Consider the following 57,131-nt stretch of genomic DNA (forward strand, 5'->3'; position numbering starts at 1 on the left):
CACGGACAGCCAGGACCTGAGCCTGAGCGGCGACGACCTGAGCCTGAGCGGGGACCCTACTGCGACCCCGATCGACCTTAGCGGGTACACCGAGACGGTGGCCGGCGCGAACGACATCACCGTGACCGACGACGGGAACGGGAACTATACGGTTGACTATGTGGACGGAGACAAGAGCTCCACCAACGAGCTGTCCGACCTGAGCCTTGACGGGAGCAACGTGCTGACGCTGAGCAACCCTGCCACGGGGGGCAACTCTGTCGACCTTAGCGGTCTATTGGACGACGACGATGTAAGCATAACCAATACAGTTACAGGTAACCGAATAGCTACAATTTCTGAACCAGGTATTACATCAGTGGATATTAATGAAACAGTGACATCATTGTCTCAGAATACAAGCACAGGTGTGATTACCTATGTTGACGAAGATGGAGGTACTCCGGCAACAGCCAATGTGGTTAGTAGTGATGCAAATAATGAGCTTTCTGTAGGAGCAGATGGAGGTGCTTCTTTTGAAATGACAAACATAGATGTGGATGGAGACGGTACAACTGAAGATACAGTTGATAGTGCCATGGCTGATATCACAAAAGTGACAGCCAAATCGGCAAGGATTTTTTATCCTCCATCCATAGCCATAGATGCTTCGACAAACGTTATAGGGGCTAATAAGGATTTATATCAGGAATATGTCAATCAATATGCACCTACAGCGCCACCTTATACCAATACTTTTGTATCAAGTACAGGGGCACCAGGAGCAATACCTACGTACAATAGGGCTGATTTGTACTACTACATTACATACTATGACGATACTATTTTTGATAATGTGAGTATCGATGCCAATGGTGTAATGACCTATGATATCATCGGACAACCAGCAGATTACAATGCCTTGATTAACGTAGTATTTGTGGTAAAATAGTAATGATTAAAGACTCATCGATTTGAATTCAACAACCCCATATAGGTCTTTACTCATTGGTTTATTCCTCCTTTTTTTGGGAGCGAACATGGCAAATGCCCAGTTTTTGCTCCAAGCACCCAATACTGGTGATGAGAACAATTACAAATGGTATGAGGCTTCGGACTTGGCTACCGTTTTAGGGACCAACTCTTTTTATGAAGCTACCCAGCCAGGTGTTTACTTTGCCACTTATGATGGTACCCTTTGTGGTTCCAATGCAACAGGTTACTTTATTTTAACAGACTGTACTGCACCCAACAATCAGGTCACCCTGGATATTTCTGCCAGTGTTCCTACAGGGGTGACAGTGAGCTGGAGCCCTGTGGTCAGTGGGGATCAAACCCGCCCCATGGTCACGAGTACCCAAACGGTAACAAGATACGTGGCAACCATTACCAAGGCCGGAAATAGTTCGGCTTTACCTAGGTTTACGGTGGTTTGTATGAGTCAGGCTGCAAATTTGGTTGATGACCTTATTGCTGTCAACGAGGATGAAAATATCGTCGTGCCTATTTTTGATAATGATTCTGACCTGCCCACAAGTGGAACGTTGTCCATCACAGGGCCGTCCAACGGTGCAGTTTCCATCGATGACAATGGAACGGCTAACGACCCATCGGACGATGTGGTGACCTATATTCCAAACCCTGATTATAATGGTACCGATAGCTTCGACTATACGATTTGTAATTCTTTTGGCGATTGTAGTACCGCAACAGTTACGGTTGATGTATTGCCTATCGTGGATACCAATGATGATTCGGTCTCTACGGATATCGATACGGATATAGTTATTTCATGGCGCGCCAATGATAATGATATTCCGACCTCAGGAACCATCACAGCGACCAATCCAACAAGCGGAAGCATCATTTTGAATGAAAATGGCACACCGAACAATCCTTCGGATGACAATATTACCTATGTTCCCAATCCAGGTTTCAACGGTACCGATTCGTTCGATTATACCGTTTGTGATTCCAATGGAAATTGTGATACAGCGACCATCACGGTAATCGTTAATGCTTCTGGAGTTGATCTGGACAGTGACGGTGATGGTATTGTGGACAGCTTTGAGGATTTGAATGCTGATGCCGATAATGATCCTGCTACTAACCCAACAGATACCGATGGAGATGGATTCCCGGATTATTTGGATATCGACAGTGACAATGATGGAATTCCGGATAACGTGGAAGCGCAATTGGCCTTGGGATATATCGCTCCAAGTTTAGTGGATGCCAACGCAAACGGACTTGATGATGCCTATGAACTCGATGGCAATATTGGACTGATTCCTGTTGATTCCGATAATGATGGTTTGCCTGATTATGTAGATCTAGATAGTGATGATGACAACGTTCCCGATGCGATTGAAGGACATGACCATGACCATGATGGTATTCCAGAAGTGACATTCATTGGTTCTGATAAGGACAATGACGGCTTGGACGATGGTTATGAAGGGGAAACGGTCATCGATATCGATGTGAACGATGAAATGGACGAGCCAAGCTTGTTCTTGCCTGATACGGATTCTGATGGCATCCCTGACTTTAGGGACTCGGATGATGATGACGATGGAATTGAAACCATTGATGAAGACCTTGATCAAGATGGCAATTACGCCAATGATGATACCGATGGTGATGGGGTGCCGAATTATCTGGATCCCGACCTTGGCGAAACAACAGTAGATGAAATTGATGTGATCAACGTGATCACTCCTAACGGCGATGGTGTACACGATGTATTGGCCATCAACGGAATAGAAAATTATCCAAACAACACAGTAAGAATTTATAACAGATGGGGTGTAATGGTCTACCAAACCAGATCCTATAACACCAGTGGCAACGTGTTCGACGGTACCTCTCAAGGTAGGGTCACTGTTGACCAAGACAACAAACTTCCCGTAGGAACGTACTTCTATGTATTGGATTACGAGGATATGGGAGGAAACATGAAACAGCTTTCGGGCTACATATACATAAACAGATAACCAAAATGATTACTGTGGAGAAAAAGATTTTGAACCGAAATATCCAATGGTTGCTCGTGTTTCTTGTGCTGGGATTGGGAAGCCTTCAGGCCCAGCAAGATGCCCAGTATACCCAGTACATGTACAATACCGTGAGCGTGAATCCGGCCTATGCAGGTTCTCGAGGGCATTTGAGCATTGCAGGGTTGTACCGTAACCAATGGTTGGGGTTGGATGGAGCACCTGAAACCCAAACCTTCAACATTCATTCCCCGATTGGGTACCGAGGTGTGGGATTGGGCGTTTCCATTGTAAATGATAAGATCGGTCCTACTTCGGAGACGTATTTTGATGTAGATTTTTCCTATACCATCCAGACTTCTTGGGAAGGAAGGTTAAGCTTCGGTTTAAAAGGGAGTGCCCACATGTTGGACATCCGCTATTCCGAATTGGATGAATTTGAAGTAGATCCTCAGTTACAATCGCAACAGGACATCCGCAATAAATTTTCACCTAACTTTGGTGCCGGGGTCTATTACCACACCGACAGGTTTTATGTGGGTCTTTCCGCTCCGAGAATATTGCAGACCACCCATTTTGATTCCTCCTCGGTATCCACGGCCAAGGAACAGATTAATCTGTATTTCATTACAGGATATGTTTGGGACCTGAACCCTTTCTTGAAGTTCAAGCCCACACTATTGACCAAAGTGGTCCAGGGGGCTCCTTTACAAGTGGATGTATCGGCTAATTTTATGTTCAACGAAAAATTCATTGGGGGATTGGCCTACAGATGGGATGCTGCCTTTAGTGGTCTTGTCGGGTTCATGCTTTCCGATCAGTTCATGGTCGGTCTGGCCTACGATAGGGAAATCACAGAACTGGGAGCTGCTACTTTTAATGACGGCTCATTTGAGATTATTCTGCGATACGATTTCCTAAGAAACATAGGCAACCTTAAATCCCCGCGCTTCTTTTAAGAAGATTTAAGAACCTGCTACCTTCTATGTCCCGTAAAGGTCATATTTTTACCACATGGAAGAGGAATATGTGATATTGGTGAATGAGTCCGATGAACCCATTGGTCTTATGCCCAAGATGGAAGCACACCAGAAAGCCCTTTTGCACAGGGCATTTTCCGTTTTTGTGATGAATGATAAAGGGGAGACCCTACTCCAGCAAAGAGCCAAGGAAAAATATCATTCCCCCTTGTTGTGGACCAACACTTGTTGCAGCCACCAAAGGGATGGGGAAAACAATATTGAGGCTGGTAAACGCAGGTTAATGGAAGAAATGGGCTTTTCCACGGAGCTGAAGGAACTCTTCTCCTTTATCTACAAAGCACCTTTTGACAACGGACTTACGGAACATGAATATGACCACGTGATGATGGGTTCCTTTTTGGGTGAGCCGAACATCAATCCCAACGAAGTGGCAGATTGGAAATGGATGCATCCAGAGGATATTAAAAGGGATATCGAGGATAATCCGGAACAGTACACTGCATGGTTCAAGATCATCTTTGAACGATTTTATGACCATCTCATGCAAAACATCCCTGCATCATGAAAGTGAAGGTAAGTAGAAAGGCCACGTTTAATGCGGCCCATAGGCTCCATCGTCCGGACTGGGATGATGCCAAGAACCAAGCCGTGTTCGGAAAATGCAACAATCCACGATTTCACGGTCATAATTATGATTTGATTGTAAGTGTTACCGGTGAAATTGATCAGGAAACCGGATTTGTGATGGATCTAAAGGTATTAAAGGAGCTGATTCAGGAACATGTGGAAGAAGCCTTGGATCATAAGAATTTAAACACGGATGTTCCCGAATTCCAAGACCTTAACCCTACGGCAGAAAACATTGCCGTGGTCATATGGAATAAATTGAGACCTCTTATCGACAGCCAAAAAGAACTAGAGGTGGTACTCTATGAAACTCCCCGAAATTTTGTAACTTATTCAGGATAATGGACTTATATCCCCTAAAATTTAAGCCTATCTTAAAGGAACGCCTTTGGGGCGGCACCAAACTAAAGGAAGTGCTTGGAAAACCCATAGAAAGTGATATCACAGGTGAAAGTTGGGAACTCTCCGGTGTGGAGGGCGATATTTCCGAAGTAGCCAATGGTCCCCTTGCGGGCACTTCACTTCAAAATTTGATGGACAACCACGGTGAGGCCCTCTTGGGAAAAAGCGTGGTAAATAGGTTTGGGGCCGAGTTTCCTATCCTGATCAAGTTCATTGATGCCAAGCAAGACCTTTCCATTCAACTACATCCCAACGATCAACTGGCTAAACAAAGGCACAATTCATTTGGAAAGACTGAAATGTGGTACATTATGGATGCCGATCCCGGAGCCAAACTCATTGTAGGTTTCAATAAGGATGTGGCCAAGGAAGAATATGTGCAAAGTTTGGAAGAAGGTTCTCTCTTGGATTTGATGAACTATGAAGAAGTGGGGGAAGGCGATACTTTTTTCATCAATACCGGAAAAATCCATGCCATTGGGGCCGGGGTACTATTGGCCGAAATCCAACAAACTTCCGATGTTACCTACAGGGTCTACGATTTTGATAGAAAGGACAAAAATGGCAATTTAAGGGAACTGCATACCAGTTTGGCCGTAGATGCCATCGATTATAAAAAGAAAGATGACTTCAAAGTAAGCTATTCCGCTCAAACCGATGTAGTGAACGAAATGGTGGATTGTCCGTATTTCAAGACCAATTTTATGGAGTTGTCACAATCCATGAAACAGGATGTTGCCGATAGGGATTCCTTTACCATCTATATGTGCGTTGGAGGGAGCGCAACCATTTCAAATGATTGGGGAAGTGCCTCCATCAATAGGGGAGAAACCATTTTGGTGCCTGCCATGAGCAGCAAGGTTGAAATAGAAACCAAAGGGGCCAAACTTTTAGAAGTGACCATTTAATTAGTACCTTTAATAAAAACACTGATATGGCAAGTATTCGCGATTTAAAGAAAGATATCAATTTTGTACTCGGAGATATTATCGAAGCCGTTTACATTTGGGAAGCAGGTGATGGTAATAAGGAATCCGAAGAAGGAACCGTGATCATTGACAAGGCCATCGATATTTTTGATGAGTTGATGGACAAGGTCAACAAAAAAGATGTGGAAGACCGAAAGGCCCACTTCAGGAGCATCCGCAACGAATTGGAAGAAAAAGCTACCGAATTGGTAGACCAATTGAACAGTTTGGCAGGCTAGTTCTTATCCAATAATTCCTTCAATATTTTCCCATATTTGGATTTCGCCACTTCTGGGCTAAGTCCTTTATAAATGGAATCCAAATATTTTGGATTGGCTTGGCTTGCTTCTGCCAACATGAGATATGGAGTGGCATAAGAATTGCCATTGTTCAATCCAAAGTTAAGGGCATACCTGTACCTTCTGATGGTGTTTAGGTCAATTAGGTTTTGAAGTGAATCCAAGGCAAGGGAATCCCCTTGGAACTGAGGCATAGAAGCCTGTTGGACCAAAGAAAGATCTTTGATGTTGAACTTGGAGGTCATGTCATAGAACTCCTCCATTTTTTCTTGGGATTTTGATCCCGTGATTTCAGCCTTGGTATCAAAAGTGTTCCACGCTGTTTTGATATTAATCTGTCCAGGCTCACCAAAAAAGGTGATTCGGTCATTGATGTCGTTGTTGTCTTTTTTGTCCAGGTAGAGATAAAAAATATCAGGATTTTCTACTTCTTCCGTAAAACTAAAATTGCCATCGCCGTTTATCTCCAAGGAATCCAGGACCACAAGGGTAGAATCTTTGGCCTGTTGCAAATACAATGTCCCTTTTTTAAGGCCTTTAATATTTCCGGTGAGGGTCATGGTATTTTCCGTGTTCTTCTCACAAGAAACAACAACCAATCCCAAAAGCATTACGAACAATATCCGTTTCATCATAAAATTTTAGCTGGGCAAATATCAATAAACTTCTGAACTTTTTAAACTTTGGAAGCCACTTCCATCAATAAAGCACATAAATAGGCCCCTGCGGTGCCTACAACATAGCCAAAAACAGCCAAAAGAATGCCTACTGAGGTCAAGGAAGGATGAAATTCTGCCGCAACGACCGGCGCCGATGCCGCTCCACCCACATTGGCCTGGCTTCCAACGGCCAGAAAAAAGAACGGCGCCTTGATCAATTTGGCCACTAAAATCAATAATAGTGCATGAATGCTTATCCAAATCAGCCCAATGGCAATGAGTCCAGGGTTTTCGAGGACTTTGCCCAAGTCCATTTTCATACCAATGGTGGCTACCAAGATATAAATGAACATACCACCAATTTTACTGGCCCCGGCCCCTTCATAGTTTTTGGCCTTCGTAAAAGACAATCCGATGCCTATCAAAGTGGCGAAGACCACCATCCATAAAAATTCGGATCCCAGGGAGGACAGTATTTTTTGGGGATTTCTGATGACCTCAAAATTATCTTGCAAAAATGCTGCAAAATGATGCCCTATGAAATGCGAAATCCCTACCCCTGCAAAGGCATAAAAAAGCATCATGATGAAATCCTTCAAAGTAGTGACCCTAGCGATTTTTTCAGTGTAGGTAGATACTTTTTGTTTGAGTTCTTCGATGGATGAAGTGTCAGCCTTTAACCATTTATCAATTTTCTGTGTCTTGCCGACTCCAAAGAGAATAACGGCCATCCACAAGTTGGCGACTACAATATCAATAAGGACCATGCCCCCATAATTTTCCTGGTTGTATTTGAAGACTTCCAACATGGCCGCTTGGTTGGCACCGCCCCCGATCCAACTTCCGGCAATGGTGGCCAAGCCACGCCAGACCGCGTCGACCCCACTGCCGCCAACGGTTTCGGGCGAAAAAATGGAAACGATCAATATGGCAATCGGTCCCCCGATAATAATGCCCGCGGTACCCGTCAAGAACATGATAAGTGCTTTGGACCCTAGGTTCATAATGGCCCTTAGGTCTATGCTCAGGGTCATTAAGATCAAGGCGGCTGGTAAAAGATACCTACTCGCCACAAAATAGGTTTGGGAGGATGATTCATCTACAATGCCTACGCTGGCCAAAATGGCGGGCAATAGGTAGCACATAAGCACGGTGGGCACAATATTGTAAAACTTTCCCCAAAACCCAGTTTTGATGGATGAAGTATAAAAAACAAAGCCAAGGCATAGGCAAAGGAGCCCAAAGATCACGGTGTCTTCGGTAAAGGGTAGTTGGTCCATATTTGTAAGCTATGGCCCCAAATATAGGAAAATCATGGGGGAGATTTGGTTCTTATGGAATACCGAAGTTTTGGATGGAATCCTTATAGCATTTCCACAATTTGAATGTTATTGCCACAGGTGTCATCAAAAACCGCAATTTTAACGGTGCCCATTTCGGTAGGTTTTATACTGAATGCAACGCCAAGATCCAAAAGACGGTCATATTCCTGTTGCGCATTTTCAACGTTGAATTGTGTGTATGGGATTCCTGCTTCAAACAATGATCTTTGATAGGTCTTTGCAGGTTCAAAATGTTTGGGGGAAGGCTCCAATAATATTTCAGGGCCGTCCTGTTCTTCCTTGCTTACCACAGTTAACCACCTGCTATCCTCGCTTAGGGGCACGTCCACTTTCTTTACAAAGCCTAGTATTTCAGTGTAGAAGGTCAAGGCTTTTTCTTGGTCCAGAACGGGTATGCTCAATACTTTTACTTTCATTGGTTATATTTTTGGATTGGATGTTCAAAAATCAAAAATCACCAATAGACCGACTTTGTGAAAATTGCTTTTTTTGAAAGTTGCTCGGCATGGATCCTGTCTTTTTTTTGAAGAGGGTACTAAAAGAACTGGGACTTTCAAACCCGACCAAATAGCACGTCTCTGAAATCGATATTCCCTTTTTTAGATAGAATTTTGATTTTTCTATTCTTTTATCAATCAGAAATTGTATTGGAGTTTGCCCATAGTACTGCTTAAAGAGCCTCAGAAGATGGTATTTTGAAGTGAACCCAACATAGGCCAAAGTATCCAGATTAAGTTCTTGGTCGAAGTGGTTCTCAATATAGTTTCGGGTCTTGAGTACCTTCTGTATTTGCCCTGTATTGGAGTAACAAACGTCCTTGATTCTATGTATTTCGCGTTGGTAAAATGTCATTTGACCATGTTGGTTTTAGTATCGTAAACAGTTTGGCCATGTTTCTAAATATGGGAAAATGGTAGGGGAGTCTGAATTAATATAAATTTTTAAATTATTTAGAAAAGATAATTATTCATTCAATTTTTTTCAAGTTTGATTAATATTTTTCCTAGTACAGAATCTTTTCGCTGAAGAATGTACTTATCTAGTTCTAGAAAAAGAGAATCTTGTAACAATCTGTAATTACCTTTGAAGGTTGCCAATCCATATTCTAATTCAATCTTTTTACTTTTTTTATCAAGTTTCCAATTTCCAATATATGTACTGTTTTGAAAACTGTTCATGTATGTACCATCATTATTGAATTGGTAATAGTCATCGCTATCTACATCTTTTATTTCGTTGCCTCTTTCACTTTCAATTGATAGAGTTTTCCATTTTCCAATCAATTGTTTTTCATCCGAATTGCAAGAAATTAGCAGAAAGTAAATCGATAAGGGAATTAAAGCTTTAGAGTAAATTCGGATTTGGACCAATGCCCTAAGATATTTACAAATAGCCAAATAAAGTCGCATCATATACTCAATATACATACAATCGGACCAATGTTATTCATTAACACAGGAAAAGTATGATCATTAACAATTTAAATCGGTTTTGAGTCAACAATTACATGAATCGCGCTAAAGCGATGATAGTTAAACTTCTAATTTTATTCCTATAAAACACTAAAACCTAGAAATCATGAGAAGTTTACTTTGGTTGGTTGCCGTAATATGTATCATCATTTGGATATTGGGCTTTTTTGGAATCGTAGCCGGAATGGCCACGGGAAGCTTGATCCACATATTATTGGTTATCGCAATTATCGCAATTTTGTATAATATCATTTCGGGACGAAAGCCACTCTAATATAGAAGCTAGATCGAAATTATAGTTATCTGCCGAAGGGCAATGATCTAAGGGAGGATAACACCTTACCACAAAAAGCAGCTACAAACAAATTGTAGCTGCTTTTCATTTATATGTTCAACCAATACGTGAACTTTAAATTGATGGATCGGTTGCGCGGCATAAAGGAGTTCACAAAATAATTGTCATTGTACACCAAGAAGAGGTCCGAAAGTGGGGCAAACCGCCACTGCAACCTCGAATTGAATCCTAAATTATCCATTTGGTTGCTGTATTGGATCAGGGTGGACCAAAACACGGATTTATTGAAGGTGATGTTTATTTTGGGACTCACCAACCAAAGATCTTCACTCTCATAGGGTTCTGGTAGTTTGATGCTGTTATAGTTCAGACCAAGGGAAATAAAAACTGTGGGCTGCAGGCGAAGGCTCAAGTCGCCTTCCATCACAAAGCGGGTACCGTTATAAAAGTCCCCATAGCCCGGTTCCAAAGAATAGGAGAACACCCTACGCCGATCACTTTGGAATTCTACCTCATAACTGGTATAGTGATAACCAATATCGGCAGGAAGTTCAATACCACCGTCAGTGCCTGTGGGGTCAAAGGTGTCTGTCAAATACGTATATCGGTTAAACAACCGTATGGCCACTTCTTCCTGACTTTTGAACTTGGCCTGCCACCCGGTATAAAAAAAGTAATCGGTGTTCTTATAATCCAAGGTGGGGCGCCAAATCATGGAAGGTCTGAACAGAAAACCATGGGTATTCAGTTTTCCCTTGCTGGGCCAAAAATTGACTTCCACATAAGGTTTGGCCACCACAATATCTTCCCTTGGGATATAGCCGAGATCTGAACGGAAATCGTTGCCAACAAAATTTCCCCTTACCCCAAAATTAAGGAAACGGCTATTGTACTGAAGGTTCACACCGCCGGATGCATCCCGATCTCCCATGTCATGGGCAAAGGATTTATGATAGTAAAACTTTCCGGTCCAGGTATTGTTGGCGGAGGCCAAATTGTAATCGAGGCCCACCACACGGTTGTACCGATCTTCTTCTTCCAAAAAATCATAATCTGCAAACGTTTGGCGGTTCACGAAGATAAAGCTGAGGTTGGATCGGGAGAACATTTTTTTCTGTAGGGCAAAAACGGTATTGTTGTTACTGGGGATGTGGTTCGCCTCATCTTTTTCTGTTTGGATGTTCAAAAGGCCCAAACGCCAATCCTCAGTAAGTTTTCCGCTCAACCGAATGCCCCCCACAATACCATTTTCAATGGTTTCGTCCTCTAGATTTTGGGCAATCCCTATCCTTCTTGAGAAAAAGGGATTGGAATCATCTTCACTCCCGAAGGAACCAAAAAGGTCGCTGTTGTCGATAAAGAACTGGCGTTTTTCGGGCAGGGAAACCTCAAATCGGGTCAGATTGGTCACCAAATTGTCCACTTCCACATTCGAAAAGTCGGGGTTAACGGTGATATCCAGATTCATTCCGTTCCCGATGGACACTTTTGCATCGCCTCCAAAGTCGAGTTTACTCAGTTTTTCATCATATTCATAATCTTTGCCCACAATGCCATTCACATAAGGAATGAGCGCCATGGGGGTTCTGGATTTCCCCAGTGGTTTCTCAAAGACCATGTCCCCCATAAAGGCCAAGCTATAAATCAACTGGTTCTGTGGAATTTTCGTCCAGGTGCTGGTCTCGTTGGTTTGCATATCGAACCGGTAACTGTTGAACCGCCACTTGGTCTCCCCTTGTTTAAATTTAAAAGAGGTCAGGGGAATGGCAATCTCGCAGATATAGTAGCCATCGTACAATTTGGTTTCGCCCTTCCATTTTACATCCCATGAGGTGGTAAAATTGCTTGGCCCTGCACCTCCGTTGGAAATCAATGCCTCCCTTCTGACGCCATAGGGGTTCATGCCGAATAGAAAAGCATTGGTGCCATCGTTAAAAGTGTCAAAAAGCAGACTGATATTATCGTTTCCTCCGGCACGATAATCCCGTTGCAGGGAAGGTATCACATAATCATTTCCTTCGGTAGCCAGTTTTATACCTATGTATAATGTAGTATTGTTATACAACATTTTAATGTCGGTCTGCTGGGCAGCCAATGTAGTATCCGAAGGAAAGTATTGATGGAAGCTATCGGCACTTTCCGCAATTTCCCAGATGGGTTCGTCCAAAATACCGTCAACGTCAATGATCTCGTCAATGTGTTTGACCGTAAAGGTCTTATTGTTCAATTGGGCAACTAATGCAATGGGAAATAGGATTGTAGCAATTACAATTCGTAGTTTTGGCATTTGTCTAGTTTAGTCGGTTTTTCAAATGTAAGGGTATAGTTAAAATATTCCCAAAAAATTAATGGGGCATTGTCCATTGGGAAAAGATTCGGAAAATTGATGATAGCTAATTCGTTTCATTGCCAATATTCATCCACTATGAAAAAAAATGTTGTATTGTTCCTTTTAGTTCCCATTTTTATGTTCGGAAACACCTTTTGGAGCAAAACAGGGCACCGTGTTACCGGACAGATTGCCCAAAACCATTTGACCGGTAAGGCTAAAAGAGCGCTGAACGATTTGTTGGACGGTCACAGTTTGGCCTTTGTTTCCACCTACGCGGATGATATCAAGGCAGATCGTGCCTATTCCAAATATTCACCTTGGCACTATGTAAACTATCCCTTGGGTATGCATTACGTGGATTCCGAGAAGAGTGAATATGGGGATATCATCACGGCCATTGAGGAATGCAAGACAAAAATTAAGGATAAAAATACGCCCAGGGAAGAGCGTGTTTTTTACCTGAAGATGTTGATTCACTTCATAGGTGATCTCCATCAGCCGATGCATGCAAGTAGGGCAGAGGATAAGGGAGGTAATGATATTCAGGTGCAATGGTTTGGCCAAGGCAGCAACTTGCACAAGGTTTGGGACCAGAACCTCATTGAATCCTATGGAATGACCTATACCGAATTGGCCCACGAATTGAACAAGGTCTCAAAGAAAGAGGTGAAAAAAATGCAGGAAGGCACTATTTACGATTGGGTCGATGAATCCCATACCATCTGTGGTGAGCTGTACGACTCTGTTAAGGTAGGCGAAAAGCTAGGGTATCAGTATGCCTATAACTATAATGACCTCCTGTTCGAACAACTTCAAAAAGGAGGTCTAAGATTGGCAAAGGTCTTGAACGACCTGTTCGATTGACCTTGGTTTATTGAAGGACCGTTTTTAACTGGTTCCTATACTCCGATGGGTTTTGCCCTGTAAATGCCTTGAACGATTTGTTGAAGTGCGAGAAATTGTTGAAACCACTGTCATAACACACTTGGGTTATGCTGATGGGCTGTTCGGCCAATAATTTGGAGGCATGCACCAATCGGTATTCGTTCACGAATTGGGTAAACGTCTTGTTGGTGATCTTTTTAAAATATCTACAGAATGATGGGACCGTCATGCTCACCATATCCGATATTTCCTCCAAACTGATATCTTCCTTGAAATTTGCCTTTACGTGGTTAAAGACAATATTGATCCGGTCATTGTCCTTTACCTCTGTTTCCAAAGAGAAGCCTTCGGCGTTCAGCACGTTCATCTCATCAGAGGTGGCCAATTGGTTCAATATATTAAGGATGGAAAGCAATCTTTGAAAATCGGTCTGGTATTCCAAGATCTCCATTTTCTCTCCTACCTTCATTTTGGTCTTTCCATAAAAGGCAATACCGCCCTTGGCCACTTCAAAAAGCTTTTGGATGTTCTTCATTTCGGGAATATTGAAAAAATCACTACCAAGAAAATCCGCTTTCATCTGTATCAAGGTCTCACTTTTGTTTCCCGTGAGCTTATCCGTAAAACCACAGTGGGGCAGGTTGGATCCAATAAGGATCAAATCCCCGTTTCTATAATAGGATACGTGGCTGCCTATCTGTCTTTTTCCCGAGCCTCCATTCACATATACCAGTTCCAGTTCCGGATGGTAATGCCAGCCATTGTTTTTGTTCTCATTGCTTTCGTTGAACTTTTGAAAAGTGAACGAGTGACCAAAACTGGGGGCTATAGCTTCAAATGCAGGTTTTTGAATCATAAGTTCCAATTTTTTATTTGGTAATGTAAAGTTAGGACGGTGTCCCCAACCAACATATCTGCAAAATTACCACAAATGTGTGTTAAATTAACATTAACGTCCAATTAACATACCCATCGTGTTAAAATTGCATATAAACTGGAAAAGATGGTGGTATTCCTGTCCTTAATTGCGCCATACATTTGTCTTGTAATCTAAAAAAAGCGAAATGTTATGAAATCAGTAGTAAAAAACCTAACAGTAGCAGCGGCCCTTTTGGTTAGTGCCATCGGGTTGGCAAATGGAACCGCAGTTGATTTTGGTAAAAAAGTGACTGCTAAATACGAAGTTGAAAAGAACTTGGTGAAAGTAAACCTTGACCCTGTATTTGTAAAGAAAGGACAAAAGATCATGATGAACCTTTTGAACATCTCTCAAGGAAAAGTACTTCTAAAAGTTTACGATTCCCAAAACAGACTTGTTTTTGACGAGGCCATCGAAGGGGATATCGTGGTTGAAAAAGCTTTCAACTTTGAAAAAGCTTATCAAGATAAATATACCGTAGTTGTAGTGGACAAATTTGGCACTTACAAAGAAACTATGGTAGTAAGATAGTTTGTTTAGTTAATTTTTATGTGCATTGGGGGCCGCGAGGCCCCCTTTTTTTATGCCCATTTTTTTAAGCTTTCCCTTTTGTTTGGTGGTAGTGCATCATTGCTAATGGCCCATTGTAACAATTCTTGGTCTTTTTCCCTGTTGAACAATAAACCATAAAACTGTTGAATGGTCAACGGGTTGGGGGATTCCTCCACCAGTTCCATAGAATCTCCGACACTGACTTCGCCTCGTTCCATTACCCGAACGTAGGTACCCGGAAATCCATGATCAATGAATTCTTTTAAAATATTCTGATTGCCAAACCGGATGCCCAATTTAAAGCAAGGCTCTCGTGGCTGGGTGATCTGCACCAAGGCCGAACCCAACTTGTAAATGTTGCCGATCTTCAATTGGGATTCGTCCAAACCTTCCACGGTAAGGTTTTCCCCAAACATGCCCCAATCCCATGGCAAGTCGGGATATTTCTTTTGCCAAAAAGGGTATTGTTCCTTTGAAAAGAGATAACAGGCCTTGAAGTGACCACCGTGCACCTTTCTGTTGGCAATGGTATCGTCGCGAACAGCTTCCGAATCCAAGAAAATGGGTCCGGGGACAGGGTATTTGAAGATTCCCGTGGTCGTTTTTTCGTTGTTCCACATGATTTCCGTGGATTGGCCTAAGTTGGTGGAGATGACTTTCATACTGCCAAGATAAAAAAACCACCGCGTTGGGCGGTGGTTCTTCATGCTGTTTTTTGGGTATTTTAATCTTCCTTTTCCAAGCGTTTGGTCATGGTAAAACCTACCAAAAGACCAACACCTGCCAAGGTAAAGATGGTTCCAGGGTAGGCCACCCCTTCTTCCACACCAAAGGAGTAGACCAGAATAGAGCCGACAAAAATGGCCACCCCGATACCGATAAGTAGAAGAGCAATGTTAAGGATGACAATTTTCCAAAAAGGAGCGGCTCCTTCTCTACGCCCCTTTACAAAGATGCTGGCTTCGGCACCTTTCTCGATCAAGGCCAACCTTTCTTTGTTACGTGTTGAAAAATAAAGGTAGGCGATGGCAAAAATGACCCCAAAAATTACTGGTAAAATGATTACTTCAGATCCCATGACAATTCGTTTTTATGATTATTTATATTTTTTGTTCATAGCCTATGACGACGCTTTTTTGATCCAGGTTACATAATTTTATAAAAAAATGAAAAGGGTGTAACCTAAAAGGTACATTTGGCGTCCAATGTACAATGCTGACCAACAAGGAAAAAGAACTGATCGAGGAAATTCGCCGTGGCAATGCCAGGGCCTTCACCGATTTGGTGGAAAGGTACAAGGATTTGGTGTTTACCCTGTCCTTGAGGTTATTGGGCAATAGGGAAGAGGCCGAGGAGGTTTCGCAGGATGCCTTTATAAAAATATATAAATCATTGGCTACCTTTAAGGGGGATTCCAAAGTATCGACCTGGATCTATAGGATTGCGTACAACACGGCCTTGGACCGGATCAAAAAGAATAAAAGGGCCCATGACCATGTTGAAATTGACCAAGTGAGGAAAATGGGCTTGGCCGATATGGACGATGCCCTGGATAAAATGGTTCAGGAAGAAAAAAGGCAATTGATCGACCAATGTTTGGCCAAATTGCCGACCGAGGATGCAGGAATCATTACCTTGTTCTATTTTGAAGAAAAAAACCTTTTGGAAATGGAGAAAATTTTGAACGTCTCCGCCAATACGATAAAAGTGAAGTTGTTCAGGGCTAGAAAAAAACTGGCCGGTATCATGGAAACCAGTTTAGAACGTGAAATACTTGAAAGCAATGGATAAGCACGAAGAAAAAAAATTGGAGGAGTTTGTGGACCGCATCATGGCCGATGCCCCATTGGAATCCCCATCGGTGGATTTTACCAAAAATCTGATGCAGAAGATTGAGGTGCAATCCCATCAAGAGGCCTTTCAATATAAACCCATTATGTCCAGATCCGTTTTGGTGGGACTATTTGTGGCTTTCTCGGTTTTGATGGGCTATGTCATCTCTCAATATGGTTTGGGCGATGGAACCGGCTGGTTCGATAAGATAACCTGGGAGCCCAATTTTAAACCGCTTTGGGGTTGGTTGGAAAACTATACTTCTTCCAAAGTATGGGTATATGCGGTACTGCTATTCGGATTCCTATTTTTTGTACAGGTACCTTGGCTCAAAAAGCACATGGATCGGACAGCTTTGTTAAAGTGAGGCGTAGGAATAGGCCCAATACATCAATACAAATTGAAGGGGAATCCTGAGGACCAACACCCATTTGGGCAGTCCCATGGCGGCTTTTTTATTTGATAGCATATAAAAATGAACAGGAAGAAAGGCAGCAAGCATTAAAAGGATGCCAAAACTTGACAACCTTCGAGTGGCATCAAAACATAAGGCAATGCCCAAAACAATTTCTGCCACCCCACTTAGGTAGACCAAAAATTTAGAGTAGGGAAGGTAATCGGGTATGATTCGGTGATACATTTTCGGTCTTACAAAATGCATAAGGCCTGCAAGTACATATAAGCCGGCCATTACGTAGAGGTGCCATGGAGCCATACATTAATCTTTGAAATTCCAAAAAGGGATGGCCGCTTCGGTAACGGTGACCACGGACCCTTTTTCCTTCCGCTTCCGTTTTAACCTTAGGATGTGTTTTCCTTCCTCTATATCGGAAATTTTAAGGAAAGTCTCAAAACCGAGAAGGTCGTTCATTCCAGTCGTCAATATAAAATCTTCGTCCCTATTTAACGTATCAACCTGAAAAGAATACATTTCGTTAAATGTTTTAAGGTACACTTTACGAATACTGTCCTTTTGGCTTAGGCTCGTGATCTCATCGCTCCAATTGGTATTTATGTTGATGCCGGAGGTAAGTCCACGACGGTCTTTTTTGGGTCTTAGCGAATCGTTGTACAAAAAGATGCGTTCCTCCAAATGTTCGGAAAAAGGAATGAAAACATTTAAATAAGATGTAGTGATCACTTTGGAGGGAATGACCACATCACCCGGAAAATCACCATCCTCGATCAACATGTCCAAATAATTTTTCTTGTTCGCAAAAACACTGGAAGAATTCAAATCCTTTTCCAAATAGTTGGAATGGCGGTATTCCAAACTTGTGATGATCAGGATGACGAGGTAAATGGGTGCAAGCAACAAAATCAGCCTTTTTCCAAATTTGTTGTCCAAGAAATTATATACCAAAGGTCTATAAAGAAAGGAAAGGGTCAAAAAACTGAAGACCCAATACACTGGAAAGTAAAATTTGGCCACCCATTTGTTCCTTTTGAGCAATCCTTGGGTCAAGAAATCGATAAAGGTGAGCAACATCCCAAATACAATGAACAGCATCAGAATAGTTCCCAAAATACTGCCCAACCGTTCGGGTAACCAATCTCCTTCAATAATAAAACTGCCTACCAATACCATGGAAATGATAACAGTGGTCATGGCCAGAACATAGAAAATCAACAAAAAGGAAATGGCGAAAAGGACACTGCAATAATTTTCCAGATTGGCGATATACCGGTCAAAGGACACAATGCGCTTTTTGAGATAATTGGTAAACCGCTGGGCGTAATTGAGTTTTTCAAACTCGATATCCCCTGAAACGTATCGAAGTCCTAAGGCCCCAATCCACAGTCCCCTCAAGATTACATGGAGTAATAAGTTGAACAATAGGATGGAAGAAGCAATGTGGAGAATGAAATAGGCTACAAAGCGATAAATGTGCTGCTCATTCTCGGCATTCACCATTTCCAGACGCAATGGCTCATAAGCAGTAAACAGCCCGAATATGGCAAAACCCGAAATGATGAGTTCCAGTTCCCAGCTTTGTTGCTGTAGGGAATCCAATAGTTTTTTAAAGGATGGACTGTTGTAATCGTTGTTGCCCACGGTCTGGTCGATTGATGCAACAAGATAAACATTAAAAAGAAAAACCGCTCAAAATGAGCGGTTTTGTGCATCATATTAATAATCAGATTCTTATTTGATCATTTCATAACTGCGAGCGATGAACTTGGTGAGTTCTTCACCTTTCAAAAGTCCTTTGGACAAACGTGCCAAATCCAAGGATTGGTTGATCAACCGTTCCCGTTTTTTGGCGGTCTTGGTGTTCAAGATCTCACCTACCAGTTCGTGGTTGGTGTTCACGATCAGATTGTACATATCGGGCATGTTGCCCATACCGAACATACCGCCACCGGTACGTTGCATTTCCTTCATTCGGCGCATAAATTCAGGTTCCGTGATGATGAACGGTGAAGCCTGACTGTCCATGGCTTCCAATTGAATGGTGTAGCCCTTGCTGGAGATGACTTCTTCCAATTCGGTCTTCAACTGCTCCTTTTCCTCGTCCGAAAGTTTGGAAATGGCAGTGTCTTCTTTTTTGATGAGGTTGTCGATATGGTCCGCATCAACCCGTACAAAGGACAGTTTTTCCTTTGTGGTCTCCAGTTTTTGGAGCAAGTGCGGTACAATGGGCGAATCCATCAATAATACCTCATAACCTTTGGCTTGGGCAGTTTCAATATAGCTGTGCTGTGCCTCCGTATCCGAAGCATAAAGGACCACCAACTTTTCATCCTTGTCGGTCTGGTTGTCCTTGATCTTGGCCTCCAACTCTTCAAAAGTGTAGTATTTGCCATCCACAGTGGGGTATAAAGCAAAACTTTCCGCTTTTTCAAAGAATTTTTCTTCGGAAAGCATTCCGTATTCAATGACCACCTTGATGTCGTTCCACTTCTGCTCAAAATCTTCACGGTTGTTTTTGAAAAGGGAACTCAACTTGTCCGCCACCTTTCTGGTGATGTAGGAAGAAATTTTCTTTACCGCACCATCAGCCTGAAGGTAAGAACGCGAAACGTTCAACGGAATATCGGGAGAATCGATGACACCGCGCAGCATGGTCAAAAACTCCGGTACGATCCCTTCCACATTATCCGTGACGAACACTTGGTTTTGGTATAGTTGGATACGGTCTTTTTGAATGTTGAGGTCGTTGGTCAACTTGGGGAAATATAAAATTCCCGTCAGGTTGAATGGATAGTCCACATTCAAATGGATATGGAACAAAGGTTCCTCAAACTGCATGGGATATAGTTCCCTGTAGAAGCTTTTATAATCCTCATCGGTCAAATCCGTGGGCTGCTTGGTCCACGCTGGATTGGGATTGTTGATGATGTTGTCTACCACTTGGGTTGGTGCCGGTTCATCTTCCTTGGCTCCTTCCGGTTTGGGCAAGGTTTCGGTCTTGGTCCCGAACTTGATGGGAATGGGCATGAACTTGTTGTACTTGACCAAAAGGCCACGGATTTTGGAATCGTCCAAAAATTCGGTGGAATCCTCGGCCACATGAAGGATGATTTCGGTACCCCGTTCTTTTTTATCGCTAGTTTCGATGCTGAATTCAGGTGAACCATCACAGGTCCAATGTACCGCTGGGGCATCTTGATAACTCTTGGAAATGATCTCTACCTTTTCGGCCACCATAAAGGCGGAGTAAAAACCAAGACCAAAGTGACCAATGATCCCAGCTTCCTTACCGGCGTCCTTGTATTTGTCCAAAAACTCTTCGGCGCCTGAAAAGGCCACTTCGTTAATGTATTTTTTGACCTCTTCCTCGGTCATCCCGATGCCTTGGTCAATAATATGGATGCGTTTGTTGTCCTTGTCTACCTTCACCTCAATGATGGGGTTGCCATATTCCACTTTGGCTTCGCCAATAGAGGTAAGGTGTTTTAGTTTCAAGGTCGCATCCGTAGCGTTGGAAATAAGCTCCCTCAAGAAAATTTCATGGTCGCTGTACAGAAATTTTTTGATTAAAGGGAAAATGTTCTCTACTGAAACATTGATTTTACCTGTTGCCATCGTTTTGTTTTTTCTTTTATCTATACCGCATTGGACAAAAAAAATACCAGAGTGGCAAATATGACAAACTGACATTTGAAACCGTCATTTTTTACTGTCGGACAATTTTAACAAAATTTTGTTTATTCTTTTTTTGTAAAAATTAAACAAAATATCGTATCTTTAGACTGTTATAGGAAAAAATTGCTGTGAAGAAGTATTATGCTATAACAAGTTTGTTTATTTATTGGTTAGGTTGTGGAAAATGCACTTTCGCTCGGAGGTGCATTTTCTTTATTCGATTGCCACAGGTTGACCAATGATTGTTTCACCCTTAAGAATGAACACAATGGCAACATCAGTAAAAACCAGCATCACCGAGGAAAAGATTATCACATGGTACATGGATTCTGTTCTGGAAAATGGAAAGGTACCCGAATCTGTTTATAAGTTTTGCAAGGCAAACAAAATAGGGGAGGACACTTTTTACGGATTTTTTGGATCCTTCGAGTCCATACAACAAAGGATTTGGCACAAGTTTTTTGACAATACCACGGCTTTGCTGAACAAGAACAAGGATTACGCTACCATGTCCAATGAGGATAAAATGTTGACCTTTTTCTTCACTTTTTTTGAAAACCTGACCTTGAACCGCAGTTACGTGCTGTTTGCGCTCAAGGAACACCGGAATGCATTCGAAGGATTGGCCCAACTGAAGGGCTTACGGAAATCCTTCAAGGAATTTGCTACGGAATTGGTTCATATCAGAAATGAGGAAAAGAACCTTAAAATCTTAAAATATAATGAGCCGCTGTTTTCCGAAGGGGCTTGGCTACAGTTTTTGTTCCTGTTGAAATTTTGGATGGAAGACAGTTCGCCAGGGTTCGAAAAAACTGACATTGCGATTGAGAAATCCGTAACCACGATCTTTCAGATTTTTGAGAATACCCCTTTGGAAAAGATTATTGACTTTGGGAAATTTCTGTACAAAGAAAAGTTTGTGTAGTACCGTATGAAAACATTGGACAAAATACCCACCGGAAAAATTGAACGGGCAGGAAAATTGGTGACTACTGGAGTGAAGATCGGCGGAAATTATGTGAAGTATTATGGTAAAAAACTCGTAAATCCGGATACTTCCAAAGAAGAGCTGGACCATGACAATGCAGAGGATATTTATGATGGCCTGAAAAGTTTAAAAGGCAGTGCCCTTAAGGTTGCCCAAATGTTGAGTATGGAAAAAAACCTACTGCCCAGGGCCTATGTTGAAAAATTTTCCCTTTCTCAATTTTCGGTACCGCCTTTGTCCGCTCCTCTGGTTCGCAAAACGTTTAAGAAATACCTTGGCCAATACCCCGAAGACATTTTTGATCATTTTGAGAAGGATTCGGTAAATGCGGCAAGTATTGGTCAGGTACATCGTGCCAGCAAAAACGGAAAGGATTTGGCGGTTAAGATCCAATATCCTGGTGTGGCGGACAGCATCAGCAGCGATCTGGCCTTGGTAAAACCTGTGGCCATTAAAATGTTCAACCTAAAGGGAAAGGACTCCGAGAAGTATTTCAAGGAAGTGGAACATAAGTTGATCGAGGAGACCAACTACATTCTGGAATTGGAACAGAGCAGGGAAATTACTGAGGCTTGTGCCGTAATCCCCGGTATGGAATTCCCAAAATACTATCCCGAACTTTCTAGTGAACGTATCCTCACCATGGATTGGATGAACGGGCTACATTTGAGTGAATTCACCAAAACCGCTTTTGATGTACATCTTGGTAATCGATTGGGGCAGGCGCTATGGGATTTTTATATGTTCCAGATCCATCATTTAAGAAAAGTGCATGCCGACCCACATCCGGGTAATTTCTTGGTCAGTGACAATGGCAGTCTGATTGCCATAGATTTTGGCTGCATCAAGGCCATACCCGATGAATTCTATGTTCCGTATTTTGAATTGGTCAACTTGGAAAACCTTGATAATGATGCCATCTTCATGGAAAAGCTCTATCAATTGGAAATCCTGACCCCAATGGATAGTACAGAGGAACTGGAATTTTTCAAGGCGCTGTTCAAGGAAATGCTCAGTATCTTCACTTCTCCCTTCAACAAAGAGGAGTTCGATTTCGGGGATGCGGGCTTTTGGTCCAAGATTGCCGAATTGAGTGAACGTTATTCCAAGGACGAGCAGATTCGGAAGATGAACGGAAATCGAGGCTCCAAACATTTTCTGTATATGAACCGCACTTTTTTTGGACTTTACAATCTGCTACACGATCTTGGGGCCAAGGTCAAAGTGAACCATTTTAAAAAGTACATGGTCTAATTTTGTTAATATATATCCAGTTCTTTGGATATATTTTTTACTTTTCCATTATTTAGCCTATACTTTTTTTAAAAATTTCTATTTAAGCACTTCGTAATGTACAACTCAAGAATATCAGGATTAGGATTTTATGTACCCGAACATGTGGTGACCAATGACGATTTGTCCAAGATGATGGACACGAATGATGAATGGATTCAGGAACGCACCGGTATCAAGGAAAGACGCCATGTGGTGAAAGGGGAGGACACTACGACCTCCATGGGAGTGAAAGCCGCTGAAAAAGCCATTGAACGTGCCGGTATTGACAAGGATGAAATTGATTTTATCGTGTTTGCTACCCTCAGCCCGGATTATTATTTTCCAGGACCAGGTGTTTTGGTACAACGCGATCTTGGCTTGCGTACTGTTGGGGCCCTCGATATTCGTAACCAATGTTCGGGGTTTGTGTATGGTATTTCGGTAGCCGATCAATACATAAAAAGTGGCATGTACAAGAATGTGCTCGTCATCGGATCTGAACTGCATTCGCATGGATTGGATATGACCACGAGGGGCCGGGGTGTTTCGGTCATTTTTGGTGATGGGGCCGGGGCCGCTGTTTTAACAAGGGAGGAAAATCTTTCCAAAGGAATCCTCTCTACCCACCTGCATTCCGAAGGCCAACATGCCGAAGAACTTTCTTTGATTGCACCAGGGATGGGCAAAAGATGGGTGACGGATATCATTGCCGATGCCGATCCGGAGGATACTTCCTATTTTCCATATATGAACGGTCAGTTTGTGTTCAAGAATGCAGTGGTCCGTTTTAGTGAAGTGATTATGGAAGGCCTGCAAAAGAACAACCTTACCCCACAGGATATCGATATGTTGATTCCGCACCAAGCCAATTTGAGGATTTCCCAGTTCATCCAGAACAAATTCCGATTGTCCGATGACCAAGTGTTCAACAATATCATGAAATATGGCAACACCACGGCCGCTTCCATCCCGATCGCCTTAACGGAAGCTTGGGAAGAAGGCAAGGTCAAAGAAGGGGATTTGGTCGTTTTGGCCGCTTTTGGTAGTGGATTTACCTGGGGCAGTGTTATTATCAGGTGGTAGTATCAGATTATAAAATATGTATAAATGAAAACCCCGATCTTTTAGGATCGGGGTTTTTTATTGAGGCCCTTGAAAGACTAACCAACCAACACTCTGACTAGGACCATCAAATTATTGTTATAGGATGCCGCCGCCACCTTGCTTGGTGTTGTCGTCCCTTCGCTTGCGCTGGTTGGCCCTGTTCTTACCGCTTCCAAAGCGATAGGAAAGTCCTACATACACATTGTTGCTTTCCCAGTTGAAGGCACCTTCCTGTGCATAGGGGTAATCCCCTTCAAAGGCAAAACGCATGGTGTTGAAAATATCATTGTAATTGAAACTGATGGTGCCTTTGCCATCATCAAAACTGTAGCGGGCGCCCAAGTTCACAAAGTACATGGGGTTGGCATCAAATTGGATGCTTTTGTTTCTGCCCCTGTAAAAACCAAAAGCTTGCAGGGTCAATTTTTTGGTTACGGTGAAACTGTTGTTCATCCTCAGGTTCCAGGCCGTGTTGTCCACTTCCACTTGTTCCGTAATGATATCATCCTCCGTGGCATCGGGATCGGTAGTGTCCAATGTTTCCGAAAAGCCTCTTTGGGTTTGGGAGTACATATCAAAACTACCGTTAATATTCCACCATTTTAAAGGCCTGTAATTTCCAGAAACCTCTACACCATAGGCTGATGTTTTATCAAAGTTGTCATAGGTAAGGATGGTCTTGTTCAGATCCAAACGATCCACATAAAGTGCCCTGTTGATCTCATCCGTAATGCTGCGATAGAATACTCCCGAGGTAATGCTACCGTTTTTGAGCCTTCGGGTATAGTTCAGTTCATAGGAACTGGTAAACTGGGGCACCAAGTTTGGGTTACCGAAAGAGGAGATCAACGGTGTGGCAAATTCCCTGATGGGGTTTACCTGGTCCAAACCGGGTCGATCCACCCGTCTGCTATAACTTACCTGTAATTGGTCTTTTTCATTTGGACTGTAGGTGACAAATGCCGAAGGGTACAGCTGCGTGTACTTATCGGTAAAGGCACGTACCGCATTGGTGTCCGCTTTTACCTCTACATCCTCGATTCGTATGCCCATTTGATAAGACCATTTTTTATAGGTCTGTCCAAAAGTGGCATAAGCGGAATAAATGTCCATAGCGTAAATAAACTTGGTGGAAGGCGTGGGAACCAAATTCCCTTGTGAGTTGAAGGATTGTCCAGTTGATGAATAATCCACTTTCGACTCAAAATTCCTTGACTGCAACCCAAGCTCCAGTTTAGAAATGCTGTCCAACGGGTTCACATAGTCTAAGTTGGCTGTGGTTTGGGTACGTTTGGTGTCCACAAAATCCTTGTAATTTGGATAAACAACGGCACCAACCGATCTAAAATCGGCATCCTGGCCACTGTCGAACAGGTTGTGGTCCACTTCCAGCTCAATGTTATGGCCTTCCTTGCCAAAATCAAGTTTATAATCAAAGTTGTATTGCTCGCTGGTATTGTCGGAAAGGTCATCGAAATATTGGGTCAGGTTCCTGGAAGGATCTTCAAAGTAGTTGATCGCTACGGTTCCATATCCCTTTCCATCATAAATGTTCTGATTGGTAAAGAAGGAGATGGTATTCTTTTCGTTCAGGTAAAAATCAACCCCTAATTTGTATAAGTGCGATTTGTTGTTGTTGAGGAAGTCGAACTTTTGGCGTGAATTTTCGTCCACTCTCAAAATGCTTCCATCGTTTACCCATTTGCCGATGTTGTTGCCATAATTTCCGTAGAAATTGAATTTGCCGTTACGGTAGTTCAAATCAATGGAACTGTTGAATTTGGCCTCAATACCTTTGGTAAGGCCCATACTTACGTTTCCGTTGAACCCGATGTTGGCATTTTTGTGCAATATAATGTTGATGATACCACTCATGCCTTCCGGATTGTACTTGGCAGAGGGGTTGGTGATTAATTCTATAGATTTAATGGAGGTGGAGGGAATCTGTTTCAACAACTGTGCAACCGGCACGTTCGAAAGCTTACCATCTACCATCACACGAACATTCGAATTTCCCCTTAACGTGATGTCCCCAGTCTGGGCATCCACATTTACAGAGGGAATGTTGTTCATGATGTCAGATGCGGAGGCACCGGCGGTGGTCAGGTCTTTGCCCACGTTGATCACTTTTCTGTCCACCCGTTGTTCAATGGTCGTTTTTTCGGCAACCACCTCGACCCCTTCCAGGTTTTGGGTCTCTTCCTCCAAGGTGATGGTACCTAGGTTTATATTCCTTTTGTCCTTGGAGATGACCAGTTTTTGGGAATATGTCTTGTATCCGATAAACTGAACTTCAAAAATGAAATTGCCATCAGGCAGTTTTTTGATGTCAAAAGTTCCGTCCTCCATAGTAATGCCCCCGGTAACGGTTTGGGAACCATCTTCCGATTTAATGACCACAGCAGCATAGGCCACGGGTTGTTTCATGGTATTGTCCACCACCGTTCCCGAAATGGAGCCTAAGGCATCATCTGGATCATTGGCGTTGGAATGTGATGGGAATAGAGCGCACAGAAAGAGTGCGAAAAGTAAGGTCAACTTTTTCATGAGTTGTTCGTTTTTTGATTGATGAATTCGATTGATTGATGATATAGTTAAGACGCCACTGGCCGCGGAATGTTACAGCTTCACCTCAATTTAACATTCTTTAACATTATCAAAAAGGATAATAGCCTGACTGTAAGGTTGTCATTCAAAAAAAGACCAAGGAAAAAAGTTTTGGAAAGAAGAAACCCCGGTAAATTTACCGGGGTTGATACATTGATAAGCTATACTAAACACTAACCATTAACTATAAAAAATACAGTCTTACCAATGAAATTTTTTATATATACAATAGACGGATTTTTTTTAAAATCGTTACAGTCTATCTTTGAGTTTAACACTAAAATTAACAAATGACAAAAACACTAGTTTTTGGGGCTTCAACAAACCCGGGAAGATACAGTAACATGGCAGTTCGTAGGTTGGTCGATCAAAATATTGAAACGACCGCATTTGGGATACATGGGGGAACTGTATCTGGGATACAAATTAAGGACAACTTAGTTGATTTTCAAAATATTGATACCGTAACTTTATATCTGAACCCAACCCATCAAAGGGAATATTACCAGAAAATCGTGGATTTACGGCCTAGAAGAGTGATTTTTAACCCCGGAACCGAAAATCCGGAATTTTATGAAATCCTTGAAAAAGAAGGCATAAAAGTAGAAGTTGCCTGTACTTTGGTCCTGTTGGCTACAGGGCAATACTAGGTTCCAATTCCTTTTTTCTGATCAACCACAGGCCAAAAAAGGTCAGCAATCCATTAAGGGGCAATAACTCATAACCCATTTGGTAACCGCCCAAATAGGAGGCAGGGATATTAGCCACCAAAATGATGATGGTGACCGATAGAACGGCCACAACCCATACATAGGCATCCTTGATTTTGTGCTTGGTAAAAATACCAAAGGCGAAAAGACCCAATAGTGGGCCATAAGTATAGCCAGCGACCGTAAGCAAGCTATCGATTACATTACTGCTCAAGATGTATTTGAAGGCAATGATGACAATGATCAACATGATGCTCATGCCCACGTGTGCCTGTTTTCGTATTTTCTTTTGCTCTACCTCTTCTTTCTTTTGAACGTTGAGAAAATCCACACAGAACGAAGTGGTCAAAGAGGTAAGCGCACTGTCCGCACTGCTATAAGCGGCAGCGATCAATCCCAGCATGAAGGTGATGGAAAGGGTAAGCCCCAAACCACTATTGAGTGCAATTTCGGGGAACAGCAAATCTGTTTTGGGAGTTCCGTCCATTAGCGGGATGCCAATTCCGTTTTGTTTGGCATAGATGAACAATAATGCCCCCAGAAGCATGAACAAAAAAGTGACCCCGACCAAAACAAAGCTGAACCAGACCATGTTCTTTTGGGCATCTTTCAGTGATTTACAGGTGAGGTTCTTTTGCATCATATCTTGGTCCAGCCCCGTCATACATATCGTCACGAACATGCCACCCACAAAGGACTTTATAAAATAGTTTCGGTCTAAAAAGTTGTCGGTGACCAAAAAGGAACTATAGTTTTTCAATTCATCCGACTTAATAAATTCCCCAAAGCTCCATCCCAATTCTTGGTTGATCAACACAATGGACAGGATAACGGCCAATATCATGAAAAGGGTTTGTAGCGTATCGGTCCAAACAATGGTCTTTATACCTCCTCTATTGGTATATATCCAGATCAATAAAATGGAAATGACCACCGTAAACTCAAATCGCACTCCAAGGTCATCAAACACAAACTGCTGCAATACAATGGCGACCAAATATAACCGGAACGCGGCTCCCAAAACCCGAGAAACAAAAAAGAAAAACGCCCCCGTTTTGTGGCTGACCTTACCAAACCTTTCCAGCAGATACTCATAAATAGAGGTGAGGTTGTATCGGTAATAAAGGGGAAGCAATACAAAGGCCACCACAAAATACCCGAAAAGATAGCCTATCACCACTTGCATGTAGGTAAAATGGATGTCCTCCACCCAACCGGGCACCGAGATAAATGTAACACCGGAAAGCGAAGCCCCGACCATCCCAAAGGCCACCACATACCAAGGCGATTGTTTTCCTGCTTTAAAAAAATCGGCGTTGGAATCGTTTTTTCCAGTAAAGTAAGAGATCAATATAAGGACCAAGAAATAAGCACCTATAAGCAAGAGAATCTGAGTGGCTGACATAAATGGTATTTGATTTGCAAAGTACGAAAGTAAATTGGTAACACTAAAATCGTAATTTTGTTGGAGATTTGACGCTATGGAATTTTCATCCAAACTATTGGAAAATGCAGTGTATGAAATGTCGCAGTTGCCAGGAATAGGTAAGCGCACGGCTTTGCGTTTGGTGCTTCATCTGCTCAAACAGCCCGAGGAACGGACGGAGCATTTGACCCATGCCCTTTCCAAATTGAAAAACGAAGTGAACTTTTGCAGGAGCTGCCACAACATCTCGGATACAGAAATCTGTGAGATCTGCGCCAACCCGAAAAGGGACGAGACCTTGGTCTGTGTGGTGGAGGATATTCGCGATGTGATGGCTATAGAAAATACTTCTCAATATAACGGTCTTTACCATGTGCTGGGAGGCAAAATTTCCCCCATGGAGGGGGTTGGCCCGCAGGATTTGAACATCGTATCGCTGATCAATAAAGTGAAGGAAGGAAAAGTAAAAGAACTCATCTTTGCCTTGAGTTCCACCATGGAAGGGGATACCACCAACTTTTATATCTATAGACAGTTGGAAGGTATGGAGGTAACGACCTCTACGATTGCCAGGGGAATTTCGGTGGGGGATGAACTGGAGTACGCCGATGAGGTCACCTTGGGACGAAGTATTTTAAACCGCGTACCTTTTGAAAATTCAATGAAGGCCAATTAGTCGGATTGCTAAATAATGAATATAAAACAAGAATAAGTGAATTTCTTTAGTATTTTTGCAAAATAGAACCTGAAATCACTTTGATAAGTAAGAATATGTCAAAATTTGAACTGAAATTACCGCAAATGGGAGAAAGTGTCGCTGAGGCTACCCTTACCACATGGTTGAAGGAAGTGGGCGATACCATTGAAATGGACGAGGCTGTTTTTGAGATTGCCACGGACAAGGTTGATTCTGAAGTGCCCAGTGAAGTGGAAGGTATTCTGGTGGAGAAGCGGTTTGACGTAGACGATGTGATAAAAGTAGGAGAGGTGGTCGCCGTGATCCAGGTCAATGGGGATGTGGAGCTGCCAACTGAAGATTCCACTACAACAAGTGTTGTTTCGGAGCCTGTTGAGGAGCCCGTAACGGTTCTTGAAAGCAATATGGCACAGACGCAAAAAGCTGTTGCTCCTTCCACAGCGGATTTTTCGAGTTCGGATAGGTTTTATTCCCCTTTGGTGAAAAATATCGCTAAGGAAGAAGGGGTTTCCATGGAGGAACTGGAAGCCATTATAGGTACCGGGAGTGAAGGTAGGGTGACCAAAAATGATATTTTGGGGTACTTGGAAAATCGTACTTCCAACGGAAGTACTAAACCTGCAGAAGCAACAGCTGTCAAGGAAACCAAGCTTGTGGAGGCGGAAGTGAAACCAGTAAAAGAAGTCACGGAGAAACCAAAACCTGCAGCTATACCTGTGGGCGATGGGGATGAAGTGATTCCGCTTACCCGAATGGGCAAACTGATTGCCCACCATATGATCGAGAGTGTTTCCACTTCGGCACACGTACAGAGTTTCGTGGAAGTGGATGTGACGAATGTGGTAAACTGGAGGAATAAAGTAAAAAATGCCTTTGAGCAAAGGGAAGGTGAGAAGCTCACGTTTACCCCAATATTCATGGAAGCAGTGGCCTTGGCCTTGAAGAAATTCCCTATGATGAACATTTCTTTGGACGGCGAAAAGGTCATTAAAAAGAAAAACATCAATTTGGGTATGGCGGCAGCCCTTCCTGATGGCAACCTGATCGTACCTGTGATCAAAAATGCCGATCAACTGAATTTGGTGGGTATGGCCAAGACTGTAAACGATTTGGCCAACAGGGCCAGAAACAACCAGTTGAAACCAGATGAGGTGAAAGATGGTACTTATACGGTGACCAATGTGGGAACCTTCGGAAGTGTTTTTGGTACCCCGATCATCAACCAGCCACAAGTGGGTATCTTGGCTTTGGGTGCTATCCGAAAAATTCCGTCCGTGATTGAAACAGGTCAAGGAGAGTTCATAGGAATCCGCAGTAAAATGTTCCTTTCCCACAGTTACGACCACCGTGTGGTAAATGGTGCCTTGGGAGGAATGTTCGTAAAAGCAGTGGCAGATTATCTGGAGGCTTGGGACGTGAATAGGGAAATCTAGAGGAAAACCTCTTTTATTCCCATGACTATGTTTAACTTTAAGGTTTTTAAGCCCCTTTTATTCAATCAATGAACCCCGCATGCAATTACAACTGACCAAACCCATTTGCTTTTTTGATTTGGAAACCACCGGCACCAATGTGGCCAAGGATCGGATTGTTGAGATTTCCATTTTGAAGATTTTTCCCAATGGCAACAAGGAAAGTAGGACATGGTTGGTAAATCCTGAAATGCCAATTCCAGCTGAATCGGAGGCCATTCATGGCATATCTGATGAAAAGGTGGCCAATGAGCCAACCTTCAAACAACTGTCAAAGGAAATCTATAAGATGATTCGAGACAGTGATTTGGCGGGTTTTAATTCAGATCGTTTCGATATTCCTTTATTGGTAGAGGAAATGCTGCGGGCCGATGTGGACTTTGATATGAAGAATATGGTTTCCGTGGATGTGCAGACCATTTTCCATAAAATGGAAAAGCGTACTTTGGAAGCAGCCTATAAATTCTATTGCGATAAAAGCCTGGATGATGCCCACAGTGCCGAGGCCGATACCATGGCCACTTATGAAGTGCTCTTGGCCCAGTTGGAGAGGTATCCCGAACTGGAGAACGATATCAAAAAACTGTCGGAATTTACCACACGGAAGCAATCCTTGGATTTCGCAGGGTTTATAGGTCTGGATGAAAATGAACAGCCCATATTCTCGTTTGGAAAGCATAAAGGAAGAACCGTAGATGAGGTCATGGAGGCTGAACCCGGTTATTTTGGATGGATTTTGAATGCGGATTTCCCTTTGTACACTAAAAAAGTCTTGACGCAGATCAAGTTGAGCAAGCTCAATAATAAGATATAATAAACATAACCCCACGACAGTATGAAGTTGATTTGTATAGGACGCAACTATGTAGATCACATAGACGAACTGAACAATGAGCGTCCTGAGGAACCAGTGGTTTTTATCAAGCCCGATTCTGCAATACTTCCAAAAGAGCAGGATTTTTATATCCCGGAATTTAGCAACGATATCCATTATGAGGTAGAGGTTTTGGTGAAGATCAAAAAGGTTGGAAAACATATCGCCAAGGAATTCGCCCATAAATACTATGATGAAATTGGCCTTGGAATCGATTTTACCGCACGGGATCTTCAATCCAAATTAAAGGCAAAGGGATTGCCCTGGGAAAAAGCCAAAGGGTTTGATGGTGCCGCGGTGATTGGAAACTGGGTGCCCAAAAGCAAATTTAAAAATGTGGATAATTTACGTTTTTCCCTATCCAAAAACGGGGAGAAGGTCCAAGATGGAAATACAGCTTTGATGCTCTGGAAGATAGATGAGATCATAGCACATATATCTACCTACTTTATGTTGAAAAAAGGAGATATTATATTTACCGGTACCCCTGCGGGTGTTGGTAAAGTAAGCCCAAATGACTACCTTGTCGGTAGCTTGGAAGATGAGAAGCTATTTGAAATTAATGTAAGATAATGATTTACAGCCTCGATAAGATAAATGAGATGGCTGAGGGAGATGATGATTTCATAACCTCCGTAATCTCGGTTTTTTTGGAAGAAGTGCCTGAAGATCTGGAAGGATTGGAGAAGGCCATCAATGAAAGGGATCATGAAAGTGTATACAAATTGGCGCACAAAATAAAACCCAATGTGGATATCCTGGGCATGGAACAGACAAGGGCCATGGCACTGGAAATTGAGACCATGGGGAAAAATACGGCGAGCATGGAAGAAATAGAGGGAAAATTTCCCTTGTTGAAGAAAGATGTGCTTCAAGTGGTCGCCGAATTAAAAAAAGACTTCAATTTATAGATGCAAGCCGAAATCATAACCATTGGGGATGAGATTCTCATTGGGCAGATTGTGGACTCTAACTCCGCCTTTATTTCCAAGGAGTTGAACAAAATTGGCGTTTCGGTATACCAAATCACTTCCGTTCAGGATGATCAAGATCATATCCTAAGATCTTTGGAAGAAGCGGGAAACCGTTCCTCCGTGGTCATTGTTACGGGAGGACTGGGCCCTACCAAAGATGATGTGACCAAACCGACTTTATGCAAGTTTTTCAAAGATGAACTTGTCAAGAACGAAGAGGTCATGGCCCACATTGAGGAGCTTTTTAAAAAGTATATCAATTCACCCATTTCTGATTTGAATCGACAACAGGCCATGGTACCCACCAAGGCCAAGGTGCTCCACAATGCCTTCGGGACCGCTCCGGGACTTTGGATGAAAAAGAATAAGGTTTCCTATTTCTTTTTACCAGGTGTGCCCTACGAGATGAAAAATCTCATCACCACTTCCGTATTGCCGGCCATCATTGAGGAATATGAACGGCCTCACATAGTGCACAAGACCATCATGACCTATGGCATGGGAGAAAGTGCCATTGCCGAAAAAATAACGGATTGGGAAGACAACCTGCCTTCAGAAGTAAAATTGGCCTATTTGCCCAATTTGGGTAGGGTAAGACTCCGACTTTCCGCCAAAGGACCGGACAAAGAGGCTTTGTTGGCCATGGTGGAAGCAGAAGCGAGTAAACTGTACCCATTGATCGGTGATATCATGTATGGCGAGGAAGAAGATGGCGTCATAGAAGTCCAAATAGGTAAATTGTTGGCTGAAAAGCAAATGACATTGGCCACGGCCGAGAGTTTTACTGGCGGAAAGATTGCGGAACAGATTACATCGGTGCCAGGTGCCTCCAATTACTTTAAAGGAAGTGTGGTCTGTTATGCCACGGAAACCAAGGTGAAGGTTTTAGGAGTGCCGAAAGAATTGATTGACAGGCATTCCGTGGTTAGTGAAGAGGTTGCGATTGCCATGGCGGAACGGGCAAAAAACCTATTGGGAACCGATTTTGCCATTGCCACAACGGGCAATGCAGGCCCCACCAAAGGTGACTCGGATGCTGATGTAGGTACGGTGTATATTGCCATAAGTTCACCCAAGGGTACTTTTGCACAGCAATTCAGTATGGGAAACAATCGGGAAAGGGTGGTAAAGAAGTCTGTTGGTAAGGCTTTTGAGCTATTGTACAAAGAAATTTTAAATTTCTGAAAAAGAATTTTGTACGTCCCATTAAAATGGTATAAATTTGCAGCCTCAATAAAATCACTCAAAAGTTAGGGAGATGTCTAAAGTTTGTGAAGTTACAGGAAAAAAGGTGATGTTTGGAAACAACGTTTCCTTTTCTATCAATAAGACCAAAAGGAGATTTGACGTAAATGTTTCCAAAAAGAAATTTTACGTTCCAGAAGAAGATCGTTGGGTAACCTTGAACGTTTCTTCCAGAGGGTTGAAGATCATCAACAAAAAAGGGATCTCTGCTGTATTGAAGGAAATCGATTCCAAAAAGTAAGTAGTAAAAGCGATTTAAGCACATTACAATGGCAAAGAAAGGAAATAGGATTCAGGTTATTTTGGAGTGCACGGAGCACAAGGAGTCTGGTATGCCAGGTACTTCTAGGTACATTACCACCAAGAACAAGAAGAACACGCCAGATAGGATGGAAATCAAAAAATTCAACCCTATCCTTAAGCGTATGACCGTTCATAAAGAAATTAAGTAATCGCTTTTTCATCAAGAAAAAGGCAAACACAATATATAAGCCATGGCAAAGAAAACAGTAGCAACACTTCAGACAGCGTCAAAAAGATTGACCAAGGCCATTAAAATGGTGAAGTCTCCCAAAACTGGTGCATACACATTCGTAGAATCTGTAATGGCACCTGAAATGGTAAACGACTGGTTGAACAAGAAATAAGGAAATATCCTTTTCAAGATACAGGAAGCCGCTTTTAAGCGGCTTTTTTCATTCCCAGAGGCAAGCATTTAAGACCGAGGCCTGCTGAAAATGACCCCTTTCCAACAAAATTGCTTTAACAAAACTCCCCTTACTTTCCTATATTTGACATTCAACTAAGAACACGAGATGAGCTTATTCAAAAATATATTTTCAAAGGACAAAAAAGAGACTTTGGACAAGGGACTGGAAAAATCCAAGACCAGTTTCTTCAGCAAGTTAGGCAAGGCTGTTGCCGGAAAATCCAAAGTAGATGATGAGGTGTTGGACAATTTGGAAGAGGTGTTGGTTACCTCGGATGTTGGTGTGGACACTACGCTAAAGATCATTGAGCGTATTGAAGAACGCGTTTCCAAAGACAAATACATGGGAACTGATGAGTTGAATACCATTCTGCGCGAAGAGATTGCCGGGCTCCTTTCCGAAACCAACATCGGTGAGGAAACCGAAATCTCCGTCCCTAAAGACAAGAAACCCTATGTGATTATGGTAGTAGGTGTCAATGGTGTGGGGAAGACCACGACCATTGGCAAGTTGGCCCATCAATTCAAGAACAAAGGATACAAAGTGGTTTTAGGCGCCGCGGATACCTTTCGTGCCGCTGCCATTGACCAGTTGGAAGTTTGGGCCAAACGGGTAGATGTGCCGATCATCAAACAGAAAATGGGAAGCGATCCCGCTTCCGTTGCCTTTGACACTTTGAATTCTGCCGTGGCTGAAGGGGCTGATGTGGTTTTGGTGGATACCGCAGGTCGTTTGCACAACAAGGTCAATTTGATGAACGAACTTTCCAAAGTAAAACGCGTCATGCAGAAAGTGGTGCCCGATGCTCCCCACGAAGTGCTTTTGGTTTTGGATGGCTCCACAGGCCAGAATGCTTTTGAACAGGCCAAACAATTTACCAAGGCCACCGAAGTGACCAGTTTGGCGGTGACCAAGTTGGATGGTACGGCCAAGGGCGGGGTGGTCATCGGTATTTCTGACCAATTCCAGATTCCCGTGAAATATATCGGTGTGGGTGAGGGCATTGAAGATCTTCAAGTATTCAACAAATACGAGTTCGTTGACTCATTTTTCAAAATATAGGTTATGTACAAATACCTTTTAGTCTGTCTATTTATCGTTGGACTTTCGTCCTGCAAACAGAAAAATACTGAACCCCAAAAAGAGGTGGTCCTTTGGACCCCGTACAATGATTCGGCGGAAGTGGCGGCGAGTCAGGAGAATGAAAGTACGCGAATGCGTTATAAATTCATCCAAAGCAAGGTACTAGATAAGAATGAGGTATTCCAAGCTTTGTATGATGAGGTTTCCAAATTTTCCGAAGAGCAGTATGAAAAGATGAAACCCATGGTGTTGGAACAGGACATCCCGACGCTTCAAAAACATATCAAAAACGGTGATTTCAGCTATGAGGATTTGGTACTCTTCTACCTTCATCGAATTTACAAATATGAACTTCCGAACAACACCACCCTAAATACGGTGATTGCCTTGAATCCGAATGTGTTGGAGGAGGCACGCAAACTGGACGCCAACAGCGAGGGGCACCATTTGATCTATGGTATGCCCATTTTGTTGAAGGACAACATCGGAACATCTGAAATGCATACCACAGCCGGCGCCGTGGCCTTGAAAGACAGCCAGACCGATGACGCCTTTATTGTAAACCGTTTGAAAGCCAAGGGAGCATTGATCTTGGGCAAGGTAAACCTGAGCGAGTGGGCCAATTTTATCTGTGATGTTTGCCCTAATGGCCAGAGTGCCGTGGGCGGCCAAACCTTGAATGCCTACGGACGTCGGGTTTTTGATACAGGAGGTTCCAGTGCGGGAAGTGGTACATCTACAGCGGCCAATTATGCGGTTGGTGCAGTGGGTACCGAAACCTCTGGTTCGATTCTTTCCCCATCAGGACAAAGTTCCGTGGTCGGGTTGAAACCGACCATTGGATTGTTGAGCCGAACCGGAATTGTCCCAATTTCCAGCACCTTGGATACGCCTGGCCCCATGACCAAAAATGTGACCGACAATGCCATTTTGTTGGATGCCATGATGGGTAAAGACCCCAAGGATGCGAAGTCGGTGGAATCCGAGCCCGGTATCCTATCTGCTTGGATGCACCCGGAACCATTAAAAGAGGTTAGGCTTGGTGTGATGAAGAACTTGATGGAAAGGGATTCCATTTACGCCTTGGCGGTTCAAAAATTAAAGGATGCAGGTGCCCAACTTATCGAATTTGAACCTGAAAACGTACAGTTGGATAATTTTACGACCTTGTTGAACCTCGATATGAAAAAGGACCTGAGAGCCTATCTTGATGCCGAAGTGAAAAACAAGGATGTCGTAAAGTTGGAAACAGTGGAGGATGTGGTCAGGTTCAACAGTCAAGATTCGGTGGTCAGGATTCCCTATGGGCAGGCCCGTTTTGATGGTATTTTGGCAGATTCCACCACACAGGATGAATTTGAAAAGATCAAGACTGATTTGATGGCTGCCGGAAGGTCATTCTTCAAAATTATGGAGGAGAAAAATCTTGACGCCGTGTTGAGCATCAATAATTACCATGCAGGATATGCTGCTGTGGCGGAGTATCCAGCGTTGACGATTCCCATGGGATATAAGACAAGTGGCGAACCTGAAAATTTGACGTTTATTGGTAAACCTTTTACGGAAGCTCAACTGTTACGAATAGGTAAGGCTTATGAAGACCTCACCCACGCCCGAAAAATCCCGGAAGCGTTTAAGGATTAATTGATATAGGCACTCAATTTTTCCCAAAGCAAATTGTCAAAACTGGAAGGCCCCAATTGGCTTTCCCCGGCATCGTCCCCTAATCGTACGATGACCAGATTTTGACTGGGCACCACGTACAATTTTTGGTCAAAGGCCCCTAAACCGGCTATAAGATCACTTGGAGCTTCGGCTATCAACTCACCACTGAAGGTAGCTTCATTGCCTGGGACCTTAAAGTTATCCTTTCCATTGAGCCACCATAAATAGCCGTAAGATTGGTTCAGGTTTTGAGAAGTGTTCGTCATTGCAGTAAAATAGGATTTGTCCGAAAGAATTTCGTTCCCGTCCCAAGTTCCTTCATTCAAGCATAATAGGCCATAACGTGCCATACTTCTGGTGTTGCTGAAAAAAAGATTGTTGTATCCAACTTTGACCCAGGTGCCCTGCATGCCAATCTTATCCCGTATCTTTTGATAGGAATATTGTTTAAAATCCATGCCTGTGGCGTTGGTAACAATTTGGTCCAATAGGGTGTAGGCCGCATTGTGATAATACCAAAACGTACCGGGTTCATTTTTATACAATAGACATTCCTTGTCGTAGCAAAAAGGGTCGTCCACAGTATAATCCAAGCCTGTGGTCATGGTCAAATGGTGGCGTATGGTGATATTGGCTTCCTGTTCTGGGGTGAGCATGGACCAACCTTCACCCAAATAGTCCATAGAGGAATCTTCAATGGACAAAAAACCTTCTTCTTGGGCGATACCAACCGTCATGGCCGTCAAGGTTTTGCCGGCGGAGTTCCAGGAATGACTATCATCTGCGGTGAAACCACCAAAATACCATTCCACCACAATTTTCCCATCTTTTAAGATGATGAATCCATCGGTACCCTTTTCTTCCAGAAAATCATAAAGGGATTCTTCGGCATCCGTGTTCCAACTCAAATCCGTGGCCGAAACCGTTTCCCATGAAGAAGAACCCGTTGGAGGAAAATATAGTTCAGAGGTTTCTGGGTCAGGAGTGCCATCCCCGCCATCTTTTGGGTCGTCCCCTGAGGAACATCCGGTTATAAAAACGAAGAAAAGCAGCGATAGGGCGACCAGTTGTTTCATGGCATCACAATTTTTTATTGGACTATATTTTGTCCCATGGGTTTAACGCTGAAACAGGAAAAATATGCAGGCAAATCGATGTAATGCGCTGTGTTGTTGTATTTTTGCACTCCATTTATAGCAACTATGCGCACAAAATCGTTTAAAAAGAACAAAATCAATGTGGTAACCTTGGGTTGTAGCAAGAATGTCTACGATTCTGAAGTACTGATGGGCCAACTGCGTGCCAATAACAAAGAGGTGGTACACGAGGAGGAAGGCAATGTGGTGGTAATCAATACTTGTGGATTCATCGCCAATGCCAAGGAAGAGAGTGTGAATACCATTTTGGAGTACGTTCAAAAGAAAGAAGATGGGTTGGTGGACAAGGTTTTTGTGACCGGCTGTTTGAGTGAGCGCTACAAACCAGATTTACAGAAGGAAATCCCAAATGTGGACGAATATTTTGGGACCAGTGACCTTCCTAATTTGCTGAAAGCCTTGGGTGCGGATTATAAGCATGAATTGATTGGGGAACGCTTAACGACCACACCCAAAAACTATGCGTACCTGAAAATTGCAGAAGGTTGTGATAGGCCTTGTTCTTTTTGTGCCATTCCGATCATGCGTGGAAAGCATAAGAGCACCCCGATCGAGGATTTGGTGTCCGAAGCGGAAAAATTGGCTACCAAAGGAGTCAAGGAATTGATTCTGATTGCACAGGACCTTACCTATTATGGATTGGATCTGTATAAAAAACGGAATTTGGCCGAGCTGCTCGAGGCTTTGGTAAAAGTGGAAGGAATAGAATGGATCCGACTGCATTATGCCTTCCCAACAGGGTTCCCGATGGATGTTTTGGAGGTGATGCGAAGGGAGCCGAAAATCTGTAATTATATCGACATTCCCCTGCAGCACATTTCCGATAACATATTGAAAAGCATGCGCAGGGGAACCACTCAAGCCAAGACCACAAAGTTATTGCAGGACTTTAGGGCTGCGGTAACCGGTATGGCCATCCGTACCACTTTGATTGTGGGATATCCTGGGGAAACGGAGGAGGATTTTCAGACCTTGAAACAATGGGTAACCGATATGCGTTTTGAACGTTTGGGCTGCTTTACCTATAGCCACGAGGAAAATACCCATGCCTATACTTTGGTGGATGATGTTCCAGAGGAAGTGAAACAAGATCGTGCCAATCAGATTATGGAAATCCAATCCCAAATTTCTTGGGAATTGAACCAAGAAAAAATTGGGAAGACGTTCCGATGCATCATTGATAGAAAGGAAGGGAATTATTTTGTGGGTCGTACGGAATTTGATTCCCCAGATGTGGACAATGAGGTCTTGATCGATGCAACCAAACATTATGTGAAAATCGGAGATTTTACCACTATCAAGATCCTTGAAGCTTCTGATTATGATTTGTACGGGGAGCCAGCTTAACGATCTTGCATAAGATCAATGTGCTGCTCTTCCTCCACAGGGATGTCTGAAACCATAAGCGCATTTTTGATCACGCTACTCCAAAGTGCATAACCTTTTTTGTTCAAATGCAGACCATCGGACATGTACAACTCAGGCTTTGGCCGATTGTCCACACTGATCATTTGCCCGAACACGTTGATGAATTGGGCGTTGAGTTCCCCGATGACGTATTTGGAAAGCATCAGGTTGGTCTCGATGATCTGCGGAATCATGGCCTCACGTTCTATACTTGGTTTTAGGCTGATGAACGCCAATTGTACTTCTGGATATTTCTTGAGGATCATTTGCACCAACTTATTGCAATCGTTGAGTACCTCTTGCGGGGTCTTTCCTTGGGCCAAATCATTTTCACCAGCATAGAGCACGATCTTGTTGGGGTGCGCGTCTTCGAAGATCTCATCAAAATAATGGATACACCATGCATAGGTAGAACCACCAAAGCCTAAATTGAGCACATTGAAAGGAGCCAAATCCTTTTTCATACTTACCCAAAGCCTTACTGATGAACTGCCGTAGAAAATAGTAAGGTCTTTTTCATTTTCCACATTGGCCACCCTTCGTTTCAACCTACGGATTTCGTTTTTCCAAATTTCGGGAGGCTCCTCCATTAGTTTCGATACAGGTGCCATTAAAAGCTCATCCGCTCTTTCCCTTGCTTCCTGTACATAGGTTTTATAGGTCTCCTGGTAGGATTTTACAAATGAGGACAAGCTTTCAGGATTGTTTGTGGGCAATTTTTCACTCAGTTTGAAAGGAGGTAAAATCTTGCAATAAAAAAGTCCATCCGGAATCCTCCTGTCAAAATTGGCCAATACCAAAGGAACAATATAGGGTTCGGGTTCTGCTGTCATGGCCAACTTAAAAACCCCCATTTTGAAAGGTCCCGGGGATTCTTCGGTGGAATAGGAAGTGCCTTCTGGGCTGATGACCAGATTATGTCCTTCCCGTAGGTACTGCGAAGCGGTCTTATAAAAAATGCTTCTTGTTTCCTTTTTACTGTTGCCATCCACGATTTCGGATTCCTTGGTGTACACATTGATGTAACCAAGTTTGTTGTAATAATTCTGATGGCCGTATTCCTGACCACGGCCAATTCGAACCGTACGGATACCTGGGTCCTGATAGGTATCGTCCAAAATTTTTGAACTGATAAAATGTGAATCCAAGGTGATTTGGAACTTATTGTTCAGGGTATAGTACGAATGGTTGTACAGATGGTTGTAGATAAAGATACAGCCGCTTTTTTCGGGCAGGTTTTCCCAGCCTTCAATATGGTATTCCACATGGTCGAAAGCCTGTTTGGTCGCTTGCGCACATGCCTTTCGTACGCTTTCGGATTCCTCACCTTCCTGTTCCGCAACGGTTTCATAAATATGTTGAAGTCCCTTGGCAAATTTCAACTCCTGCATGTCTTCCTGTAATAATTCCAAGCTCAAGGAGGCAATATGTCGTTCCAAATGGGAACCATTTCCAACCAAATGGGCCAAGGTATCATATGCCAATTGTTTGGTGTTGGTATTGCGCAACAGATGAACGACTTGATGCAAGGGAGAGGAAAGGGCCAATCTCGATTTGTTGTTTTCAATGAGTTGGTACACGGCCTGAAGGTTGTGCTTGCCCAATAACCCAACATATCTAACAAAAGCTGCATTGATTTGGTTGCCCATCAACCAGAGCAACCGCATAAAGAAACGGCGCGCAAATTTCACATCGCAGGATAAAAGATCCAAAAGGTCTTTTTGATGGATAAAATATACCGAGGACTTTTGGGTGGTGAGGGCAGAACAAATATCCTTTTCGCCCATGGTGCACGACCAGCCAAAAATGAAACCAGGGTTGCTGATGGCCCGCTGCTGGATTTCAATGCTTCCCTCCAATCTTTTGATGGCCACTTCTCCATGGATCAAGATAAAAATGCCGTTTGTGGGCCTGTCCTGAATGTAGAGTACTTCATCCGGTTCATATTCACGCCGTTCCGCGAGCGATGCCATTTGGGAGAGCTGCTTTTCATCAAAATGATCCAAAAAAGGGGAACGCCGCATAAGGGAAACCACTTCCGATTTCTCGGCATCGGGACTTACAAAGAATTCCCTGTCCTTACGCAAAGGTCTATTTTGGGCTGCTTGTAAAAGGTCGGTCTGTTTTAGAAGGGCCTGTCTCAATTGATGGTATAAGGAGCCGCAGATTTTTTTAAGTAATGAATTTTCGACATCGTTCCTCAGGTAAGGTAACATTGCCCCAATCGGTACTTCAAAAAAAGTGGCTTGGTCCGATGCGACCACAATTTTATATGTATAGCGTTTGCGTTCGCTCAACCCATTAAGGCCCAAGGTACTCATGGGCTCGGAAATTTGGCAGACCAAGACTTCGTCTTCGGGATTCGCCAACGAAGTGTAGTAATCAAAAGTACCTTGAACCAACCATCTAAAAGTCTTGACCTTGGTGTGGATGTTACAGATGATATGGTCTTTAGGGTAGGATTGAAGGGTTCCTTCGGGGAACTGATTGATTAGGTGTTTAATTTCCGCGTTCAAATGCCTCACTGGCCTGTTTCAAGTATGGTTTGGTGACATGAACATCATCAAAAAAAAGCACATGGAAAAAGGATTTGGAAATAAAAACCAAATTTAAAATATAGGGGGAGCTCACTGATGGTATCTTAAAAATTGAAGGAGCATCTTATAAAATCCTTAATTTAATAACATGGTGTTTGAGGGTGAAAATCGGTCGTATTCCATTTTAGACTTTTTTACGAGAGCTTTAAAAGCTGATAACAATCATGTTAATTATCTAAATACATAGGTACTTTTAAGGGATTTTTCAAAGATATATGACAATCCATTGCCAAAATTGACCTGAAGCCACGGAAAATTACTAAACCAAAAATATGGACCTAAATCAAAATAAATTGAAAGTGAGTGTCACGCTACTCCGCATACTGATAGGGTGGCACTTTTTATTTGAGGGCGTCGTGAAGCTCTACAATCCCGAATGGACATCTTTCGGGTATTTGGCAACCGCGCAGGGCCCTTTTAAATGGTTCTTTACCGCGCTGGTGGGCGATGCCACGATCGGCTGGGTAGACACCTTGAACATCGTTGCCCTTATGGTGGTGGGAATCACCTTTATTTTGGGAATTTTTGAGAGGGTAGGAGCTTTTGTAGGCATGGGACTATTGGCCCTCTACTTTTTTGCCCACCCGCCATTTCCCGGACTTACCCAATTGAATGTGGAAGGCAGCTATTGGTTCGTGAACAAGAATCTAATAGAACTGGTGGCCTGTTTGGTCATTTACCAATTGCCCACGGGTCAATATTTTGGGTTGGAACACCTACGGAAAAACAAACTAACTAAAATGCAAGAGCAATGAAATGGACTAGAAGAGACCTATTGATCGGATTGGGAGGACTACCCATACTTGGAGCGGTATGGTGGGCCGGAGCAGCAAATACCGTAGGGTCCAGAAGAAAACGTTCCGAAATCTTGGAGCAGCTCAACATTACCCCATCATTGCCACCTGCCGTACCTGGCATAGGCGGAGAGCCTGTTCGGGTCGGGATCATAGGATTCGGCATCCGTGGTGAGCAACTTTGTAGGGCTTTAGGTTTTGCCACGGAGAATTGGAAGGAACAAATGCGCTTGGCAGCACAGGAGGACCCCAACAATCACGCTCTTGAAGATTTTATGGGCCAAGAAAAGCTCAATGTGAAATTGGTGGGTATCTGTGATGTGTTCGATGTGAGGGCACAAAATTTTATCGACTCCTTTTCAACTCCAGAAAATCCGATAAAGAGATATATCACTTATAAAGATATGATCGGAAGCGGTGATGTGGATGCTGTGGTGATTGCCACGCCCGACCACTGGCATGCCCCCATTTCCATAGAAGCACTGAACCACAACGTACATGTGTATGTTGAAAAACCGATGACGCATACCGTAGGGGAGACCTATCTTTTACGGGATGCCGCCAAAAACTCCAAAGCGGTGTTGGCCGTGGGGCACCAGCATAGACAGACCTTGAGCTTTAGTACGGCCAGGGATATTGTTGAGAAAGGTACATTGGGGCATGTTTCCCTCATTCAGACCAATACCAACAGGAATGATGACAACGGGGCATGGAACTATGACATCCATGAAAAAGCAAGCCCTGAAACCATAGATTGGGAGCAATTTTTGGGTTCGGCACCAAAAGTACCGTTCAACAAAAACCATTTTTTTAGATGGCGCAAATGGTGGGCCTATGGATCAGGACTTTCAGGAGATTTGTTGACCCATGACTACGATCGTCTGAACTGTGTGCTCAATATGGGCATTCCTTCTTCGGTTAGTGCTTCAGGTGGTATTTATACCCACAATGATGGTAGGAACGTTCCCGATGTGATCCAGGTGAATATGGAATTTCCTGATTACAGTACAGGAAGCAGCCAAGCCAAAGGCAAAGAAAAGGGGATGACTTTCTGTTATAGTGCCACATTGGGTAACGGTTTCAACAGACCGACCATTTTGATGGGGCACGATGCCACCATGGAACTGGGCAATAAATTGACCATTTGGCCAGATGGGGCATCCACCCGATATGCCGAAATGATCGAAGCCGGAAAAATGAACCCAGGGGTGCCAATTTATCAATACAACCCAGCGGCCAATGTGCCCGATGCCATCTCTTCGGCCACTTCCCAATATTTTGCGGATAAGGGGCTTATGTGGACCTATATCGATGGGGTCCGTGTGGATTCCACTTTCTTGCACATGCGGGAGTGGTTGAGCGTGATCAAGAACGGCGGAAAAGTGAGCTGCGGTATCAATGAAGGGTTCGAGGAAGCTATCTCTGCCCATATGGCAGGTCTGTCATGGAAATTAGGCCGAAAAATTGAATGGGATCCCAATACTGAAATGTTGAAGCCCATTGAAGGTATTGATTTTGATGAAGTATTACTGGCCAACGGTACTTGGGATATGAAACCCGAGATGGTTGGTTGAGGTTTATAGATTTTTACGTTTTTCTAATCCGGAAAGTGGGATGTTGTCTCTAAGGAATTCGGCTCCTTAGCAATGTCCCATTTTTCATCCTATTATTTTTTGATTTGGTAGTGGCTACCTTTTTCGCTGTAGTTCGTATTGATATAATTCCCTTCCCAGTTGGGCTAGAAAAGGGATGCCCACTTCATCATATTCATAGGCATCATCATTAAAAATACCATCGCTGTTTACCAAAATGGTGGCAACGATCATGAAATCCACTTGGTTTTGGGTGTCTTGTATGTAAGCACAATCCGTAAGGGTGCCATACGCATAGCCCACTTTGTTGTAGATTTTGATATGATTGGGCATTGGGTCGGTACTATCCCCGAACATGAAAAACTTCACATAGCTATCGTAAAATTCCTCTGGGTCATATCCTAATTGCAGTGGCAGGGTATGCATGGCCTCCAACAAAAAATCACGCTGTGTTTGACTCAAATTGAACCGCTCCTCTTTTGGGAAAGCCTCAGGAAATATGGTTCGCTTCAGCAAAGCTGATTGTGCCTGTATGGGATAATAGTTTTTGAGGGAAAAGTCAAAAGGTCCCATCTGCAGGGAATCATCGGCATAAAAAGCCCTTCCCTTTTTAAGATGCTTTAGTTGTAAAGGCTTTGCGGGAGTGTTTATGATAGATTCTGTTACCGCTGTTGTAGAGTCGTTCAGATAGATGACCAAAGGTTTCGTGGTCACATCATCGGCATTTGGTGCCGACAGTCTATGGGCAATCCGGATGGGTGAGACCCCTCTTCTGAGCATGCGCCGATTCAGGTCATCCTGTCCTAAAAATTCCACCAATCTGTTATTGGCAGCATTGTCAGAAACAGCAAAAATCTCGGAAATGCATTTGGCAAAAGTAGTCTCCACGGAATCTCCCTCCACATAAAATCGTGTGTTCAGGTCAAGGGAATCAATTTCATTGAGTTTTTCCAAAGTGGCCACCGCTGCAGGAAATTTGGCCGTACTGGCAGGATAGAAATAATTTTCCGCATCAACCTGAAAATCAAAATCAGTAAAGACAATACTGTCGTTCCGTCTGTCTATTTGGGTATAACGAATCTGGACCTCATGTTCCTTTAAATGGTCCATCACGGTCTTGATCAATGGGTTTTCAGAGGCAAGGGCATGCCCCAAGGGATTTTTATCACTTACCTCCTTACAGGACATCGTTAAAAGTGTCGCCGTGGTTAGTGCAATCCTCGTCCACATAGGCTTGGGTTAAAGGTCTCCGGTATATACTTGGCCCCTGTGTGGTTTTAGGATATCCTTGACCTCTTTCAGTTCAAATTCGGCAACGACCAAAAAGGCGATGCTGTGGGTAGGACCAAAATGTTCCACCCCCGAGAGGTCGAACTTGAGTTCCTCCACAACCACAAATTCCTCAAGGTGTTTTAGGTAATGTTCGGCAGTACGTGCTGCATTGGGTCCCCTAAAGTCCCAAATGATCTTAATCTTACGGTCCAAAATTTTTTCCATGGTTAGTATGAATCGGTTGCGGAAATTCCTTCTTCGGCAAATTTCTTAAAATCCTGCATATAAATCAATGTCTGTTTTTTGAAGGCCCCGGGCATCAAAAAACCCATCAACTTCATCCCAAAACCTGAAAACTGAAAATCAGATTCCGTAATCCAACGGGTCTTACCATCCTCGTCCCTGTAGTAGTTTTTTTGTAGGTTTTGGACTCCTTTGGCATCATAGGTGGCGTGCATTTCTTCGGGTAGATTTTTTTTGATGATGGTTTCGATCAAGTCCATTTCCCTATTGCCCATTTTATAGGTAAGGCTCATTTGTGCCCCTTCCTGTCCTGGGTTTTTGGAAAGTTGCTCATAACTTACAAGTCCCTTTTGCCAATGCTTCATGTTCTCTGGATTTTCCATAATCTTGATGAATTTGTCCCTGGGGAGATCCACCAAAATTTCGGTTGTATACTTCATTTGGTTGGTTTTACACTAATGTAACAAATTCTCGGTAGGTAGAGGGTCTAATAAAAATCTGTTAATGGGAATGCTACTTACTTGTAAGGGATTTTGTAATTGTTATTTTTGCGAAATGCTTAAGCTCCAAAAAAATAGCCTTTTCCTCTTTTGCACTTTGGGTGCACTGTTGGTTTCTTCCTGTGAAGGCCTTTTTAATAAAGAAGTAGAACGGGAACCATTGGCAAGGGTAGGGGATGTTTACCTTTACAAAGACGATATAGCCTCGCTGATCAGTGATGATATGACTCCCCAGGACAGTGCTTTGTTCGTAACCAATTATGTTAACAATTGGGCTTCCAAACAATTGTTGTTGTCCAAATCGAAAATCAACCTGCCAGAGGAAAAGTTGGCAGAGTTTGACCGTTTGGTATCCGATTACAGGGCCGATCTATATACCCGGGCCTATATTGAAGCTTTGGTTTTGCAGGCCAAAGATACTTCCGTGACCAAGGCACAACTTGAGGATTATTATGAACGGGAAAAGGAAAATTTCAAGCTTAACGAAAAGCTCGTGCAACTCCGTTTTGTGGGTATGCCCGCACAGTTTTTGGATAAGGATGGTGTAAAGGCAAAAATCCGGAGTTGGAAGGATGGTGACAAACAATACTTGGATTCCATTGCGGTACAGTTCAAAAAAATTCACTTTAATGACTCCATTTGGGTGAGTTCAACTAGGGTTGTGGAGGAAATACCGCCCCTTACTGCCTCAAATGAAGGCAACTACTTAAAAAAATCACAATTTTTTGAGCTACAAGATTCCATAGAGGTATATTTGGGCATGGTCACCAACGTGTTGGAGGTCAACGATACAGCACCTTTTGAATATGTGGAACCGGAAATCAGGCAATTGATCCTGAACCGTAGACGCTTGAATTATGTAAAAAAATTGGAAACCGAGATTATAGATGAAGCAATCAAGAAGAAAGAATTTGAGGTTTATGAGTAAATTGATGAAAGGGCTTTTGGCCCTTGTTTTCCTATCGGCGTTTACTGCTAAGGCGCAGGATACAGATGAGGCTTTGGGTGTTAAGGATACCACAAGTTCTACCACCAAAGTAAAGTTGGATGGTATTGCCGCCGTAATCGGGGATTACGTGATCTTGGAATCGGATATCGATAAAACCTTGATCGACCTTAAGAACCAAGGCGCATCGACCCAAGATATTACCCGTTGCGGACTTTTGGGTAAGCTTATGGAGGACAGATTGTACGCCCATCAAGCCGTACAGGATAGTTTATTGGTCTCTGATGATATGGTAAATGCCCAAAGCGATCGGCAGATTCAACAATTCGTGGCACAGCTTGGTTCCATGGAAAAATTGTTGAGGTTTTACAAAAAACCTGATGTAGAAAGTTTCCGTACCGAACTTTTTGAGATCAATAAATTACGTATGCTATCGGAAAAGATGCAGAGTAAGATTGTTGGGGAAATAGAGGTAACCCCTGAGGAAGTGCGTCAGTTTTTCTATAACATTCCGGAAGAGGACCGTCCTGTATTTGGTGCCGAACTGGAAATTGCCCAGATTGTGAAGTCGCCCAAGGCTCCTGAAGAAGAGAAGCAAAAAGTAATTCAGCAGTTAAAGGAAATCAAACAGGATGTAGAGGAAAATGGTGCCAGCTTTAAGGTAAAGGCCATCCTGTACACCCGTGATGATGAGTCCAGGGCCAATGGTGGATTCTATAGTATGACGAAGGAAACCCCGTTTGTAAAGGAGTTCAAAGATGTGGCCTTCAGTCTTCAGGAGGGTGAAATTTCCGAGCCATTTGAGACTGTTTATGGGTACCACATCATCTATATTGAAAAAATAAGAGGGCAGGAAATCGATTTGAGGCATATTTTAATGATTCCCGAGGTACCACAAAGTGCCGTTAATGATGCGGTCAAGGAGTTAGATACCATCCGCCAGCAAATTTTGGATGGTAAGTATACCTTTGCGGATGCAGCCCTCAATTTTTCCGATGAAAAGGAGACCAAGTTCGATGGAGGTCTATTGAGAAACCCGATCAACTTTGATTCCCGATTTGAACTGACCAAAATGGACCCAACCTTGTACAATCAAGTCAGGAACATAAAGGATGGTGAGATTTCCAGACCGATTCGGGAAGATGACCCAAGGGGAGGTCCTCCCAAATTCAAGATCATGAAAATTTCCAATCGCTTTGATGAGCACAAGGCAGATTTTGCCAAGGATTATTTAAAGATTCAAGAACTGGCCCTAAGGGAAAAACAGTTTAAGGCCATCAAAAAGTGGATGGACGAACATATAGAGGATACGTATATCCACGTGAACGTTGACAACAGGGATTGCGATTTTGCAAACAATTGGGTAAAGGAGTAAGCCAATGTCGGACGTAACTGCGGTAGAAAACCTGGTAAAAAAGCACCAAGAACTTAAAAAGGAGATCGCCAAGGTCATTGTGGGCCAAGAAAAGGTGATTGAACAAATTCTTTTATCCATATATACAGGAGGCCACTCCCTTTTGATAGGTGTTCCAGGCTTGGCCAAAACATTGATGGTCAACACTATCGCACAAACGCTTGGACTAGATTTTAAGCGTATTCAGTTTACCCCGGATTTGATGCCCAGTGATATTTTGGGTAGTGAGGTATTGGACCAGAACCGAAACTTTAAGTTTATCATGGGACCTGTTTTCGGGAATATCATCTTGGCGGATGAAATCAACCGAACACCTCCCAAAACCCAAGCGGCACTTTTGGAGGCCATGCAAGAAAGAGCGGTGACCATAGCGGGAAAGCAGTATAAGCTCAACAGACCTTATTTCGTGTTGGCCACACAAAATCCCATTGAACAAGAGGGCACCTACCCTTTGCCAGAGGCACAGTTGGATCGTTTTATGTTTGCCATAGAATTGAAATATCCCTCCATAGAAGAAGAGATACAGGTCGTAAAATCGACCACCACCGATGAAGAGGTGAAGATCAATACCCTTTTCAATGCCGATGAGATCATTGAGATCCAGCATCTGATTAGGAGGATTCCCGTACCGGACAACGTAATCGATTATGCGGTAAGATTGGTGAACAGGACAAGGCCTGGCATGGAAAACTCCTTGGATTTTGTCAATAACTACGTGGATTGGGGAGCGGGGCCAAGAGCTTCGCAGAACCTGGTTTTGGCCGCAAAGGCCAATGCAGCGATCCACGGCAAGTTCTCCCCGGACATCGAGGACGTGAAAGCGGTATCCTTGGGGATTTTGAGACACAGGATCTTGAAAAACTACAAAGCTGAGGCTGAGGGCGTCTCAGAGGAAAGAATTATCTCCGAATTGTTATAAATATCAAATCATAGATATTTATTTAGCGCAATTCTAATTCCAAAATCCTTCGTTATTTAGTAAATTTACCGAATTACTAAAATCTTAAAACTCAATTGTAGAATGGCATTTGATATAGACATGATTAAGGGTGTCTACGCTTCCATGGGGGAACGTGTGGATAAGGCCCGTGAACTGGTAGGTAAACCATTGACCCTTGCAGAAAAAATATTGTACTCTCACTTATGGGATGGAACACCCACCAATAAATTTACCAGAGGAAAAGATTATGTTGATTTTGCACCGGATAGGGTAGCCTGTCAGGATGCGACCGCACAAATGGCATTGTTGCAATTCATGCACGCTGGAAAACCCAAGGTTGCGGTACCTACTACCGTGCACTGTGACCACTTGATCCAGGCCAAGGTTGGTGCTGAAGCCGATTTGAAAAGGGCAAACCAGACCAGTAATGAGGTTTTCGATTTTTTGGAATCCGTTTCCAATAAGTACGGTATCGGTTTCTGGAAACCGGGAGCTGGGATCATCCACCAAGTGGTTTTGGAAAACTATGCCTTCCCAGGAGGGATGATGATCGGTACCGATTCCCACACGGTAAATGCCGGTGGATTGGGTATGGTCGCCATTGGTGTTGGTGGTGCCGACGCCGTGGATGTGATGTCCGGTATGGCTTGGGAATTGAAATTCCCGAAATTGATAGGGGTGAAGTTGAAAGGAAAACTTTCCGGATGGACCGCTCCAAAAGATGTGATCTTGAAAGTGGCCGATATTCTTACCGTAAAAGGGGGAACAGGAGCCATCATTGAATATTTTGGTGAAGGTGCCACTTCCATGTCATGTACTGGTAAAGGAACCATCTGCAACATGGGTGCCGAAGTAGGTGCCACCACTTCAACGTTCGGGTATGACGAATCCATGGATCGATACTTACGGGCTACCAACCGTGCCGACGTTGCCGATGCAGCATTGGAAGTAAGGGAGCACTTGACCGCAGACCCTGAGGTCTATGCCAATCCAGAGCAGTATTTTGATCAAGTAATCGAGATTGATCTGGATATTTTGGAACCACATTTGAATGGACCTTTCACTCCGGATTTGGCTACTCCTATCTCCAAAATGGGTGAGGCTGCCAAAGCCAATGACTGGCCATTGAACGTTGAGGTAGGGTTGATAGGTTCTTGTACCAATTCATCATACGAAGATATTTCAAGGGCGGCTTCCTTGGCAAAACAAGTGGCCGACAAACACTTGAAGACCAAATCACAATTTACGATTACCCCAGGATCTGAACAGGTGCGCTATACCATCGAAAGGGATGGATTTATCGATACCTTCAACAATATTGGTGCAACGGTATTTGCCAATGCCTGTGGACCCTGTATCGGTATGTGGGATCGTTACGGAGACAAAGCATCGGACGGACCACGAAATACCATCGTTCACTCCTTCAACAGAAACTTTGCGAAGAGAGCGGATGGTAACCCCAATACCTTGGCATTTGTAGGCTCACCTGAGTTGGTGACGGCCATTGCCATTGCAGGGCGTTTGGATTTTAACCCTATGACCGATAAGTTGTTGAACGAGGACGGGGAAGAAGTGATGTTGGACGAACCAAGAGGTTATGAGCTTCCACCTGAAGGTTTTGCCGTGGAGGATGCCGGTTATATTGCTCCTAAGGAAGATGGTAGCAGTGTTGAGGTAAAAGTTGCCCCAGATTCTGAGCGTTTGCAACTTTTGGCCCCATTTGAACCTATCAAACCTGAAAGTTTGAAAGGCATGAAACTGTTGATCAAGGCTTTTGGGAAATGTACCACGGACCATATTTCTATGGCTGGACCATGGCTGCGTTTTAGGGGGCATTTGGACAATATTGCCAATAACACCTTAATCGGTGCCGTAAATGCCTTCAATAAGAAAACCAATTTTGTCAAGAATCAATTGACGGGCGAATATGGTGGAGTGCCCGATACCCAACGTGAATATAAAAAAGCTGGTATCAAGACCATTGTTGTGGGAGACCACAACTACGGTGAAGGTTCTTCAAGGGAGCACGCGGCCATGCAACCACGTCATTTGGGAGTTGCGGCTGTTTTGGTAAAATCGTTCGCAAGGATCCACGAGACCAACTTGAAGAAACAAGGGATGTTGGCCTTGACCTTTGCCAATGAGAACGATTATGATCTTATCCAAGAGGACGATACCTTCAACTTTTTAGACATTGATCAATTTGCTCCGGACAAGCCTTTGACCATTGAAGTGGTACATGCCGATGGCAGCAAGGATACCATCATTGCCAATCATTCGTATAATAACGCACAGATTGCATGGTTCAAAGAAGGTTCTGCATTGAACCTGATCAAGAAGGAGAATGCATAATTTGTATCTAATATAATTCTTTAAACTCCTGGTATCATTTTCGATATCAGGAGTTTTTAATTTTTACGAAATATCCTTTTCATGAAGATCAGTAAAAAGACCGTTTTCAATATTGTATTGATTCTTTTGGTGCTTTCCTTTTTTGTGACACCGATCGGTTATTATGGAAAAATATTCTTGAACCGTATTTTTTCATTTTCACCTCCTGTCATCGAACAAGCGGATAGACAGAAGATTACCGATTATGACTGGAAACTGAAGGATGAAGAATGGAACTTCTTCAATTTTGAAAAATCCAAGGGAAGGGTGGTCTTTATTAACCTTTGGGCTTCCTGGAAATTGCCTTCCGAAGCGGAACTTGCAAGCATTCAGCGGTTATATGACAAGTATAAGGACAAAATGGATTTCTATATCATCACTAATGAAAACCGCCCACCGGTGGAAGCTTTTATGGCCGAGCACAAGTTTACTTTTCCCGTTACCTATTTGATCATTGGCGAGAAAATGCCCATTGATTCCAGTAAGGTGCCCTCCTCTTATTTGATAGATAAGTCGGGGAACATAGTGGTGCATAAAGAAGGGATAGCGGATTGGGGTACACAAAAGGTGTACAAATTATTGGATGAACTGATAGCCGAATAATTTCATATGAAGATTACCAAAGAACAGATTGGCAATGCCATTTGGATATTGGCCCTGGTGTTGATTCTGTTTACCCCTGTCGGGTTCCATGTTCGCGTATGGGTAAGCAAGGTTATGGCCGAAGTCATTAGTGCAGATACGGTAGAGGATGATGAACAGATTACTCTGGAAAACTATCATTGGAATTTGGTGAATATGGATGGCAAACAAATGGATTTTCAATCGGCGAAGGGCAAAGTGGCTGTAGTGAACGTTTGGGCAACCTGGTGTCCTCCTTGTGTGGCAGAACTTCCCAAATTTGCGGATCTGTATGCCGATTATAAGGACAAGGTGGTTTTTGCTTTTGTGGCCAATGATGACAAGGAAAAAGTGGAAGCTTTTCTAAAGAAAAAAGGATATCAACTGCCTGTTTACCTTCAAGCGTCCAGTGCTCCATCAGAACTAGAGAGCAGCACCATTCCGGCTACCTATATCATCAGCAAATCGGGGAAAATTGTGGTAGATGAAAGGGGAGCGGCCAATTGGAGCTCCGAAAGTACCCGCACCTTGTTGGACGAACTTATCTTGGAATAACGGTTATTTTTTAAAATACTTAAAAGGAACCAAGAGCATTCCAAAACATTCCCCATCTTCCTTATCCAGATGTTTATGGTGCATTTTATGGGCCCTACGTACCCCACGGGCGTACCAGTTATTGGCGTTCCTCAAGATTTTGAACCGTTGATGGATAAAGATATCATGTACCAAAAAATAGGCGATACCGTAAGCCAAAATCCCAAATCCTAGGGGCCAACCATACCAAAAAGAAGTGTAATTGCCCAAAAAGAAAAGGGTCATACTCACCACGGCGTAGAACAGGAAAAAAGCATCGTTGCGTTCAAACCAAGAATCGTGGTCCTTTTTGTGATGATCCTTGTGTAGGCTCCACAAAAAACCATGCATCACGTATTTATGGGTGAACCACGCCATAAATTCCATGAAACAGAACATCGCCAAAAAGATGAAGATCCAGAGCGCTACTTTCATTGTACCAGTTGTAATTTATAATTGAGGTAAGATTGGGCCAAAAGTCCGAATTTTTGATAATTGGGCACACGTATGCGTGCATTTTTGATTTCTAGGGGAGGTGTGCCCTGCAACTTGTGCAACAATTTCTTGTAGTAGCGGTAGGCTGTATAGACACCAAATTTTGCCTGTTCCGGCAATTTGATGATTCCGGAATACCCCAGGGCAAAGTCGGCCTTGATTTCGTTGACGATTCTTTTCTTGGAGTCCTCATCCAGTTCCAAAAGATTGGTGTTGGGGAAATAGGTACGGTTCAATTCTTCATAATCCGCCTTCAAATCCCTTAAAAAGTTCACTTTTTGAAAGGCCGACCCCAAGGCCATGGCAGACTCCTTCAACTCTTCGTATTTTTCTTTGTCACCGTTCACGAAAACACAGAGGCACATTAACCCTACCACATCGGCGGAGCCATAAATGTATTCCCGGTATTCGTCAAAGGTTTCGTAGTTTTTCTTGTTGAGGTCCATCCGCATGCTCTTCATGAAAGCTGTTACCAAATGATGGGGAATACCATATTTATGATAGGTATGCTGGAACGAATTCAATATAGGGTTCAGGCTGATTTTTTTCTCAAGCGCCTCTTCCATATCCTTTTCAAAATTTTCGAACAAGAGTTCTTTGTCGTAATCGTGGAAGGTGTCCACAATTTCATCGGCAAACCTTACAAAACCATAAATGTTGTAGATATCCGTTCTGATGGAGGGGGCCAACATTTTAGTGGCCAAGGCAAAAGAGGTACTGTAAGACCGGGTCACGATTTTACTACAGTGGTACGATACTTCGTCAAAAATGCTTTTCATCTTTTTACTTCTTTGGTGATTAGATCGGCCACCAGTTTACCAGAAATCAGGGATGGTGGCACTCCTGGTCCCGGAACGGTGAGCTGACCGGTAAAGAACAGGTTCTTTACCTTACTACTTTTTAGGTTAGGTCGTAAAAAGGCGGTCTGCCGCAATGTATTGGCAAGACCGTAAGCGTTACCCTTATAAGAATTGTACTGTTCCACAAAATCGTTTACACAGAAACTCTCCTTAAAAACAATGGCATTTTTAATCTGTTGATGGGTAAGTTTTTCAAATCTGTCCATCACTATGTCGAAATATTGGTTTCTTAATTCAGGTGTGTCCTCCAATCCGGGTGCAATAGGAACCAGGAAAAATCCGGTTTCACTGTCCTTGGGAGCCATGGAACCATCCGTTACCGAAGGAAAATTGGCGTAGAACAACGGGTTGCTCGGCCATTGGGGATTATCATAGATTTCCTGCGCATGTTTTTCAAAATCGGTATCAAAGAACAGGTTGTGGTGTTCAATGTTTTCCAACTTTTTGTTGAAGCCGATATAGAACAGCAGCGAGGAAGGCGCATAAGTCTTGTTCTCCCAGTATTCTTCGGAATATTGACGGTATTTTTGATCCAACAGGGTTTCGGAATGATGGTAATCCGCACCACTGATCACGTAATCGGAAATCTGGTTCTTTCCTTGGCTACGGATGCCGATCACTTCCCCTTCAGAAACCAAAATATGGGTAACAGGGCTTTGGGTGTGGATTTTTACTCCCAATTCCTCTGCAAGACTTTTCATGGCCTTGATGATTTCGTACATGCCACCTCTGGGATGCCAGGTGCCCAAACCAAAGTCGGCAAAGTTCATGAAGTTGTAGAACGATGGTGTATTGCTCGGCTTGGCACCCAAAAAAAGTACAGGGAACTCCAAAGTGGAGACCAGTTTTGGATTTTTGAACCGCTTACGTACCTCTTGACTGATGGTCTTGAAAAACTGGTCTACCCGAAGAACAGTTTCCTTGGTCACCAGTTCCAAAGGGGATAGGCCTGGACGGAGTACTACCTTGTTGATGGCAATATCATAGTTTTCCTGTGCCTGCCCGATAAAGCTTCTAAGATGCTCACTGCTTCCTGATTCAATGCGCTCAAATTCCTCACAAATGGTGTCCATACAGTCCCCAATAGTGAGGGTATCGTCCTCAAAGAATATTTTATAGGCTGGGTTGAGTTTATCCAGATGGTAGTAATCGGAAGTTTTTTTGCCGAAGTCGTTGAAAAACTTATCGAAGATATCGGGCATCCAGTACCAACTGGGACCAATATCAAAAGTAAACCCGTTTTTTACCAATTGTCTGGCCCGACCGCCAACGGTATCGTTCTTTTCAAATATTTCGACCTCAAACCCCGCCTTGGCCAAATAGCAAGAGGCGGAGAGGGAAGAGAAACCGGAACCGATGACGATGGCTTTTTTCATTGTTTAGACGGTTTCAAGTAGTTGGTGAATGGAACTGAATATTTTAACACTGCTCGGCAGTTTGTTTTCGGACACTTGTTGAATCTGATGGCCCAACACATACAGTTTGGACCCGGGTGACATGTCCAATACCTCTTTGAAGCGGTTAAAGTAGTCCTCCAGTTCATTCAACATCGGGGCTACTGTAAAATAGGAAACGAACCTGATGTTGCTGTAATATTTGAGTAGGTCCACCAAGCTTTCCACGGGCATGGTCTGGCCAAGGTAAATAGTCTTGTATCCTTTGTTCGCAAGCTCGTAATTGATATACAACAACCCAATTTCATGGATTTCGTTCTCTGGAAGAAAAAGCACAAATACCTTGTCTTTTTGTGTTGGTTCTTCCATTTGGAGCTTATCGGTGTGTATGTATATTTTTTGTTTGATCAAGTTTGAAATGAAATGCTCATGCGCTGGACTTATGGTGTTGGTCTGCCAGAGCAATCCGAG

59 protein-coding genes (1 of these 59 running past the window's edge) are annotated in these 57,131 nt (G+C 43.2%); 36 read left to right on the forward strand and 23 right to left on the reverse strand.

The window, feature by feature from the left end:
• The 7 genes from D2V05_RS19605 to D2V05_RS00340 form a co-directional block, all read left to right on the forward strand.
• The coding region (locus D2V05_RS19605) for a hypothetical protein (RefSeq protein ID WP_119645582.1) at positions 1-931 on the forward strand (931 nt) is incomplete at its 5' end.
• An 88-nt stretch (positions 932-1,019) separates the two neighbouring features.
• Complete coding sequence (locus tag D2V05_RS00315; RefSeq protein WP_183114755.1) at positions 1,020-2,975, forward strand: T9SS type B sorting domain-containing protein; 1,956 nt, start codon at positions 1,020-1,022, stop codon at positions 2,973-2,975.
• 5 nt (positions 2,976-2,980) lie between these two features.
• The gene (locus tag D2V05_RS00320; RefSeq protein WP_119645588.1) at positions 2,981-3,934 is read left to right on the forward strand and encodes a PorP/SprF family type IX secretion system membrane protein; all 954 of its coding nucleotides are present in this window, start codon (positions 2,981-2,983) and stop codon (positions 3,932-3,934) included.
• Between the two features lie 55 nt (positions 3,935-3,989).
• Positions 3,990-4,523: an isopentenyl-diphosphate Delta-isomerase gene (gene idi / locus D2V05_RS00325; RefSeq protein ID WP_119645589.1), complete on the forward strand. Its 534-nt coding sequence runs from the start codon at positions 3,990-3,992 to the stop codon at positions 4,521-4,523.
• Complete coding sequence (locus D2V05_RS00330; RefSeq protein WP_119645590.1) at positions 4,520-4,927, forward strand: 6-pyruvoyl trahydropterin synthase family protein; 408 nt, start codon at positions 4,520-4,522, stop codon at positions 4,925-4,927. Before idi ends, D2V05_RS00330 begins: the two co-directional genes overlap by 4 nt.
• The gene (locus D2V05_RS00335; RefSeq protein WP_119645591.1) at positions 4,927-5,895 is read left to right on the forward strand and encodes a type I phosphomannose isomerase catalytic subunit; all 969 of its coding nucleotides are present in this window, start codon (positions 4,927-4,929) and stop codon (positions 5,893-5,895) included. Before D2V05_RS00330 ends, D2V05_RS00335 begins: the two co-directional genes overlap by 1 nt.
• A 26-nt stretch (positions 5,896-5,921) precedes the next feature.
• Positions 5,922-6,194, forward strand: a complete 273-nt coding sequence (locus D2V05_RS00340; RefSeq protein WP_119645592.1) for a hypothetical protein — start codon at positions 5,922-5,924, stop codon at positions 6,192-6,194.
• Here the strand turns inward: D2V05_RS00340 and D2V05_RS00345 are convergent.
• From D2V05_RS00345 to D2V05_RS00365, 5 genes are all read right to left on the reverse strand, one after another.
• Entirely contained in the window at positions 6,191-6,889 is a 699-nt protein-coding gene (locus D2V05_RS00345; protein WP_119645593.1) for a DUF4369 domain-containing protein, read from the reverse strand. The two genes, D2V05_RS00340 and D2V05_RS00345, sit on opposite strands and share 4 nt — an antisense overlap.
• A gap of 41 nt (positions 6,890-6,930) precedes the next feature.
• The gene (locus tag D2V05_RS00350) at positions 6,931-8,193 is read right to left on the reverse strand and encodes a DUF819 family protein (RefSeq protein WP_119645596.1); all 1,263 of its coding nucleotides are present in this window, start codon (positions 8,191-8,193) and stop codon (positions 6,931-6,933) included.
• Between the two features lie 83 nt (positions 8,194-8,276).
• Entirely contained in the window at positions 8,277-8,672 is a 396-nt protein-coding gene (locus tag D2V05_RS00355; protein ID WP_119645598.1) for a VOC family protein, read from the reverse strand.
• Positions 8,673-8,703: 31 nt separating this feature from the next.
• Positions 8,704-9,108 (reverse strand): helix-turn-helix domain-containing protein, encoded by a 405-nt coding sequence (locus tag D2V05_RS19970; protein ID WP_119645600.1) that lies wholly within the window; start codon positions 9,106-9,108, stop codon positions 8,704-8,706.
• Between the two features lie 119 nt (positions 9,109-9,227).
• Positions 9,228-9,668 (reverse strand): lipocalin-like domain-containing protein, encoded by a 441-nt coding sequence (locus D2V05_RS00365; protein ID WP_147378198.1) that lies wholly within the window; start codon positions 9,666-9,668, stop codon positions 9,228-9,230.
• Positions 9,669-9,834: 166 nt separating this feature from the next.
• Here D2V05_RS00365 and D2V05_RS00370 point away from each other — a divergent pair, with 166 nt between their 5' ends.
• Positions 9,835-10,002: a lmo0937 family membrane protein gene (locus tag D2V05_RS00370; protein WP_119645604.1), complete on the forward strand. Its 168-nt coding sequence runs from the start codon at positions 9,835-9,837 to the stop codon at positions 10,000-10,002.
• A gap of 109 nt (positions 10,003-10,111) precedes the next feature.
• Here the strand turns inward: D2V05_RS00370 and D2V05_RS00375 are convergent, their stop codons facing one another.
• A complete protein-coding gene (locus D2V05_RS00375; protein ID WP_119645606.1) occupies positions 10,112-12,310 on the reverse strand; it encodes a DUF5916 domain-containing protein in 2,199 nt (732 codons plus the stop codon).
• Between the two features lie 138 nt (positions 12,311-12,448).
• Between D2V05_RS00375 and D2V05_RS00380 the strand changes: the two genes are divergently transcribed.
• On the forward strand, positions 12,449-13,219 hold the full coding sequence (locus D2V05_RS00380; protein WP_119645608.1) for a S1/P1 nuclease: 771 nt from the start codon (positions 12,449-12,451) through the stop codon (positions 13,217-13,219).
• A gap of 7 nt (positions 13,220-13,226) precedes the next feature.
• Here D2V05_RS00380 and D2V05_RS00385 read toward each other — a convergent pair whose 3' ends face one another.
• The gene (locus D2V05_RS00385) at positions 13,227-14,096 is read right to left on the reverse strand and encodes an AraC family transcriptional regulator (protein ID WP_119642068.1); all 870 of its coding nucleotides are present in this window, start codon (positions 14,094-14,096) and stop codon (positions 13,227-13,229) included.
• Positions 14,097-14,309: 213 nt separating this feature from the next.
• On the opposite strand from D2V05_RS00385, the gene D2V05_RS00390 reads away from it, so the two are divergent.
• Positions 14,310-14,690, forward strand: a complete 381-nt coding sequence (locus D2V05_RS00390) for a hypothetical protein (protein ID WP_119642069.1) — start codon at positions 14,310-14,312, stop codon at positions 14,688-14,690.
• 50 nt (positions 14,691-14,740) lie between these two features.
• Here the strand turns inward: D2V05_RS00390 and D2V05_RS00395 are convergent, their stop codons facing one another.
• A complete protein-coding gene (locus tag D2V05_RS00395) occupies positions 14,741-15,373 on the reverse strand; it encodes an MOSC domain-containing protein (protein ID WP_119645611.1) in 633 nt (210 codons plus the stop codon).
• Between the two features lie 62 nt (positions 15,374-15,435).
• Positions 15,436-15,789 carry a DUF6249 domain-containing protein gene (locus tag D2V05_RS00400; RefSeq protein ID WP_119642071.1) on the reverse strand — a complete coding sequence of 118 codons (354 nt, stop codon included), beginning with the start codon at positions 15,787-15,789 and terminating at the stop codon, positions 15,436-15,438.
• 134 nt (positions 15,790-15,923) lie between these two features.
• On the opposite strand from D2V05_RS00400, the gene D2V05_RS00405 reads away from it, so the two are divergent.
• Together D2V05_RS00405 and D2V05_RS00410 are read left to right on the forward strand one after the other, a co-directional pair.
• Positions 15,924-16,502: an RNA polymerase sigma factor gene (locus D2V05_RS00405; protein WP_119645614.1), complete on the forward strand. Its 579-nt coding sequence runs from the start codon at positions 15,924-15,926 to the stop codon at positions 16,500-16,502.
• Entirely contained in the window at positions 16,495-16,911 is a 417-nt protein-coding gene (locus D2V05_RS00410) for a hypothetical protein (RefSeq protein ID WP_119645616.1), read from the forward strand. Before D2V05_RS00405 ends, D2V05_RS00410 begins: the two co-directional genes overlap by 8 nt.
• Here D2V05_RS00410 and D2V05_RS00415 read toward each other — a convergent pair.
• The 3 genes from D2V05_RS00415 to htpG form a co-directional block, all read right to left on the reverse strand.
• A complete protein-coding gene (locus D2V05_RS00415; protein ID WP_119645619.1) occupies positions 16,903-17,259 on the reverse strand; it encodes a DoxX family protein in 357 nt (118 codons plus the stop codon). The genes D2V05_RS00410 and D2V05_RS00415 overlap by 9 nt on opposite strands.
• 3 nt (positions 17,260-17,262) lie before the next feature.
• Positions 17,263-18,600 carry a hypothetical protein gene (locus D2V05_RS00420; RefSeq protein WP_119645621.1) on the reverse strand — a complete coding sequence of 446 codons (1,338 nt, stop codon included), beginning with the start codon at positions 18,598-18,600 and terminating at the stop codon, positions 17,263-17,265.
• 90 nt (positions 18,601-18,690) lie between these two features.
• On the reverse strand, positions 18,691-20,574 hold the full coding sequence (gene htpG, locus D2V05_RS00425; RefSeq protein ID WP_119645624.1) for a molecular chaperone HtpG: 1,884 nt from the start codon (positions 20,572-20,574) through the stop codon (positions 18,691-18,693).
• A gap of 328 nt (positions 20,575-20,902) precedes the next feature.
• On the opposite strand from htpG, the gene D2V05_RS00430 reads away from it, so the two are divergent.
• The 3 genes from D2V05_RS00430 (at position 20,903) to D2V05_RS00440 (ending at position 23,980) form a co-directional block, all read left to right on the forward strand.
• Entirely contained in the window at positions 20,903-21,559 is a 657-nt protein-coding gene (locus tag D2V05_RS00430; protein WP_119645740.1) for a TetR family transcriptional regulator C-terminal domain-containing protein, read from the forward strand.
• Between the two features lie 6 nt (positions 21,560-21,565).
• A complete protein-coding gene (locus D2V05_RS00435) occupies positions 21,566-22,876 on the forward strand; it encodes an ABC1 kinase family protein (RefSeq protein WP_119645626.1) in 1,311 nt (436 codons plus the stop codon).
• Between the two features lie 96 nt (positions 22,877-22,972).
• Positions 22,973-23,980 carry a 3-oxoacyl-ACP synthase III family protein gene (locus D2V05_RS00440; RefSeq protein WP_119645629.1) on the forward strand — a complete coding sequence of 336 codons (1,008 nt, stop codon included), beginning with the start codon at positions 22,973-22,975 and terminating at the stop codon, positions 23,978-23,980.
• Between the two features lie 117 nt (positions 23,981-24,097).
• Here D2V05_RS00440 and D2V05_RS00445 read toward each other — a convergent pair whose 3' ends face one another.
• Entirely contained in the window at positions 24,098-26,548 is a 2,451-nt protein-coding gene (locus D2V05_RS00445; RefSeq protein WP_119645631.1) for a TonB-dependent receptor, read from the reverse strand.
• Positions 26,549-26,898: 350 nt separating this feature from the next.
• On the opposite strand from D2V05_RS00445, the gene D2V05_RS00450 reads away from it, so the two are divergent.
• Entirely contained in the window at positions 26,899-27,258 is a 360-nt protein-coding gene (locus D2V05_RS00450; protein ID WP_119645633.1) for a CoA-binding protein, read from the forward strand.
• Here D2V05_RS00450 and D2V05_RS00455 read toward each other — a convergent pair.
• Entirely contained in the window at positions 27,242-28,723 is a 1,482-nt protein-coding gene (locus tag D2V05_RS00455) for a sodium:solute symporter (protein ID WP_119645635.1), read from the reverse strand. The genes D2V05_RS00450 and D2V05_RS00455 overlap by 17 nt on opposite strands.
• Before the next feature lie 76 nt (positions 28,724-28,799).
• Here D2V05_RS00455 and recR point away from each other — a divergent pair, with 76 nt between their 5' ends.
• The 11 genes from recR (at position 28,800) to D2V05_RS00510 (ending at position 37,443) form a co-directional block, all read left to right on the forward strand.
• Positions 28,800-29,420, forward strand: a complete 621-nt coding sequence (recR, locus tag D2V05_RS00460; RefSeq protein ID WP_119642083.1) for a recombination mediator RecR — start codon at positions 28,800-28,802, stop codon at positions 29,418-29,420.
• 95 nt (positions 29,421-29,515) lie between these two features.
• Positions 29,516-30,874 (forward strand): dihydrolipoamide acetyltransferase family protein, encoded by a 1,359-nt coding sequence (locus D2V05_RS00465; RefSeq protein ID WP_119645638.1) that lies wholly within the window; start codon positions 29,516-29,518, stop codon positions 30,872-30,874.
• A 79-nt stretch (positions 30,875-30,953) separates the two neighbouring features.
• On the forward strand, positions 30,954-31,727 hold the full coding sequence (locus D2V05_RS00470; RefSeq protein ID WP_119645640.1) for a 3'-5' exonuclease: 774 nt from the start codon (positions 30,954-30,956) through the stop codon (positions 31,725-31,727).
• 21 nt (positions 31,728-31,748) lie between these two features.
• Positions 31,749-32,360, forward strand: coding sequence for a fumarylacetoacetate hydrolase family protein (locus tag D2V05_RS00475; protein ID WP_119645642.1), 612 nt, complete (start codon positions 31,749-31,751; stop codon positions 32,358-32,360).
• Entirely contained in the window at positions 32,360-32,698 is a 339-nt protein-coding gene (locus D2V05_RS00480) for an Hpt domain-containing protein (RefSeq protein WP_119645644.1), read from the forward strand. The genes D2V05_RS00475 and D2V05_RS00480 overlap by 1 nt, the downstream gene beginning before the upstream one ends.
• On the forward strand, positions 32,699-33,946 hold the full coding sequence (locus tag D2V05_RS00485) for a competence/damage-inducible protein A (protein ID WP_119645647.1): 1,248 nt from the start codon (positions 32,699-32,701) through the stop codon (positions 33,944-33,946).
• Positions 33,947-34,019: 73 nt separating this feature from the next.
• A complete protein-coding gene (gene rpmB / locus D2V05_RS00490) occupies positions 34,020-34,247 on the forward strand; it encodes a 50S ribosomal protein L28 (protein ID WP_119642089.1) in 228 nt (75 codons plus the stop codon).
• Positions 34,248-34,275: 28 nt separating this feature from the next.
• Positions 34,276-34,458 (forward strand): 50S ribosomal protein L33, encoded by a 183-nt coding sequence (gene rpmG / locus D2V05_RS00495; RefSeq protein WP_031444791.1) that lies wholly within the window; start codon positions 34,276-34,278, stop codon positions 34,456-34,458.
• Positions 34,459-34,500: 42 nt separating this feature from the next.
• Positions 34,501-34,653 carry a DUF4295 domain-containing protein gene (locus D2V05_RS00500; protein WP_119642090.1) on the forward strand — a complete coding sequence of 51 codons (153 nt, stop codon included), beginning with the start codon at positions 34,501-34,503 and terminating at the stop codon, positions 34,651-34,653.
• Between the two features lie 168 nt (positions 34,654-34,821).
• Positions 34,822-35,778 (forward strand): signal recognition particle-docking protein FtsY, encoded by a 957-nt coding sequence (gene ftsY, locus D2V05_RS00505; protein WP_119645649.1) that lies wholly within the window; start codon positions 34,822-34,824, stop codon positions 35,776-35,778.
• 3 nt (positions 35,779-35,781) lie between these two features.
• Positions 35,782-37,443: an amidase family protein gene (locus D2V05_RS00510; protein ID WP_119645651.1), complete on the forward strand. Its 1,662-nt coding sequence runs from the start codon at positions 35,782-35,784 to the stop codon at positions 37,441-37,443.
• Here the strand turns inward: D2V05_RS00510 and D2V05_RS00515 are convergent.
• Entirely contained in the window at positions 37,440-38,540 is a 1,101-nt protein-coding gene (locus D2V05_RS00515; protein ID WP_119645653.1) for a serine hydrolase domain-containing protein, read from the reverse strand. The two genes, D2V05_RS00510 and D2V05_RS00515, sit on opposite strands and share 4 nt — an antisense overlap.
• A 126-nt stretch (positions 38,541-38,666) precedes the next feature.
• On the opposite strand from D2V05_RS00515, the gene rimO reads away from it, so the two are divergent.
• Complete coding sequence (gene rimO, locus D2V05_RS00520; protein WP_119645655.1) at positions 38,667-39,968, forward strand: 30S ribosomal protein S12 methylthiotransferase RimO; 1,302 nt, start codon at positions 38,667-38,669, stop codon at positions 39,966-39,968.
• Here rimO and D2V05_RS00525 read toward each other — a convergent pair.
• Positions 39,965-42,553 carry a cyclic nucleotide-binding domain-containing protein gene (locus tag D2V05_RS00525; protein WP_235855347.1) on the reverse strand — a complete coding sequence of 863 codons (2,589 nt, stop codon included), beginning with the start codon at positions 42,551-42,553 and terminating at the stop codon, positions 39,965-39,967. The genes rimO and D2V05_RS00525 overlap by 4 nt on opposite strands.
• A gap of 344 nt (positions 42,554-42,897) precedes the next feature.
• Here D2V05_RS00525 and D2V05_RS00530 point away from each other — a divergent pair, with 344 nt between their 5' ends.
• Positions 42,898-43,380: a DoxX family protein gene (locus tag D2V05_RS00530; RefSeq protein ID WP_119645659.1), complete on the forward strand. Its 483-nt coding sequence runs from the start codon at positions 42,898-42,900 to the stop codon at positions 43,378-43,380.
• Positions 43,377-44,993 (forward strand): Gfo/Idh/MocA family protein, encoded by a 1,617-nt coding sequence (locus D2V05_RS00535; RefSeq protein ID WP_119645661.1) that lies wholly within the window; start codon positions 43,377-43,379, stop codon positions 44,991-44,993. Before D2V05_RS00530 ends, D2V05_RS00535 begins: the two co-directional genes overlap by 4 nt.
• A gap of 114 nt (positions 44,994-45,107) precedes the next feature.
• Here D2V05_RS00535 and D2V05_RS00540 read toward each other — a convergent pair whose 3' ends face one another.
• From D2V05_RS00540 to D2V05_RS00550, 3 genes are read right to left on the reverse strand one after another with little or no spacing between them, the layout of a single operon-like run.
• Positions 45,108-46,199: a serine hydrolase gene (locus D2V05_RS00540; RefSeq protein ID WP_235855348.1), complete on the reverse strand. Its 1,092-nt coding sequence runs from the start codon at positions 46,197-46,199 to the stop codon at positions 45,108-45,110.
• Positions 46,200-46,250: 51 nt separating this feature from the next.
• On the reverse strand, positions 46,251-46,508 hold the full coding sequence (locus D2V05_RS00545) for a hypothetical protein (protein ID WP_119642099.1): 258 nt from the start codon (positions 46,506-46,508) through the stop codon (positions 46,251-46,253).
• Positions 46,509-46,510: 2 nt separating this feature from the next.
• Positions 46,511-46,966 carry an SRPBCC family protein gene (locus D2V05_RS00550; RefSeq protein ID WP_119645666.1) on the reverse strand — a complete coding sequence of 152 codons (456 nt, stop codon included), beginning with the start codon at positions 46,964-46,966 and terminating at the stop codon, positions 46,511-46,513.
• A 115-nt stretch (positions 46,967-47,081) separates the two neighbouring features.
• On the opposite strand from D2V05_RS00550, the gene D2V05_RS00555 reads away from it, so the two are divergent.
• From D2V05_RS00555 to D2V05_RS00580, 6 genes are all read left to right on the forward strand, one after another.
• The gene (locus D2V05_RS00555; RefSeq protein ID WP_183114756.1) at positions 47,082-47,954 is read left to right on the forward strand and encodes a peptidyl-prolyl cis-trans isomerase; all 873 of its coding nucleotides are present in this window, start codon (positions 47,082-47,084) and stop codon (positions 47,952-47,954) included.
• Complete coding sequence (locus tag D2V05_RS00560; RefSeq protein WP_119645671.1) at positions 47,947-49,347, forward strand: peptidylprolyl isomerase; 1,401 nt, start codon at positions 47,947-47,949, stop codon at positions 49,345-49,347. Before D2V05_RS00555 ends, D2V05_RS00560 begins: the two co-directional genes overlap by 8 nt.
• A 4-nt stretch (positions 49,348-49,351) precedes the next feature.
• A complete protein-coding gene (locus D2V05_RS00565; RefSeq protein ID WP_119645673.1) occupies positions 49,352-50,305 on the forward strand; it encodes an AAA family ATPase in 954 nt (317 codons plus the stop codon).
• A gap of 102 nt (positions 50,306-50,407) precedes the next feature.
• Entirely contained in the window at positions 50,408-52,678 is a 2,271-nt protein-coding gene (locus D2V05_RS00570; protein WP_119645675.1) for an aconitate hydratase, read from the forward strand.
• 81 nt (positions 52,679-52,759) lie between these two features.
• Positions 52,760-53,320 carry a TlpA family protein disulfide reductase gene (locus D2V05_RS00575; protein WP_119642105.1) on the forward strand — a complete coding sequence of 187 codons (561 nt, stop codon included), beginning with the start codon at positions 52,760-52,762 and terminating at the stop codon, positions 53,318-53,320.
• 6 nt (positions 53,321-53,326) lie between these two features.
• Positions 53,327-53,893: a TlpA family protein disulfide reductase gene (locus D2V05_RS00580; protein ID WP_119645678.1), complete on the forward strand. Its 567-nt coding sequence runs from the start codon at positions 53,327-53,329 to the stop codon at positions 53,891-53,893.
• Between the two features lie 3 nt (positions 53,894-53,896).
• Here the strand turns inward: D2V05_RS00580 and D2V05_RS00585 are convergent, their stop codons facing one another.
• The 4 genes in view from D2V05_RS00585 to D2V05_RS00600 are tightly spaced (at most 3 nt apart) and all read right to left on the reverse strand, a layout consistent with a single transcriptional unit that may run on beyond the window.
• A complete protein-coding gene (locus D2V05_RS00585) occupies positions 53,897-54,346 on the reverse strand; it encodes a sterol desaturase family protein (RefSeq protein WP_119645680.1) in 450 nt (149 codons plus the stop codon).
• Positions 54,343-55,185, reverse strand: a complete 843-nt coding sequence (locus D2V05_RS00590) for a phytoene/squalene synthase family protein (RefSeq protein WP_119645682.1) — start codon at positions 55,183-55,185, stop codon at positions 54,343-54,345. Before D2V05_RS00590 ends, D2V05_RS00585 begins: the two co-directional genes overlap by 4 nt.
• Positions 55,182-56,642, reverse strand: a complete 1,461-nt coding sequence (locus tag D2V05_RS00595; protein ID WP_119645684.1) for a phytoene desaturase family protein — start codon at positions 56,640-56,642, stop codon at positions 55,182-55,184. The genes D2V05_RS00590 and D2V05_RS00595 overlap by 4 nt, the downstream gene beginning before the upstream one ends.
• Positions 56,643-56,645: 3 nt before the next feature.
• Positions 56,646-57,131, reverse strand: partial view of a MerR family transcriptional regulator gene (locus D2V05_RS00600; protein ID WP_119645686.1) — the 3' portion only. It continues 414 nt past the right edge of the window; the window shows 486 of its 900 coding nt (coding positions 415-900); its start codon lies off the right edge, out of view; its stop codon occupies positions 56,646-56,648.

This window comes from Flagellimonas pelagia, assembly GCF_003584135.1.
GTDB classification, from domain to species: Bacteria; Bacteroidota; Bacteroidia; order Flavobacteriales; family Flavobacteriaceae; genus Flagellimonas; species Flagellimonas pelagia.

Bases quoted from the DNA above. Each gene is read 5' to 3' on its own strand.
- D2V05_RS00315 (WP_183114755.1), top strand. From the start codon at position 1,020: ATGGCAAATGCCCAGTTTTTGCTCCAAGCACCCAATACTGGTGATGAG.
- D2V05_RS00320 (WP_119645588.1), top strand. From the start codon at position 2,981: ATGATTACTGTGGAGAAAAAGATTTTGAACCGAAATATCCAATGGTTG.
- idi (WP_119645589.1), top strand. From the start codon at position 3,990: ATGGAAGAGGAATATGTGATATTGGTGAATGAGTCCGATGAACCCATT.
- D2V05_RS00330 (WP_119645590.1), top strand. From the start codon at position 4,520: ATGAAAGTGAAGGTAAGTAGAAAGGCCACGTTTAATGCGGCCCATAGG.
- D2V05_RS00335 (WP_119645591.1), top strand. From the start codon at position 4,927: ATGGACTTATATCCCCTAAAATTTAAGCCTATCTTAAAGGAACGCCTT.
- D2V05_RS00340 (WP_119645592.1), top strand. From the start codon at position 5,922: ATGGCAAGTATTCGCGATTTAAAGAAAGATATCAATTTTGTACTCGGA.
- D2V05_RS00345 (WP_119645593.1), bottom strand. From the start codon at position 6,889: ATGATGAAACGGATATTGTTCGTAATGCTTTTGGGATTGGTTGTTGTT.
- D2V05_RS00350 (WP_119645596.1), bottom strand. From the start codon at position 8,193: ATGGACCAACTACCCTTTACCGAAGACACCGTGATCTTTGGGCTCCTT.
- D2V05_RS00355 (WP_119645598.1), bottom strand. From the start codon at position 8,672: ATGAAAGTAAAAGTATTGAGCATACCCGTTCTGGACCAAGAAAAAGCC.
- D2V05_RS19970 (WP_119645600.1), bottom strand. From the start codon at position 9,108: ATGACATTTTACCAACGCGAAATACATAGAATCAAGGACGTTTGTTAC.
- D2V05_RS00365 (WP_147378198.1), bottom strand. From the start codon at position 9,668: ATGATGCGACTTTATTTGGCTATTTGTAAATATCTTAGGGCATTGGTC.
- D2V05_RS00370 (WP_119645604.1), top strand. From the start codon at position 9,835: ATGAGAAGTTTACTTTGGTTGGTTGCCGTAATATGTATCATCATTTGG.
- D2V05_RS00375 (WP_119645606.1), bottom strand. From the start codon at position 12,310: ATGCCAAAACTACGAATTGTAATTGCTACAATCCTATTTCCCATTGCA.
- D2V05_RS00380 (WP_119645608.1), top strand. From the start codon at position 12,449: ATGAAAAAAAATGTTGTATTGTTCCTTTTAGTTCCCATTTTTATGTTC.
- D2V05_RS00385 (WP_119642068.1), bottom strand. From the start codon at position 14,096: ATGATTCAAAAACCTGCATTTGAAGCTATAGCCCCCAGTTTTGGTCAC.
- D2V05_RS00390 (WP_119642069.1), top strand. From the start codon at position 14,310: ATGAAATCAGTAGTAAAAAACCTAACAGTAGCAGCGGCCCTTTTGGTT.
- D2V05_RS00395 (WP_119645611.1), bottom strand. From the start codon at position 15,373: ATGAAAGTCATCTCCACCAACTTAGGCCAATCCACGGAAATCATGTGG.
- D2V05_RS00400 (WP_119642071.1), bottom strand. From the start codon at position 15,789: ATGGGATCTGAAGTAATCATTTTACCAGTAATTTTTGGGGTCATTTTT.
- D2V05_RS00405 (WP_119645614.1), top strand. From the start codon at position 15,924: ATGCTGACCAACAAGGAAAAAGAACTGATCGAGGAAATTCGCCGTGGC.
- D2V05_RS00410 (WP_119645616.1), top strand. From the start codon at position 16,495: ATGGATAAGCACGAAGAAAAAAAATTGGAGGAGTTTGTGGACCGCATC.
- D2V05_RS00415 (WP_119645619.1), bottom strand. From the start codon at position 17,259: ATGGCTCCATGGCACCTCTACGTAATGGCCGGCTTATATGTACTTGCA.
- htpG (WP_119645624.1), bottom strand. From the start codon at position 20,574: ATGGCAACAGGTAAAATCAATGTTTCAGTAGAGAACATTTTCCCTTTA.
- D2V05_RS00430 (WP_119645740.1), top strand. From the start codon at position 20,903: ATGGCAACATCAGTAAAAACCAGCATCACCGAGGAAAAGATTATCACA.
- D2V05_RS00435 (WP_119645626.1), top strand. From the start codon at position 21,566: ATGAAAACATTGGACAAAATACCCACCGGAAAAATTGAACGGGCAGGA.
- D2V05_RS00440 (WP_119645629.1), top strand. From the start codon at position 22,973: ATGTACAACTCAAGAATATCAGGATTAGGATTTTATGTACCCGAACAT.
- D2V05_RS00445 (WP_119645631.1), bottom strand. From the start codon at position 26,548: ATGAAAAAGTTGACCTTACTTTTCGCACTCTTTCTGTGCGCTCTATTC.
- D2V05_RS00450 (WP_119645633.1), top strand. From the start codon at position 26,899: ATGACAAAAACACTAGTTTTTGGGGCTTCAACAAACCCGGGAAGATAC.
- D2V05_RS00455 (WP_119645635.1), bottom strand. From the start codon at position 28,723: ATGTCAGCCACTCAGATTCTCTTGCTTATAGGTGCTTATTTCTTGGTC.
- recR (WP_119642083.1), top strand. From the start codon at position 28,800: ATGGAATTTTCATCCAAACTATTGGAAAATGCAGTGTATGAAATGTCG.
- D2V05_RS00465 (WP_119645638.1), top strand. From the start codon at position 29,516: ATGTCAAAATTTGAACTGAAATTACCGCAAATGGGAGAAAGTGTCGCT.
- D2V05_RS00470 (WP_119645640.1), top strand. From the start codon at position 30,954: ATGCAATTACAACTGACCAAACCCATTTGCTTTTTTGATTTGGAAACC.
- D2V05_RS00475 (WP_119645642.1), top strand. From the start codon at position 31,749: ATGAAGTTGATTTGTATAGGACGCAACTATGTAGATCACATAGACGAA.
- D2V05_RS00480 (WP_119645644.1), top strand. From the start codon at position 32,360: ATGATTTACAGCCTCGATAAGATAAATGAGATGGCTGAGGGAGATGAT.
- D2V05_RS00485 (WP_119645647.1), top strand. From the start codon at position 32,699: ATGCAAGCCGAAATCATAACCATTGGGGATGAGATTCTCATTGGGCAG.
- rpmB (WP_119642089.1), top strand. From the start codon at position 34,020: ATGTCTAAAGTTTGTGAAGTTACAGGAAAAAAGGTGATGTTTGGAAAC.
- rpmG (WP_031444791.1), top strand. From the start codon at position 34,276: ATGGCAAAGAAAGGAAATAGGATTCAGGTTATTTTGGAGTGCACGGAG.
- D2V05_RS00500 (WP_119642090.1), top strand. From the start codon at position 34,501: ATGGCAAAGAAAACAGTAGCAACACTTCAGACAGCGTCAAAAAGATTG.
- ftsY (WP_119645649.1), top strand. From the start codon at position 34,822: ATGAGCTTATTCAAAAATATATTTTCAAAGGACAAAAAAGAGACTTTG.
- D2V05_RS00510 (WP_119645651.1), top strand. From the start codon at position 35,782: ATGTACAAATACCTTTTAGTCTGTCTATTTATCGTTGGACTTTCGTCC.
- D2V05_RS00515 (WP_119645653.1), bottom strand. From the start codon at position 38,540: ATGAAACAACTGGTCGCCCTATCGCTGCTTTTCTTCGTTTTTATAACC.
- rimO (WP_119645655.1), top strand. From the start codon at position 38,667: ATGCGCACAAAATCGTTTAAAAAGAACAAAATCAATGTGGTAACCTTG.
- D2V05_RS00530 (WP_119645659.1), top strand. From the start codon at position 42,898: ATGGACCTAAATCAAAATAAATTGAAAGTGAGTGTCACGCTACTCCGC.
- D2V05_RS00535 (WP_119645661.1), top strand. From the start codon at position 43,377: ATGAAATGGACTAGAAGAGACCTATTGATCGGATTGGGAGGACTACCC.
- D2V05_RS00540 (WP_235855348.1), bottom strand. From the start codon at position 46,199: ATGTCCTGTAAGGAGGTAAGTGATAAAAATCCCTTGGGGCATGCCCTT.
- D2V05_RS00545 (WP_119642099.1), bottom strand. From the start codon at position 46,508: ATGGAAAAAATTTTGGACCGTAAGATTAAGATCATTTGGGACTTTAGG.
- D2V05_RS00550 (WP_119645666.1), bottom strand. From the start codon at position 46,966: ATGAAGTATACAACCGAAATTTTGGTGGATCTCCCCAGGGACAAATTC.
- D2V05_RS00555 (WP_183114756.1), top strand. From the start codon at position 47,082: ATGCTTAAGCTCCAAAAAAATAGCCTTTTCCTCTTTTGCACTTTGGGT.
- D2V05_RS00560 (WP_119645671.1), top strand. From the start codon at position 47,947: ATGAGTAAATTGATGAAAGGGCTTTTGGCCCTTGTTTTCCTATCGGCG.
- D2V05_RS00565 (WP_119645673.1), top strand. From the start codon at position 49,352: ATGTCGGACGTAACTGCGGTAGAAAACCTGGTAAAAAAGCACCAAGAA.
- D2V05_RS00570 (WP_119645675.1), top strand. From the start codon at position 50,408: ATGGCATTTGATATAGACATGATTAAGGGTGTCTACGCTTCCATGGGG.
- D2V05_RS00575 (WP_119642105.1), top strand. From the start codon at position 52,760: ATGAAGATCAGTAAAAAGACCGTTTTCAATATTGTATTGATTCTTTTG.
- D2V05_RS00580 (WP_119645678.1), top strand. From the start codon at position 53,327: ATGAAGATTACCAAAGAACAGATTGGCAATGCCATTTGGATATTGGCC.
- D2V05_RS00585 (WP_119645680.1), bottom strand. From the start codon at position 54,346: ATGAAAGTAGCGCTCTGGATCTTCATCTTTTTGGCGATGTTCTGTTTC.
- D2V05_RS00590 (WP_119645682.1), bottom strand. From the start codon at position 55,185: ATGAAAAGCATTTTTGACGAAGTATCGTACCACTGTAGTAAAATCGTG.
- D2V05_RS00595 (WP_119645684.1), bottom strand. From the start codon at position 56,642: ATGAAAAAAGCCATCGTCATCGGTTCCGGTTTCTCTTCCCTCTCCGCC.